The organism is Flavobacterium sp. A45 (genome assembly GCF_002001005.1).
GTDB lineage: Bacteria > Bacteroidota > Bacteroidia > Flavobacteriales > Flavobacteriaceae > Flavobacterium.
Window position 1 is genome coordinate 1 of record NZ_MUNX01000070.1, and the last position, 57,671, is coordinate 57,671.

The 57,671-nt window shown below is 35.4% G+C and carries 46 protein-coding genes, 2 tRNA genes and 1 pseudogene (1 of these 49 running past the window's edge); 22 read left to right on the plus strand and 27 right to left on the minus strand.

Annotated features, from left to right (window positions below):
* Window positions 1-174 precede the first annotated feature (174 nt).
* Window positions 175-2,292, plus strand: coding sequence for a glycoside hydrolase family 97 protein (locus tag B0E44_RS07255; RefSeq protein WP_077372273.1), 2,118 nt, complete (start codon window positions 175-177; stop codon window positions 2,290-2,292).
* A gap of 97 nt (window positions 2,293-2,389) precedes the next feature.
* Here B0E44_RS07255 and B0E44_RS07260 read toward each other — a convergent pair whose 3' ends face one another.
* The 5 genes from B0E44_RS07260 to B0E44_RS07280 form a co-directional block, all read right to left on the minus strand.
* Window positions 2,390-3,739 (minus strand): DUF5689 domain-containing protein, encoded by a 1,350-nt coding sequence (locus B0E44_RS07260; RefSeq protein ID WP_077372276.1) that lies wholly within the window; start codon window positions 3,737-3,739, stop codon window positions 2,390-2,392.
* Window positions 3,740-3,759: 20 nt separating this feature from the next.
* On the minus strand, window positions 3,760-6,597 hold the full coding sequence (locus B0E44_RS07265) for a TonB-dependent receptor (RefSeq protein ID WP_077372279.1): 2,838 nt from the start codon (window positions 6,595-6,597) through the stop codon (window positions 3,760-3,762).
* A gap of 229 nt (window positions 6,598-6,826) precedes the next feature.
* Entirely contained in the window at window positions 6,827-8,041 is a 1,215-nt protein-coding gene (locus tag B0E44_RS07270) for an MFS transporter (protein ID WP_124019301.1), read from the minus strand.
* Window positions 8,042-8,333: 292 nt separating this feature from the next.
* Entirely contained in the window at window positions 8,334-9,374 is a 1,041-nt protein-coding gene (locus tag B0E44_RS07275) for a Gfo/Idh/MocA family oxidoreductase (RefSeq protein ID WP_077372285.1), read from the minus strand.
* A 91-nt stretch (window positions 9,375-9,465) separates the two neighbouring features.
* Window positions 9,466-10,533: an NADH:flavin oxidoreductase/NADH oxidase gene (locus B0E44_RS07280; RefSeq protein ID WP_077372288.1), complete on the minus strand. Its 1,068-nt coding sequence runs from the start codon at window positions 10,531-10,533 to the stop codon at window positions 9,466-9,468.
* 200 nt (window positions 10,534-10,733) lie between these two features.
* Here B0E44_RS07280 and rseP point away from each other — a divergent pair, with 200 nt between their 5' ends.
* The 9 genes from rseP to B0E44_RS07320 all read left to right on the plus strand — a co-directional run bounded on the left by rseP (window position 10,734) and on the right by B0E44_RS07320 (window position 18,825).
* Entirely contained in the window at window positions 10,734-12,077 is a 1,344-nt protein-coding gene (rseP, locus tag B0E44_RS07285; RefSeq protein WP_077372291.1) for an RIP metalloprotease RseP, read from the plus strand.
* A gap of 82 nt (window positions 12,078-12,159) precedes the next feature.
* A tRNA-Asn gene (locus B0E44_RS07290) sits at window positions 12,160-12,233 on the plus strand.
* A gap of 39 nt (window positions 12,234-12,272) precedes the next feature.
* Window positions 12,273-12,346: transfer RNA gene (locus B0E44_RS07295), tRNA-Asn, on the plus strand.
* Between the two features lie 601 nt (window positions 12,347-12,947).
* Window positions 12,948-14,303, plus strand: coding sequence for an alpha-amylase family glycosyl hydrolase (locus B0E44_RS07300; RefSeq protein ID WP_165688777.1), 1,356 nt, complete (start codon window positions 12,948-12,950; stop codon window positions 14,301-14,303).
* A 384-nt stretch (window positions 14,304-14,687) separates the two neighbouring features.
* Window positions 14,688-16,124: a circularly permuted type 2 ATP-grasp protein gene (locus tag B0E44_RS07305; RefSeq protein ID WP_077372296.1), complete on the plus strand. Its 1,437-nt coding sequence runs from the start codon at window positions 14,688-14,690 to the stop codon at window positions 16,122-16,124.
* Between the two features lie 30 nt (window positions 16,125-16,154).
* Complete coding sequence (locus B0E44_RS07310; RefSeq protein WP_077372299.1) at window positions 16,155-16,478, plus strand: hypothetical protein; 324 nt, start codon at window positions 16,155-16,157, stop codon at window positions 16,476-16,478.
* Between the two features lie 21 nt (window positions 16,479-16,499).
* Window positions 16,500-16,628 (plus strand): hypothetical protein, encoded by a 129-nt coding sequence (locus B0E44_RS19080; protein WP_256382261.1) that lies wholly within the window; start codon window positions 16,500-16,502, stop codon window positions 16,626-16,628.
* 289 nt (window positions 16,629-16,917) lie between these two features.
* A complete protein-coding gene (locus B0E44_RS07315; RefSeq protein WP_077372302.1) occupies window positions 16,918-17,871 on the plus strand; it encodes an alpha-E domain-containing protein in 954 nt (317 codons plus the stop codon).
* A 6-nt stretch (window positions 17,872-17,877) separates the two neighbouring features.
* Entirely contained in the window at window positions 17,878-18,825 is a 948-nt protein-coding gene (locus B0E44_RS07320) for a transglutaminase family protein (RefSeq protein WP_077372306.1), read from the plus strand.
* A 16-nt stretch (window positions 18,826-18,841) separates the two neighbouring features.
* Here the strand turns inward: B0E44_RS07320 and B0E44_RS07325 are convergent, their stop codons facing one another.
* Both B0E44_RS07325 and dinB read right to left on the minus strand, forming a co-directional pair.
* Window positions 18,842-19,357, minus strand: coding sequence for a PAS domain-containing protein (locus B0E44_RS07325; RefSeq protein WP_077372309.1), 516 nt, complete (start codon window positions 19,355-19,357; stop codon window positions 18,842-18,844).
* 95 nt (window positions 19,358-19,452) lie between these two features.
* On the minus strand, window positions 19,453-20,535 hold the full coding sequence (gene dinB, locus B0E44_RS07330) for a DNA polymerase IV (protein WP_077372312.1): 1,083 nt from the start codon (window positions 20,533-20,535) through the stop codon (window positions 19,453-19,455).
* A gap of 152 nt (window positions 20,536-20,687) precedes the next feature.
* Here dinB and B0E44_RS07335 point away from each other — a divergent pair, with 152 nt between their 5' ends.
* Window positions 20,688-21,155: a CYTH domain-containing protein gene (locus B0E44_RS07335; RefSeq protein WP_077372315.1), complete on the plus strand. Its 468-nt coding sequence runs from the start codon at window positions 20,688-20,690 to the stop codon at window positions 21,153-21,155.
* 15 nt (window positions 21,156-21,170) lie between these two features.
* Here the strand turns inward: B0E44_RS07335 and B0E44_RS07340 are convergent, their stop codons facing one another.
* The 11 genes from B0E44_RS07340 to uvrC all read right to left on the minus strand — a co-directional run bounded on the left by B0E44_RS07340 (window position 21,171) and on the right by uvrC (window position 37,159).
* A complete protein-coding gene (locus B0E44_RS07340) occupies window positions 21,171-21,665 on the minus strand; it encodes a septal ring lytic transglycosylase RlpA family protein (RefSeq protein ID WP_077372317.1) in 495 nt (164 codons plus the stop codon).
* Between the two features lie 83 nt (window positions 21,666-21,748).
* Entirely contained in the window at window positions 21,749-22,171 is a 423-nt protein-coding gene (locus tag B0E44_RS07345; RefSeq protein ID WP_077372319.1) for a hypothetical protein, read from the minus strand.
* Between the two features lie 103 nt (window positions 22,172-22,274).
* The gene (locus B0E44_RS07350) at window positions 22,275-25,118 is read right to left on the minus strand and encodes a TonB-dependent receptor (protein WP_077372322.1); all 2,844 of its coding nucleotides are present in this window, start codon (window positions 25,116-25,118) and stop codon (window positions 22,275-22,277) included.
* Window positions 25,119-25,415: 297 nt separating this feature from the next.
* Entirely contained in the window at window positions 25,416-27,059 is a 1,644-nt protein-coding gene (pgi, locus tag B0E44_RS07355) for a glucose-6-phosphate isomerase (protein WP_077372325.1), read from the minus strand.
* 139 nt (window positions 27,060-27,198) lie between these two features.
* Entirely contained in the window at window positions 27,199-28,416 is a 1,218-nt protein-coding gene (locus B0E44_RS07360) for a peptidoglycan DD-metalloendopeptidase family protein (protein WP_077372328.1), read from the minus strand.
* Between the two features lie 18 nt (window positions 28,417-28,434).
* Complete coding sequence (locus tag B0E44_RS07365; RefSeq protein WP_077372331.1) at window positions 28,435-29,367, minus strand: tryptophan 2,3-dioxygenase family protein; 933 nt, start codon at window positions 29,365-29,367, stop codon at window positions 28,435-28,437.
* Window positions 29,364-30,137, minus strand: coding sequence for a DUF3108 domain-containing protein (locus B0E44_RS07370; RefSeq protein WP_077372334.1), 774 nt, complete (start codon window positions 30,135-30,137; stop codon window positions 29,364-29,366). Before B0E44_RS07370 ends, B0E44_RS07365 begins: the two co-directional genes overlap by 4 nt.
* A gap of 277 nt (window positions 30,138-30,414) precedes the next feature.
* On the minus strand, window positions 30,415-31,575 hold the full coding sequence (gene hppD, locus B0E44_RS07375) for a 4-hydroxyphenylpyruvate dioxygenase (protein WP_077372337.1): 1,161 nt from the start codon (window positions 31,573-31,575) through the stop codon (window positions 30,415-30,417).
* Between the two features lie 182 nt (window positions 31,576-31,757).
* Window positions 31,758-32,915, minus strand: a complete 1,158-nt coding sequence (locus B0E44_RS07380) for a homogentisate 1,2-dioxygenase (RefSeq protein WP_077372340.1) — start codon at window positions 32,913-32,915, stop codon at window positions 31,758-31,760.
* 245 nt (window positions 32,916-33,160) lie between these two features.
* A complete protein-coding gene (locus B0E44_RS07385; RefSeq protein ID WP_077372343.1) occupies window positions 33,161-35,356 on the minus strand; it encodes a patatin-like phospholipase family protein in 2,196 nt (731 codons plus the stop codon).
* Between the two features lie 9 nt (window positions 35,357-35,365).
* Window positions 35,366-37,159 carry an excinuclease ABC subunit UvrC gene (gene uvrC, locus B0E44_RS07390; protein WP_077372346.1) on the minus strand — a complete coding sequence of 598 codons (1,794 nt, stop codon included), beginning with the start codon at window positions 37,157-37,159 and terminating at the stop codon, window positions 35,366-35,368.
* A 150-nt stretch (window positions 37,160-37,309) separates the two neighbouring features.
* Here uvrC and B0E44_RS07395 point away from each other — a divergent pair, with 150 nt between their 5' ends.
* From B0E44_RS07395 to B0E44_RS07410, 4 genes are all read left to right on the plus strand, one after another.
* Window positions 37,310-38,287: a succinylglutamate desuccinylase/aspartoacylase family protein gene (locus tag B0E44_RS07395; protein WP_077372349.1), complete on the plus strand. Its 978-nt coding sequence runs from the start codon at window positions 37,310-37,312 to the stop codon at window positions 38,285-38,287.
* A gap of 65 nt (window positions 38,288-38,352) precedes the next feature.
* Window positions 38,353-39,615 carry a pyridoxal-dependent decarboxylase gene (locus B0E44_RS07400; protein WP_077372352.1) on the plus strand — a complete coding sequence of 421 codons (1,263 nt, stop codon included), beginning with the start codon at window positions 38,353-38,355 and terminating at the stop codon, window positions 39,613-39,615.
* Window positions 39,584-40,147 (plus strand): 5-formyltetrahydrofolate cyclo-ligase, encoded by a 564-nt coding sequence (locus tag B0E44_RS07405; protein ID WP_077372355.1) that lies wholly within the window; start codon window positions 39,584-39,586, stop codon window positions 40,145-40,147. The genes B0E44_RS07400 and B0E44_RS07405 overlap by 32 nt, the downstream gene beginning before the upstream one ends.
* 51 nt (window positions 40,148-40,198) lie before the next feature.
* Complete coding sequence (locus B0E44_RS07410) at window positions 40,199-40,387, plus strand: hypothetical protein (RefSeq protein ID WP_077372358.1); 189 nt, start codon at window positions 40,199-40,201, stop codon at window positions 40,385-40,387.
* Window positions 40,388-40,440: 53 nt separating this feature from the next.
* Here the strand turns inward: B0E44_RS07410 and B0E44_RS07415 are convergent, their stop codons facing one another.
* The 7 genes from B0E44_RS07415 to gdhA form a co-directional block, all read right to left on the minus strand.
* Window positions 40,441-41,043, minus strand: a complete 603-nt coding sequence (locus B0E44_RS07415) for a lipoprotein signal peptidase (protein ID WP_077372361.1) — start codon at window positions 41,041-41,043, stop codon at window positions 40,441-40,443.
* Between the two features lie 86 nt (window positions 41,044-41,129).
* Window positions 41,130-41,510, minus strand: coding sequence for a TraR/DksA C4-type zinc finger protein (locus tag B0E44_RS07420; RefSeq protein WP_077372364.1), 381 nt, complete (start codon window positions 41,508-41,510; stop codon window positions 41,130-41,132).
* Window positions 41,511-41,514: 4 nt separating this feature from the next.
* Window positions 41,515-44,982, minus strand: coding sequence for an isoleucine--tRNA ligase (gene ileS / locus B0E44_RS07425; protein WP_077372367.1), 3,468 nt, complete (start codon window positions 44,980-44,982; stop codon window positions 41,515-41,517).
* A gap of 179 nt (window positions 44,983-45,161) precedes the next feature.
* The gene (gene recO, locus B0E44_RS07430) at window positions 45,162-45,875 is read right to left on the minus strand and encodes a DNA repair protein RecO (RefSeq protein WP_077372370.1); all 714 of its coding nucleotides are present in this window, start codon (window positions 45,873-45,875) and stop codon (window positions 45,162-45,164) included.
* A gap of 55 nt (window positions 45,876-45,930) precedes the next feature.
* The gene (locus tag B0E44_RS07435) at window positions 45,931-48,225 is read right to left on the minus strand and encodes a T9SS type A sorting domain-containing protein (protein WP_077372373.1); all 2,295 of its coding nucleotides are present in this window, start codon (window positions 48,223-48,225) and stop codon (window positions 45,931-45,933) included.
* 239 nt (window positions 48,226-48,464) lie between these two features.
* On the minus strand, window positions 48,465-48,983 hold the full coding sequence (locus tag B0E44_RS07440) for a GNAT family N-acetyltransferase (RefSeq protein ID WP_077372377.1): 519 nt from the start codon (window positions 48,981-48,983) through the stop codon (window positions 48,465-48,467).
* Between the two features lie 646 nt (window positions 48,984-49,629).
* Complete coding sequence (gene gdhA / locus B0E44_RS07445) at window positions 49,630-50,973, minus strand: NADP-specific glutamate dehydrogenase (RefSeq protein ID WP_077372380.1); 1,344 nt, start codon at window positions 50,971-50,973, stop codon at window positions 49,630-49,632.
* A 277-nt stretch (window positions 50,974-51,250) separates the two neighbouring features.
* Between gdhA and B0E44_RS07450 the strand changes: the two genes are divergently transcribed.
* A complete protein-coding gene (locus B0E44_RS07450) occupies window positions 51,251-52,036 on the plus strand; it encodes a glutamate dehydrogenase (RefSeq protein ID WP_077372383.1) in 786 nt (261 codons plus the stop codon).
* Window positions 52,037-52,095: 59 nt separating this feature from the next.
* On the opposite strand, the pseudogene B0E44_RS07455 reads toward B0E44_RS07450, so the two are convergent.
* Both B0E44_RS07455 and B0E44_RS07460 read right to left on the minus strand, forming a co-directional pair.
* Window positions 52,096-53,247: pseudogene (locus B0E44_RS07455) on the minus strand (cystathionine gamma-synthase); the annotation flags it as partial.
* Window positions 53,248-53,312: 65 nt separating this feature from the next.
* Complete coding sequence (locus tag B0E44_RS07460; RefSeq protein WP_077372389.1) at window positions 53,313-53,768, minus strand: DinB family protein; 456 nt, start codon at window positions 53,766-53,768, stop codon at window positions 53,313-53,315.
* A gap of 75 nt (window positions 53,769-53,843) precedes the next feature.
* On the opposite strand from B0E44_RS07460, the gene B0E44_RS07465 reads away from it, so the two are divergent.
* The 6 genes from B0E44_RS07465 to nadD form a co-directional block, all read left to right on the plus strand.
* Window positions 53,844-54,194: an arsenate reductase family protein gene (locus B0E44_RS07465; RefSeq protein WP_077372393.1), complete on the plus strand. Its 351-nt coding sequence runs from the start codon at window positions 53,844-53,846 to the stop codon at window positions 54,192-54,194.
* A complete protein-coding gene (locus B0E44_RS07470; RefSeq protein ID WP_077372396.1) occupies window positions 54,194-55,075 on the plus strand; it encodes a DMT family transporter in 882 nt (293 codons plus the stop codon). The genes B0E44_RS07465 and B0E44_RS07470 overlap by 1 nt, the downstream gene beginning before the upstream one ends.
* Before the next feature lie 76 nt (window positions 55,076-55,151).
* Window positions 55,152-55,823 carry a potassium channel family protein gene (locus B0E44_RS07475; protein WP_077372399.1) on the plus strand — a complete coding sequence of 224 codons (672 nt, stop codon included), beginning with the start codon at window positions 55,152-55,154 and terminating at the stop codon, window positions 55,821-55,823.
* Window positions 55,824-55,922: 99 nt separating this feature from the next.
* Entirely contained in the window at window positions 55,923-56,783 is an 861-nt protein-coding gene (locus B0E44_RS07480; protein ID WP_077372402.1) for a YicC/YloC family endoribonuclease, read from the plus strand.
* A gap of 80 nt (window positions 56,784-56,863) precedes the next feature.
* The gene (gmk, locus tag B0E44_RS07485; RefSeq protein WP_077372405.1) at window positions 56,864-57,436 is read left to right on the plus strand and encodes a guanylate kinase; all 573 of its coding nucleotides are present in this window, start codon (window positions 56,864-56,866) and stop codon (window positions 57,434-57,436) included.
* Window positions 57,437-57,544: 108 nt separating this feature from the next.
* On the plus strand, window positions 57,545-57,671 hold the 5' end (the start) of the coding sequence (nadD, locus tag B0E44_RS07490; protein ID WP_077372408.1) for a nicotinate (nicotinamide) nucleotide adenylyltransferase. Its footprint extends 455 nt past the window's final position; the window shows 127 of its 582 coding nt (coding positions 1-127); it begins with the start codon at window positions 57,545-57,547; its stop codon lies beyond the right edge, outside the window.

The window sequence follows — 57,671 nt, forward strand, 5'->3', positions numbered from 1 at the left end:
CATTTTAAATTGTATTTTTGAAAATACAATCTACTTTTTTAAAACGTTTGAATTTTTCAAACTCTAAAGCGTATACTTTTACTTTCACGAAAACGATACATCCTTTTTACAATTAATAAATCGATTTCGTCAAAAGCTATTCAAAAAATCAATCTCTAATTTATATTAAAAACAATGAAACATTTACTTTATACAGCCCTGTTCTGTTTGTTGGTTTTGCAATATGCTAATGCCCAACAGTTGAAATCCCCTAATGGAAAATTCACAATGGAGTTTACATTGCAAAAGGATGGAACTCCAAGTTATAGTTTAAACTACAAAGACAAAACTGTTATAAAGACAAGTAAATTAGGTCTTGAACTAAAAAACGATAAAAAATCGTTATTGAATGATTTTACGGTAATTGACAACAAAACTGCCACTTTTGATGAAACATGGAAGCCAGTTTGGGGTGAAGTTGAAAGCATCAGAAATCAATATAATGAATTGGCAATTACGCTAAATCAGAAAGAAACAGACAGACAAATCATCATTCGTTTTCGATTGTTTAATGATGGATTAGGTTTTAGATATGAATTTCCAACACAAAAAAACTTGGTTTATTTTGTCATAAAAGAAGAGAGAACTCAATTTGCCATGACTGGAGATCATACTGCTTTTTGGATTCCTGGAGATTATGACACACAAGAATATGATTATACTACTTCAAAATTATCTGAAATAAGAGGACTAACCGAAAAAGCAAAAACCGATAATTTATCGCAAACTTCCTTTTCACCAACTGGTGTACAAACTTCCCTTATGCTTAAAACTGCTGACGGATTGTACATCAATTTACACGAAGCTGCATTGATTAATTATTCTTGCATGCACTTGAATTTGGATGATAAAAATATGGTATTTGAATCTTGGTTAACTCCAGATGAAAAAGGAGCCAAAGGATATATTCAATCCCCGTCACATTCGCCTTGGCGTACTATTATTGTAAGTGATGATGCCAGAGAAATTTTAGCGTCAAAAATGACTCTAAACTTGAATGATCCTTGCAAAATAGAAGATACTTCATGGATTAAACCTGTTAAATATGTTGGTGTTTGGTGGGAAATGATTACTGGGAAAAGTTCATGGTCGTACACCGATGAATTTCCGTCTGTACAATTAGGCGTTACTGATTTTTCTAAAGCAAAACCAAATGCAACACATGGAGCAAATAATACCAATGTGAAAAAATATATTGATTTTGCTGCTGCCAATGGTTTTGGAGGTGTGTTGGTTGAAGGTTGGAATGAAGGTTGGGAGGATTGGTTTGGTCACTACAAAGACTATGTTTTTGATTTTGTAACACCTTACCCAGATTTTGATGTAAAAGGCTTGCATGAATATGCAAAATCAAAAGGTGTAAAAATGATTATGCACCATGAAACCTCTGGATCGGTTCGTAATTATGAGCGTCATATGGATAAAGCGTATCAATTTATGAAAGACAATGGGTATGATGCAGTAAAAAGTGGTTATGTGGGCGACATCATATCTAATGGCAATAATCATTACAACCAATTTATGATAAACCATTATCAGTATGCAATCGAAAAAGCTGCCGATTATAAAATTATGGTGAATGCGCATGAGGCAGTCCGCCCAACCGGTATTTGCAGAACGTATCCGAATTTAATCGGTAATGAAGCTGCCCGAGGAACAGAATATCAAGCTTTTGGTGGTTCAAAACCGAACCACGTAACATTATTGCCTTTTACTCGATTAATCGGTGGACCAATGGATTATACTCCTGGTATTTTCGAAATGGATTTAAGCAAATTTAGTCCTAACAATAAATCACACGTAAACAGTACCATTGCCAATCAATTGGCATTGTATGTAACACTTTACAGCCCGTTGCAAATGGCTGCCGATTTTCCTGAACACTACAATAAATTCCCGGATGCTTTTCAGTTTATCAAAGATGTGGCGATCGATTGGAGCGAAAGCAATTATCTGGAAGCAGAACCTGGTCAATATGTAACGGTTGCCCGAAAAGCAAAAGGAACTAATAACTGGTTTATTGGAAATGTTAATGGATATGAACCACGCACTTCGAACATCAGTTTTGCATTTTTAGAGAAAGGAAAAAAATACAATGCTACTATTTATGCTGATGCAAAAGACGCTGATTACAAAACAAATCCGCAGGCATATACTGTTCGAAAAATAGAGGTAACCAATAAATCAAAGCTTTCACAACTGAGTGCAGCAGGCGGTGGATACGCAATAAGTATTATTGAAAACAAAAAATAAAAGCCTCCACAACAGACTAAGAAGGACTTTCTAAACACAGATTCCACAGATTTCCACAAATTATTTTGTGTGAATCTGTGGAATTTTTGTTTTCTATTTATTTTTCTCCAAAAATCTTTATGTCATCAACCATAAAAGCTCCGTTTAAGGTTTTGTCTTTTCCAGAGCCAATGTATTTGAAAGCAATGTTAATATTTCCTGAATACGAAGACAAATCAATTCCTCCGGAACTGATAAATTCACGAGTAGGGGTCGACAAGGACGCAACTTTTCCCTCTAATTTTATCCATTTTGCCGTAGATATGTTAGAACCTTCAAAATTGGTGGAGACATACACTTCCAAAGTATTGAGAGAAGAATCGATTTTCAAGTCGTGTTGTGCGCTTCTAAAAGAGAATACTACATTTTTATAATCTTTCAAATCAATTTTAGGCGAAACCAGCCAGGCTACATTCTCTGCGGCCGTGGTACTTGTAGTATTGAACTCGGCATAGCCATTGCCTCCATAGACTATGCTTCTCCATAATTTAGAGGCCTTTTCGACAACATTGCTCCACCCGGGTAACGCAAAATTCACGTTGTTTTTAACCGACTGAAAATCTTCGGTGAAAAAGGGAACACTTCTGTTTCCGCTCATTGCAATGTCTTTTTCTGATCGGACCATCAATTGATAATCGGTTCCGAATTTTGTCAAGATTCCGCGGACAGTACCACTCCCTTCAGGCACTAGATGACCTGAAAAATCAGCATAACCGCTCGTCCTGAAAATAATTTGACTCCCTGCTTTGTCTCGCAGATTCCAATTTGTTGCACCTCCGACATCATTGGTTTCTTCATAATAATGTCTTCCTAGCGCAGCTTCGGTAAACTCAACATCTTTCAATTCAATTAATGTGTTTAGTTTTGCATCATCCAAAGCTTCCCCGACAGTAAGCTGTTTCACCAATTGGCTTTCATCGATTATTGTACAGGAAGCATTCAATACTTTTTTATAATCGTTTGGAGATATTCGGCCAACACCACCTTCGTTATAGGCATTGACATAAATATTCCCAATTCGCATTCCTCCATAATAAATATCAGTGTATTGGTCTTTCATTTTGATATAAACCTTATTGCCTAATCTGAAATCAACATAGGTATTTGAAGCATCCACTGGAACGCTAAAACCCATCGCTGGAGTTGTAGCTGTCGCCAAAGTTTGAAACGAAATGGTCTTAAAAAAATTTCCTTCCTCATCACTGGAAACCACATAAGCTTCGATAATATCATCATAAGTATATTGCGCAACAATGGAATTTGTAACAGCTCGAACTTCTTCAACGGTGCGGTTTACTTTAAAATCAGGCTGGTTGCAAGAGAGTTTTGGTACATCAAATTCCTCCTTGGCGCAGCTGCCAAAAGTGATTGTAATTGCTAAAAAAACAGTATAGAATTGCAGCTTCATATTCTTTTATTTTTAAAAATTTATAAATTGATGTACAGGTTTACAAAATACGTTCTCCCATAACCGTAAAAATATTTGTTGCCAAAATTGGGTGTTCCACTGGAAACATCCTGATTAAGCTGTCGAAAATTGGCATTTCTTGCCTGCTCATATCCTCCAGTTTTATACTTCAAATCCAAAACATTATTTACTGTTGCAAAAAGCCCGATGTTCTTCCCTTTTATTCTCCAAGATTTCCCTCCCGAAACGTTCAACAAAGTGAACGGCTCAAACTCTTCCTGTTTCAATAGCTCCCTCGCTCTTTCCTCCGAAGCTTCTGGAAAATTGAAACCGCTTTCGGGATTTTTATAAAAAGTTGCAGTTCTGGAAATAGGTGAAATATCTATAAAACTATTCGCCAGATAATTGATATTGGAACCAATCCACCAATATTTGGGATCTCTATATTCGATTCCCAAAGCAAATGCCTGCTGTGGCATTCCCGCCTGATGGTAATTTTTTAATGTAGCTGTTCCAAAGTCAAATACTGGTATTGGATTTTCGGCCGTGGCTTGTGCATCATTAGTTATCATAACATTTGGATTGCTGTCATACGTATATTGTCCATAAGCTCCAGAAAAACTAGCCATTATTGTTGCGGTTAATTGGTATTGTAAACTGAATTCGGCTCCTAAATTTTTCTTGTCCAAATGCGTTAATGTCTGGCTTACAAAAGCATCGGTATTGGCATATCCTGCTCCGTCATCAAATATCCCTTCGGCATAAAAGAAAGAAGTTTGGGTCATGTTTTTTATTTTGGCATAAAAAAGTGTGAGACGGGTTTGCCATTTTGGAGTCCGGTAAAAATAACTCGCATCCAAACTGCTTATATTTTCATTTTCGATACCATCAACAACTGAATTGTTTAAACGGGCATTTGGAAAGGTATTCCTGATCGTTGGCGCATTGGAAAGATACGCCCCGTTAAAATTAAACTGCTGTCTTCCAGAAATTTTGAAAAGCATACCGCCTTTAAAACCAAAATTCTCAAACTGTACTTTCTCACTTTTGCCAAAAGAATTGGCTGCATAAATTCCGTTTTGGTACAAACCTTCTCTTTGATAATTGGTGCTTGTGAAATTTTGTGCCAAATAAAAATCGACTTTATCATACGTGAATTTAAAATTGGTAAAAAGGTTTAAATTATTAGCCACATAATTAAAATTGTAACCATAAGTATCTCCCTCAACAACCTGCCTGTCTGGATTATTCAAATCTGATTGTGCCTGGCTGCCATTATAAAAAACATCGATATCATTAAAATATAATCCTCCCAAAAGATCTGTCAATTGCTGGTAATTGTGGGATTTTAAATGACTGTAAAAACCTCCGGCAGTCAAGTAAAGGTTATCGCTAATTTGGGTGTTATAGTTGGAAGTGGCTGTTATCGTTTGGTCGTCCGAATGATCTTCGTATAAAACATAACTGCTTTTGGTTGGAATATATCCTGTTATTTTTCCATTTCCATCCAAAACCGGGGATTGATTCGCATAATACAAAGCGTTCCAATCGATTTGATTATTGGCTAAAAACTGCTCTTTACTTTTCTCAGCATTCACATAATCGGGTGTGAATTCTCCCGAAAACTCTCCATTATCTGGCGCAAACATTGAACTGTAGTAGCTGGGCATTTTTCGGTAATAAGTCGGATCTGGACTATTAGCATTTTGAAAATCAATATTGCTGTTGGTTATTTTGCCAAATTGATAGGTCAAACTTGAATTCAGCGTTGTGTAATCGTTTAGGGTGAAAAAATGATTCAGCATCAGGATAGGTTCTTCAATGGTTTTAATTCTGGCATTTCGCTTTTTACCTTCATACCAACCCCAATACGAATTATATTTCTCACTTGTTAATTCGGTAACTTCAGCTGTATTTGGTGAATTTTTGGCTCGGGAATTGGGTGTGTAGAAACCTGAGAAATTCAAGGAATGCTGATCATTTATCTTCTTTTCCACACTAATAAAACCTGCTATTGCATTAAAATTTGTCCCTTCAAAATAGCCTTCCTCTGCCCAGCGTGTTCCAGCCGAAACCACAAATGCCCAGCCTTTATTATTCATTCCTGATGCATACGTTCCTGTCATTCGCCAAGAATAATTCGTATTAGTCCCCGAAAAGGAAAGTATAGTTCCCGGTCTGTAAATAGAAGCCCGGGTATTGATTTGCTGCGTACCCAAAATTCCTCCAAAAGCATAATCCGATGGGAAAGAACCAACAGTAAATTCCTGATTCCGAACTGCATTATTCAATCCGCTCCAATCGCCCCATTGCGGACGGCCGTCGTAGAGTTTGTTCATCGTAACGCCATTAATAGTTGTCGTGGCATATTGACTATCCAATCCCCGGATTCTAAAACGAGCTTGTCCCCAATTGAAAGCCGCAGCCTGCTGAAAAGCATCTTTGGAAGACTGCAAAAGCCCCGAAGAGCTTTCGGAACCGCTGTTGTCATCACTCAAATCACTTTCGAGAAGTGTGATTAAGCCCGTCTGCTGTTCCACCATTTGGCTATCTTCCATTGGAACAGTACCTAAATCAAGCATTTGATCTTTAGTAATTACAACTGAAAGCAGTATATCTTTAAAGCCTTGACTGTGCAAAAGCAGTAATTGACTGCCTAATGGAACAGCATAAAAACTGAAAATTCCATCGCCAGAAGTGAGCTGCATCAATTGAGTATTTTCGAGGGTAACAACTACATTCTCTAATGGTTTTTGAGTTTTAGAGTCAATGATTTTTCCTTTAATGCCTGTTGGTTTTTGGGCTAAAGCAAAAGTTATTTTCCATAAAAAAAGTATTCCTAACAAAAATTTCTTCATACTTATTTTGTAAACTAATGGAATAGGTCATGACAAAGCACAACAAATCCAAAGATTAAATTCGTTTAAAAAAGGATAAAAAAGTTTTTGAAAAAAAATAAAGGCGAAGACCGAAATCTACTGTGGTATTTTGAATATCAATCGAATAAAAAAACTTCCGATTGAAACCGAAATACAAACATAGGAAAAAAACTATTTAAAAAAAGAAGTAAATACTTGTTTTTTTTGATTATTCAGTAATTGCTTTAATGCGTCCCACCATAAAAGCGATGAGAACACCAAAAATTCCAATAAAAGCAAAGGAAAACCTCAAACTAAACAATTCGGCAATATATCCAATAACAGGTGGCCCCATCAAAAAACCAAGAAAACTGACGCTCGAAACAGCTGTCAAAGCCTCGCCGGTGGGGATTGTTGGATGTTTTCCGGCAATACTGTACAAAGTAGGAACTATTGTTGAAACCCCTAGACCTATAACCATAAAAGCTATTGTGGAAGGTATTATATAAGGAAAAATAACAGCGGTGAAGAAACCAGATGAAATCATAATCCCGCTGATTTGCATTACTTTTTTCCGCCCATATATATTGATTAACTTATCACCAAAAAAACGGCCGCTTGCCATCATAATCATAAACGAAGTGTAACCCAAAATTATTAAAGCACCGGGAGCTTTGACAATATCTTTAAAGAATACTCCACTCCAATCAAACATGATTCCTTCGCTAGCCATACTGCAAAAACCAATAACTCCAAGTAAAACTAAAGTTTGATCTGGCTTACTGAATCCTTTTTTCTTCTCAGGTTTAACGGTTTCTTTGGCCTTAATTAAGAATTTGAAATTTAATGCAATCAGCAAAAAAGCAAGAAAAGCAACAACCAGAAAATGTGTATATGTGCTAAGTTCTAAAGCTAACATTCCCAAACCTACTAATGCACCTGTAAATCCTGCTAAACTCCACATTCCGTGAAACGAGGACATAATGGTTCTTTTAAAAAGTCCTTCGGTATAAACGCCTTGAGTGTTAACAGAGATATTAGTCAGATTGCCGAATATTCCAAAAACATATAATCCAAGAGCCAATTGCCATGCATTTTGAGCCAGACCCAAATTAGTCAGACTCACTGCATACATCAGTATAGCAAAAGGCAAAATACGATGACTTCCAAAACGGGTGACTAATTTACCCGAAAAATACATCATCGTTAACTGACCAACAGGCAAAGCAAAAAGTATAGTACCTAATTGACCGTCACTTAAACTTAATGCCGATTTTATAGTTGGAATACGGCTTGCCCAAGTTGCAAAACACAATCCCATAGCAAAATAAAACATAGAAACCGCCAAACGAATCCTAAGTAAATAGGAAGCTTTCGCATCGCGATAATTTTTCTTGTATTTGCCTTTGGCTTTATACCAGCCTATAAAATTGAAGTACTGCAAACTCTTTCTGTTTAAAATTGAATGTGCAAAATTACGAAATCAATGTATTCTTCTTAACCATTTTTTTTAAACTGCTATAATACAACGTTATTGTTTATAAGTTTAAAGTCCGATGATTATTTTTGGAGCAGAAATATTAAGCCTTTTCAGCAGGAATGAGTCCCGCTATCCGTTACAATCTTTGTAGGCTGAACCCCAGCCCACAAAGGATTTTCACTGCTATCGGGGCTAAAAGGAGAGATTTAGCCTTTTTGCCATTATTCAAAAAAAAAAGCATCAATTAATCTTAAATTTATAACTGGATTACTTTTTTCTGCTCGTTACTTTGAATCGCGGCTTCAATAATCTGCATGACATGAGTACCCTCCTGCGCCGTTACAGGCTCAGGCAAATCATTGACAATAGACTGATAAACACTATCAAAATAATCATAATAATCCCCCTGCAGTGTTGGAACTTTCTCCTTAATTATTTCACCATCAATCTCGGTGTGCAATAACCCTTCTTGACCTGGAGCTTCAGTACCCCAAGAAGTCAGGTTTGGTTTTTTGCCTAATTTCAATTCGTCTTCCTGAACATCACCGCGAGATTTCATGAAAGATCCTTTTTTCCCGTGAATAACATACGCCGGATTGGCTTCTCTAACAAAAAAACTGGCTTTTAACCGCACTCTAAAATCGGGATAATACAGTAAAATATCAATCCAGTCATCTACCAAAGAATGCTCACGCGTTACTCTAATATCGGCAAAAACACTTTGGGGAAACCCAAATAAATACAACGTCTGATCAATTATATGAGGACCCAAATCCTTTAGAATCCCAGCACCGGAATTGACTGTTTCTTTATGGCCTTTTGGACTCAAAATTGGATTGTAGCGGTCAAAATGAAACTCGGCTTCCACCAATTCTCCCAATGTTTTCTCAGCCAATACTTTTCGTACTGTTTTAAGGTCACTATCCCATCTTCGGTTTTGAAATACCGAAAGCTTCAGTCCTTTTTCTTTAGCCAGACTCGTTAATTCCTGAGCTTCGGCAACAGTAGTTGTAAACGCTTTTTCTACCACAGCGTGCTTTCCGGCAAGCAACACCTGCTTTGCGTATTCAAAATGAGTTCCTACTGGCGTATTTACAATTATCAAATCAGCATCGCTTTGAAGCACTTCTTCCAGAGTGGCAAAACTTTTTACATTTGGATAATCCAATTGAATCAGCTGTTTGCTTCTTTCCCAAGAACCAAGCAATTCAAATCCTTCATGAAAATCCAAAAAAGGAGCGTGGAAAACTTTTCCGGACATTCCGTATGATAATAGTGCCGTTTTTATTTTTTGCATATTGTGTGTTTTAAAAAGACTAACACGAATTAACACAAATTATGATGCCAAAATTTTTCAAATAATTCGTGGAAATTCGTGCAATTCGTGTTTATATTTTTGCTCGTTCGTATTGTTTCGGCCATTGAACATCAACCCCTAATTCCTGAGCAAAATCCAAACCTAAATTTGGATTCCTCAACGACTCTCTGGCAAACAAAACTAAATCAGCCTTTCCATTTGCTACAATAGCTTCAGCTTGCTGGGAAGTAGTAATCAAACCAACGGCTCCAGTCAAAATTCCAGTTTCCTTTTTTATTTTTTCGGCAAAATGAACCTGATAATTTGGTCCCAAAGGAATTTGTTGATGAGATACCAATCCACCTGAAGAAACATCAATTAAGTCAACTCCTTTCTCTTTTAGAATTTTAGAAAGTTGCACTGATTCATCGGCATTCCAACCTCCATCAGCCCAATCAGTAGCAGAGATTCTCACCAATAACGGAAGCTCTTTAGGCCATTCTGATTGCACAGCTTTTAGCACTTCCAGAAGCAAACGGATTCGGTTTTCGAAAGACCCCCCATATTCATCTGTTCTTGAATTACTCAAAGGCGACAAAAATTGGTGCAGTAAATAACCGTGTGCGCCGTGAATTTCCATTACCTGATATCCTGCAAGAACTGCTCTTCGGGTCGCTAGTTTGAAATCGGTGATTACTTTTTGAATACCTTCTGCATCCAATGCTGTAGGAGACTGTTCATTATCGTGATAGCCAATGGCACTTGGCGCAACAGTTTCCCATCCACCTTGATTCTGAGCCAGTTTTTTATTCCCATACCAAGGTGACGAAACACTGGCTTTTCGGCCGGCGTGCGCCAATTGTATTCCAGGAACCGAACCCTGACTGCTGATAAACTTGGTTATAGACTGCAGTTTTGTGATGTGTTCATCACTCCACAAACCCAAATCAGCTGGAGAAATTCTTCCTTCAGGAGAAACGGCTGTTGCTTCCTGAATGATTAAGCCTGCTCCTCCCGTGGCACGGCTGCCAAGATGTACTAAGTGCCAGTCATTGGCAAACCCCTCTTCGGCCGAATATTGGCACATTGGGGAAATTGCAATTCTGTTTTTGAACGTGATGTTTTTTATCTGTAGTGGAGAAAATAATTGTGAAGACATAAGTGCAAGTATGTTTATGTTTTAAACCAAATAGCATTAAAACAAGATTTTTATGTAGTAAAGTTATTGCACTAACTTTAAAATAAAAATGAAAAATGCATTAATTAACAAACATTTAAAACGATCCAAAAAAATATAGCGTAAATAATAAAATAGAAAATAGTACTTTTGTCCGTCATTAAAGAACCGAAAATTAAAAAATGGAAATAGTTATCAAGCTTTCTCAATTTTTATTGAGCTTATCATTACTTATTATACTTCACGAATTAGGGCATTTCATTCCTGCAAAATTATTCAAAACTAGAGTCGAGAAATTTTATTTATTTTTTGACGTAAAATATTCTCTTCTAAAAAAGAAAATTGGCGAAACTGAATACGGTATTGGCTGGTTACCACTTGGAGGTTATGTGAAAATTTCCGGTATGATTGACGAGAGTATGGACAAGGAACAAATGGCTTTACCCCCGCAACCTTGGGAATTTCGTTCTAAACCAGCTTGGCAACGTTTGATTATTATGCTGGGCGGTGTAACGGTGAACTTTATACTTGCTTTCATTATCTATATTGGTATGGCTTATGCTTATGGAGATTCCTATATTTCAAATGCCGATATGAAAGATGGTCTTTTGATCGAAAACCAAGCGATGATTAATGCCGGATTTAAATCTGGGGATAAAATTGTAGCAGTTGATGGTGAAAAAATTATCCGTTTTGACAAGGAGATTAATGGTAAAGTTATCGTAGCCAAAGAAGTAGTGATTAACAGAAATGGTGCTGAACAAACTATAAAAATGCCACATGATTTTGTGGACCAATTATCTAAAGTGGAGAAAGAGCCTTTAGCTACTATTCGAATTCCATTTGTTATTGGTAACATCGCCGATGAATCCTTAAACCAAAATCTTAAGGCAAAAGATATTCTTTTATCCCTAAATGGTCAGACTACAAAATACCTTGACCAAGCCAAAGTAATTTTAGAAAACAACAAAAACAAAACAGTTTCAGCAGTAGTTTTAAGAAATCAAAAACAGACAACTCTTAACCTTAAAGTAAATAAAGAAGGTAAACTGGGTGTTCAGCTTGGCGGTTTAGGCCTTGACTCTTTAGAGAAACTTGGCTATTATAAAATAACGCATCAAAAATACAGTTTCCTTGAATCGATTCCTTTTGGAATTGAAAAAGGAAAAGATCAATTGGTTGGATATGGTAAACAATTAAAAATGATTTTCAATCCTGAAACCAAAGCGTACAAACAAGTAGGTGGTTTCCATGCCATTTATAATATTTTTCCAAGTTCTTGGAGCTGGGAAGTTTTTTGGAGCATCACAGCGATTTTATCAATTATGCTTGGAGTAATGAATTTATTGCCTATTCCGGCACTCGATGGCGGTCATGTAATGTTTTTATTATTTGAAATTGTCAGCGGAAAAAAACCAAGCGACAAATTCTTAGAGAATGCTCAAATGGTTGGTTTCGTATTGCTTATCAGTCTGTTACTTTTTGCTAATGGAAACGATATTTATAAAGCGATTGTAGGCAAATAAAAAAGAATGTTATTTTTGCTTTTTTTGTTTGCTACATTTAAATTTAATCCTATATTTGCACTCGCTAAAAAGAGCAACAACTTCCTCCTTAGCTCAGTTGGTTAGAGCATCTGACTGTTAATCAGAGGGTCCTTGGTTCGAGCCCAAGAGGGGGAGCAAACTTTTTTTAGCAAACATACATACCTTTAAGGTGATTCCTCCTTAGCTCAGTTGGTTAGAGCATCTGACTGTTAATCAGAGGGTCCTTGGTTCGAGCCCAAGAGGGGGAGCTTAATAAAAAGACTATCAGCAATGATGGTCTTTTTTTTTTGCAACAAAGTCAAGTAAACTCAATACTTTGAGAGGTGTCCGTTAGGTAAAGTAAAAAGGATCAGGTGCAAAAGTTGGGGATTAAGCAACAATTCAACGAGTATTTAGGATATTCAACGAAAATAGTATTCAATCCGTTTCTTTCAAAGTATATTTGACTACCATAATTTTAGTAGGTTAAGTTTATGGTAGATTTGGGGCAAAAAGGGCGAAAGTAACATTTCGCCTTTTTTATTGGAACAAATGAAGTTAATCTGGTTCTAGTCAAAAGGAGAATCTTTTCAAAAGCGCTACACCTCAGTCCATCTATTTCATTCTATTGGGTTGTTAATTATTACCTTTACTTTTTATCACGCCAATTAAATCAATACCTCAAATTGATTTTTCCTCAAATCCTTTATGTCGTCAATCATCAAAAAAACTTGACCACTAACAAATTAAAAGCTCCTTCATTTGAAATTTGCCCAATAAATCACTAAATTAGTACTCCACACTTTATAAAAAAGTGTTTCCATATTTCTACAAATTATCAACCTTTTTTATTAACTAATGATCTTTGTAATGAAAAAACTCTCCATCCCTTTTCTGTTTATAGCATTGATTTTTTCTTTAATCTGCTGTCAAAACAACAAATCATCAAATAACGACGACAGTCAAATAGACGGTCATCCAGCTTGGATCATGCAAGGCAATATTTATGAGGTTAACGTTCGTCAATACACCCCCGAAGGGACTTTTAATGCGTTTGCGAAACACCTTGACCGATTAAAAGCGATGGGAGTGCAAACGATTTGGTTCATGCCAATTAATCCTATCAGCAAATTGGACAGAAAAGGCTCTTTGGGGAGTTATTATGCCGTTTCAGATTATACCGCAGTTAATCCTGAATTCGGCACAATGGATGACTTTAAGAAACTCGTAGAGACTATCCATGATAAAGGAATGAAAGTATTAATTGATTGGGTGCCAAACCACACCGGAGCAGACCATCGATGGATTACACAACATCCCGATTTCTTTGTAAAAGACAGCTCTGGCAAACCAGCAGTTGCATTTGATTGGAACGACACAAGACAATTAAACTATAAGAATCAGGTAATGCAGGACAGCATGCTCAACGCAATGAAATACTGGATTGAAGACATTAACATAGACGGATTTCGATGCGATGTTGCCTGGAACGTTCCCGCTTCTTTTTGGCGAAAATCGATACCGGAACTAAAAAAAATGAAGGATATCTTTATGCTTGCCGAAGGAGACAGCACTTATCTCCCAAAAAGTGGTTTTGATGCGGTTTATCCTTGGCACATGTTCAAAATGATGGAAAAAGTAGCTAAAGGTGAAAAATCGGCACTTGTATTGGATAGTATCAATAAGGAAAATGAAACTTTATATCCCAAAAATACGATTCAGATGTATTTCACCAGCAATCATGATGAAAACAGTTGGAATCATGCCGATTTCGGTACTTTTCCGGGTGTTATTCACGAGCCTTTTGCCGTTTTTACTCAAACTATGAAAAACAGCGTTCCCTTAATTTACAGCGGACAGGAAGAACCTGTTTTAAGGGCCTTGAAATTTTTCGACAAAGACCCCATAACATTTAAAAACTTTCAAAGAGAAAAATTCTACAAGACATTGCTAAATCTAAGAAAGAACAACGAAGCGCTTTCCGCTAATGCCTCGTTCAAAAAAGTAAGCTTGGGAGACGATAAAGCTATTTATGCTTATGTAAGAGAAAAAGGGAATAAAAAGGTTTTGGTGATTCTTAATTTTTCTGCAAGCGAACAGACGGTATCCATAAAAGACGCTACTCTGACAGGAAAAACACATAATGTCTTTAAAGAAAAAGACGAAACCTTAACTTCGAAAGAATGGAAAATGAAACCTTGGGGTTATGAAGTTTATGAGTACTGATTTTAAATAAAAGTAGATTCTGTTAAGAAATACAATTCTCAAAAAAAGACTATCACAATGAATGATAGTCTTTTTTTTGCTAAAAATCTTTATAACCACTCTCTTTTTAAAACTAAAAGCATTTTAGAATCAAACTACAAAATACCCACTATTTAAATAGCGACAGTCTTAAAAACTCAATTTAGCGAATGCGAAATCAAAAAAAAATTGAATCAAAAAAATTAGAATTGATAAAAAAAGATTGGCTAAAAAAGAAAGTCATATAAATTGTCAAATAATCACATCATTACCTATTTCAGTGATAATAATTTAATAAATTAGTTCGAAATTCAGCCTTAAAAGCTCATATTAAACTGAAATATTAATTATTTAATACTGAGAAATATGATGAAATTGGTGCCACAGCTAAACCCAAAAGGGTGGGACGAGATGTTCTCAAATGAAGGCGTTAGAGATTCCTATGCTCAAGTTCTTCACACATTACAAAATCTAAATCCGGAAAGCCTAAATGACAAACAGCTTCAGGCTTCGGATTTGTTTATGAATCAAGGTATAACTTTTACAGTATATAGCGACAATAATCAAGGAATAGAAAGAATTTTTCCGTTTGACATTATTCCCAGAATCATCACAAAAGCCGAATGGAGCGAAGTGGAAACTGGAATAAAACAACGGCTAAAAGCCCTTAACTTGTTTTTGGAAGATGTTTATAATGGACAGCACATTATAAAAGATGGTATAATCCCCGCATCATTGATAGCTTCTTGCCCGCATTACATACAAGAAGTTCACGGGATAAAAGTGCCACATAATATTCATGTGCATATTGCCGGAATTGACTTAATTCGAGGGGCAAATGGGGAATTTTACGTGCTTGAAGATAACCTGCGATGTCCCAGCGGCGTGAGTTACATGCTGGAAAACCGTGAAATTACCAAACGAATTTTCCCGGATATGCTTACCTCCAATAAAGTAAGCATGGTAGGAAACTATCCGATGATATTTCATAACATATTGGTGTCATTGTCCCCACGAAACGTATCCAATCCCAACGTGGTTTTACTTACACCTGGAGTCTATAATTCGGCTTATTATGAACATACTTTTTTAGCCCGTCAAATGGGAATTCCACTTGTAGAAGGAAGAGACTTGGTGGTTAATAATAATAAAGTTTACATGAAAACCACTTCGGGATTACAGCAAGTGGATGTTATTTACCGTCGTTTGGACGATGAATATCTTGATCCACTGGTTTTCAAACCTGAAAGCACACTCGGCGTACCAGGATTGATTAGCGCCTATCGCCACGGAAATGTGGCCTTGGTAAATGCTGTCGGCAATGGCGTTGCCGATGACAAAGCGGTCTATGCTTATGTCCCAGATATGATAAAATATTATCTTAACGAAGAACCTATACTTAAAAATGTTCCAACATATCAAATGGAAAACAGCGAGGAAAGAGAGTTGGTATTTGCCGATATGGAAAATATGGTAATCAAAGAAACCAACGGAAGTGGTGGCTACGGAATGATTATGGGAAACAAAGCTACACAAGAAGAACTTGAAAATGGTAAAAGAGCCATTCTAGCCAATCCCAGAAACTTTATCGCACAGCCTATCATTCAACTCAGTACTGTTCCCTGCTTAATAGATGGCCAATTGAAATTACGCCATGTCGATCTAAGACCGTATGCTTTGTGTGGACCCAATGGAGTAGAAATAGTGCCTGGAGGACTAACTCGAGTCGCATTAACAGAAGGCTCATTGGTAGTAAACTCTTCTCAAGGAGGAGGAAGCAAAGACACTTGGATCATAAAGTAATTTCATTTTAAAAAATTAAAATGAATCAAAATGAAAACAGCAGCCTTAAACACAGAGAAAAACGAAAGCAAAAAGTTTGCCTTTTTACCCGAAATGGTTTTAGAACATTTAAACGACGCGAAACCAACCGAAACTACAGTAGAAAATTCAAATGAACCTGAAATCAAAAAAATAACAATAACTGCCGATCCTGAAATTCCAAATTTAGATTCAATACCATTTTCAGAAATTGTCACAAAAAAAGAAGAAATAAAGCCTATTGAAACTAAGCAAGAAGTCAAATTGGAAAAGCCAAATAGTGAAGCGGAAGAAAATTTAATCAAGCGATTTATAAATAAACTCAAAATCTATTAATCTAATTTAAAATCAATTAAAATGGAAACAACTATGCAAAGTAGAGTTACAAACGGGATGTTTTTACTCAACAATTATTCGGATTCTCAAGCTCCTATCATTGAGTCAATTATAGAAACCATTGTAGAACCTATTATTTTCAAATGCTAAAATAGAGAACTATTTAGGCCACAGTTGTCAATCATTGTGAACTTGTAAGCATTACGAGGAGCCGATTTATGGGATTGCGTGAGGGATAGAAGCTAGCTACCGAAGTAGCGCGGATAGCCCGACCGTGTTGACCAAAGGGGCTGTCTAAGAGATGCTAAAAGTAAGCCCCTTTGCTCAACAGGGTCACGCCCACACGAGCTTTTGCGAACTGACGCAGTAAATAATTTTGAATGAATTCAGTATATTCTGTTGTCAATAAACGCTTTTTACAATTTATAAATCGAATCAAATGAAGGCAAGTATGCTAAGTCGAGTTGCAGACGGGATGTTTTGGCTCAACAGATATATGGAAAGAACCGATGGTATGTTGCTAACTCTTAACACTAGCTACATACTATCATTCGACAAAGAAACCGATGATTGTCAAGGCTATAAGCCTTTATTAAAATACTATACCGATTTGACCTACGATCAAATAAACGAGGTTCAATATGACACCAACTTTGTACTGAAATACATTATTTGCGACAGTTTGAACCATAATTCGGTTAAAAATCTGGTGGTAAAAGCGCGTGAAAATGCCAGAGGTTCACAAGATAAAATAACCAAAGAACTTTGGGAACACATCAATTCGCTTTATCATTTCATGAACTCCCCAGATCTTCCCAAAAAACTAGAAACCTCCGATGCCTTAAAAATTGTAAACAAACTCAATAAAGACCTACTGCTTTACAACGGAATCTTGCATGTAACCATGCCAAGGGGATTGAGTTGGAGTTTTTCGAATATCGGAAAACTAATAGAAAGATGCCTGCAAACTATTTCGATGACGCAAGCCTATTATGCACCAATCAATTATAATCTAGACGGGAACGAAGACGTAATGTATTGGCGAAGATTACTGCTCTCCTTATCGGGTTACGAATTATACCTTAAGAGTTATAGCAATATAAAGCACAACAGGAAAGTGGTACAACACGTTATTTTCAATCAGGACTTTGCACATTCTGTGATCTTTACGCTAGAATTACTCAATAAATATTTGGATTGTCTGGTAAAAGATAGTGAAATAAGTGAAGCTCGAAAGCTGCATAACCAATTTGGAAGATTAAAAAGTTATATAGAATTTACTGATTATCAGCACCTGACTGACAAACAATTGGAAGAAGTTCTGGAAACCACAAAAGCACAACTAACTCAGTTTTCTGTCGATTTCTCTAAATTATTTTTCTCCTACACCTAATAAGTTATGGCAATATTCAAAATAGTTCACATTACAAAATACCAATACAACTGGCCAATAAAAGAAAGCATAAACGAGGTGCGGCTATTTCCTCATAACTTTGACAATCAAAAAGTAATCGATTATCAACTCTTGATTACCCATGACCCAGAAGTAGAATATTATCAAGACTATTATGGCAATCGTGTTGCTAATTTTAATAATCTTGAATCACATGAAGAAATGGTGATTGAATCCCGAATGACGGTTCGAGTTAATCATTCTCTAAAAATACCTGAAATTGACAATACCACTATTAAAGACATAGAGAAAGAAAAAAGTAAAAACATAACCTTATTGAGACTGAGTTATCCGGAAGTTATCGAAAAACAACGAGAGATCGAAGCTATTTTGAGAGCAATTGATGCAGCCAGCAAACCTATTATAGAAATTGCTCAATTATGCAATCAATATATATTTGACAACTTTACCTACACCAAAGGAATTACCAATATTGAAACCACCATTGATGAAATTTTAGAACTAAAAAAAGGAGTTTGCCAAGATTTTGCACACGTGCTGTTACAACTTTTGAGAACTATCGGAATTCCATCCAGATATGTAAGTGGCTATATTTGTCCAAACGAAAGCGGGTTAAGGGGAGAAGGAGCAACTCATGCTTGGGTCGAAATTTACACGCCCACTCAAGGTTGGCTCGGTCTAGATCCCACCAATAATATATGGACGATGGACAATCATGTAAAACTGGCTGTAGGTAGGAATTTTTATGATTGCACCCCTATCAAAGGAACTTTCAAAGGATTGGCTAGACAAACACTCTCCGTATGCGTCTCGATAGGTTATGAGGACGGCAGGCATTATGAAGAAATAAATGATGTGCTACTGGAAGAAATACCACAGGAAATAAACGATCAAATAAGTTATATTGAGCAACAACATCAGCAACAACAATAATATTCATGGCTAAAAGTTAAGCTGCCTCTTCAAATGCGATGAAATTTACCAGATCTCCTTTTTTATTAAAAATGGGGAAACCCTCAATATTACAATAATAGAGTTCTCCATTTTTTTTGTAATTCAAAACTTGTTTGACAAATGGCTTTTTTAATGCAATAGCTTCCCTAATTTCACTGGAAGTATGAACAGAGGTTTCTTTACCTTGGAACATTTTTGGCGTTTTGCCAAGAACTTCGTTTTCCAGATAACCATTCATTTTATGCATATTATGAGAGGCAAAAACAATATTCAATTTAGTATCAGTAATGAGTATTATCTTTTTTTCTAACTTGTTTCTAAAATCCCAATCTGCATTTTTCCATTTTTTACCATGGGCAAGATTTGATATTCTATGGGTATCTGAAACAATGCCTTTTATTTCCGCTTGAAAAGTCGCACTTAACCCCCAAGAAATTAATGGAATTGTATTCACTTTTAAAGAGTCAAAATACTTTGCTTTCGAATTATTGCCTTCCTTTAGAATTGCCATTGTACTGATTTTTAGAATTCAAAGATAAAAACAATTCAAATAAAATTCTTTTGTTTGTAGGTATTTAACTATTGTTGAACTTGATATTTAAAAAATTAAAAGTCAAATTTAAGCTGTACCACTATAGTTTTTTTAATTTCTGTATTTAAATTACTCAAAGAAATTCCAAGCAACCGCACCGAATCTTTCATTTTTTCTTGATATAATAACTCCTTTACCGTTTCCAGAATTAGTGCTTTATCAGATATAAAATACGGCATTGTTTTACTTCTCGTTTGTTGGGTAAAATCGCTATATTTTATTTTAAGAGTAATCGTTTTGCCCGAAATCTGATGTTTTTTTAGACGGCGTTCCAATTCTAAAGCAATTTTTTCGAGCTTTTCCAACATAAATATTTCAGAGGAAAGATTAATGTCAAAAGTATGTTCGGCCGCTACCGATTTAGTAATTCTATTGGATTTCACTTCACTGTTGTGAATTCCACGAACTACATTATAATAAAAACTACCCGACTTTCCGAAATGCTTTTCCAAAAATTCAACTGGTTTGCTTTTTAGGTCTAAACCAGTAAAAATTCCAAGTTGAAACATTTTTTCGGCGGTAACCTTCCCCACTCCATAGAATTTTTGAATCGGTAATTGCTCCAAAAAAGAAATAACTTCATCCGGATTGACCGTTTTTTGACCGTTAGGTTTATTATAATCACTGGCAATTTTGGCAACAAATTTATTGATCGAAATCCCCGCCGAAGCTGTTAATCCAACTTCATTAAATATCCTTGCTCGAATTTCTTGTGCCAATAAACTGGCGCTGGGATTTCCTTTTTTATTTTTGGTAACATCAAGATAAGCTTCGTCAAGTGAAAGAGGCTCTATCAAATCCGTATAATCACGGAATATTTTATGAATCTTTTTTGAGATTTCTTTGTAGCGATCAAAACGTGGTCTAACAAAAATAAGTTCCGGGCAATTTTTTTTTGCCAAAACACCACTTATGGCAGAACGAACACCGAATTTTCTAGCCTCATAACTGGCTGCCGAAACGACGCCCCGATTTTCGGCACCACCAACCGCAATGGGTTTTCCACGTAACTCAGGATTATCCATTTGCTCCACTGAGGCATAGAAAGCATCCATGTCGATGTGTATGATTTTTCTATGTGGTAGTGGTTCTGACATGTTACAAATTTAAAACGTTTTGAAAAAAATGGAACGCCGGAACTGTTAAAAAATAAATGAATATCTTTGATGAACGCAACTAGCACAGATAGGAACGGCAATACAATTTTAGATTTTAGATTGCAGATTTCAGATTTATAAAATTTAAGGAAATGGTAGAAATAGAAAGAAAATTTCTGGTTACTTCGGACGCATTCAAACAAGAATCTTTTGCCCAAAACAGAATAAAGCAAGGCTATTTAAGTTCGGTTCCTGAAAGAACCGTAAGAGTACGCGTAAAAGGGAATAAAGGTTTTTTGACCATAAAAGGACTCTCGAGCGAATCGGGTATGTCGCGTTTTGAATGGGAAAAGGAAATTCCTATTGACGAAGCCGAAAAAATATTGCTTTTATGTGAATCCGGTGTAATTGACAAAACCCGATTTGAAGTCAAAACGGGTCGTCATATTATTGAAATTGATGAGTTTTATGGCGAGAATGATGGACTGATTATGGCCGAAATCGAATTGCAATCTGAAGCAGATTACTTTGAAAAACCAATCTGGCTTGGTGAAGAAGTTACGAATGACAAAAGATATTACAATGCCTACTTGAGCAACAATCCTTTTAAAAGTTGGTGATTAATTAATAAGCTATCACTTTCTTAATTCCTCAATTTTTACAATTACTGCACCACTCCTTTTGTTGGATGTAATATCCATAAAAGCTTTTTTACTTAAATCGATTTCTCTTCCTCTTGCAAATGGACCGCGATCAGTAACTTCAACTACTACCGATTTCCCATTGGCTTCATTGGTTATTCTGAGTCTAGTCCCAAAAGGAAATTTTCTATGGGCTGCAGTTAATTTTTGATTGTCAAATCTTTTTCCGCTTGCTGTTCTTTTTCCATTAAACTTGTCATGATAATAAGAAGCATGGGCATTTTTTTTGAATAATACAAACTTTCCGATTTCAACAATTATAGTATCGCGGGGAATAGTAACAGGAACCAATTCTTTTTCGACAACCTTATTTGGTTTTTTTACAGTGTCTTTATTTATGGAAAATTTTTTGCTGTTTATAATGGAACTTTGACTACTTACCAAACCAATATTGGCCAGTAAAAATAAAAGTGTGATTATTTTTTTCATTTATAGTTTATTAGGTGAAACTTTGAATTGCAAAAAAAATTATGGGTAAAAAAAAGTCCCTTTCAGGACTTTTTACAATGGTTTTAAAACCACAATGACCAAGGGATTCTGCTTAAAATAAGTACTAATCCTAATCCGTAAAATATTGAGAAGGTTTTGAATTTTGATTCGCTACTTGTTAATTTTTTATGTTTTGACCAACCAATCGTAATTAAAACGATAGCAATTAGATTGATTAATGGATGTTCCAGTGAAGTTAAACGCAAAGCTTTATCTGACATTTGACCAAAAGAGGCTAATCCTAGAGGAGAAACAAAATACAAGATTATACCAACCAACAATTGAACGTGTATTCCAATTAATCCAAACAAAGCAATTTTTCTATCTTTTGGAGTAAATTCTTTTTTTGAAGACATTCCAATTATCGCATTAATAACAGCAATAAAGAGAACTAACAATGCAATATAAGCCCAACCTGAGTGAAATTTTTGTAAAATAGTGTACATAAATAAATTTTTATTTTAAACAAATATAAGCAAAAAAGTCATAAAAAAACCCCAATACACTAAAAAGCGATTGGGGTTTTGAGAACTGTATTTGATTCTTTTTTTAGAAATCGTAACGTAAACTAAAGTTCCAAGTTCTTCCAAATCCGAAGAAAACTTCATTTTTAATTGCTACACCATTGTAAAGTAAATTGTTTGAAGCGTATGTCCCTTTACTTGGGTCTGCTGGAATTGTGGAACCATTACCAGGAGAAACCAAATCATCAGCAAAGATGTTTGTTCTCGACTCCGCGATATAAGTTTCATCTAATACGTTGTTCACATTTATTCTGAAATTTACAGATTTGTCTTTTTTAGCTCCAACAAGCATTTTATAAGAAAAACCAGCATCCATCAATCCATAAGAAGGCAATTCTAAAGATCCTTTATTATCTGCTTTAGAGAAGCTTCCTGGAGAAATTGCTGCATATAAATTATCGAAATAATTGTAATTAGCATCTAAAAACACTCTTGTCAAAACTTCATAAGAAGCCCCTACTGCAGCAGTCATTTGCGCCGCATCTCCAACTTTTATTCCGTCTAAATAAAGAGTGGTTGCAGTACCTCCTCCAATAGGATTGTTAGCAGCATCATATCTAGTACTTGTACTGTTCCCCTTGTACTCCCAATTTCCATAAGAGAACATTGCATTCATTTTGAATTTATCTGTAATTCTTGCATTTCCTTCAAATTCTACACCAGTATGATTTTGCGTAACACCTTGGAAATCATAATAACCGCCTGGATTCAAAACATCAGCATCATTTGATCTTTGGTATCTGTCAGCCCAATTTGTATAATACAAATTCACATTAGCAGTAAAAATTGATGAACGGAAACCGTATCCTGCTTCAAAACCAGTGATCTTTTCGTTTGTTAAATTTCCATTTACTTTAGATGCATTGTTTGGGTAAACAGCATTAAAGAATGGCTGTTTTGAATAATATCCTGCATTTGCAAAAACATTATGCTGTTCATTGATGTTGTAGTTAACACCTCCTTTAACGTTGCCTCCAAGAATATTTTCAAATTCTGAAACAGAAAGTTCATCAGTACTCAAATATTTGAAATAATCCACTCTTTGAAAACCTTGCTGAGAAACTGATCCTTGAATAAATGCTGTCAAATTATCTTTAGAATATTCTAATTGAGTAAAAGCACCATACCAATTAACATTCCCGTCATTGTTGAAATTAATTTTGTCTCCTTTAGTAGCATTTGAAAAAGGATTTCCTGATGGGCTCACAGTATAAGTACTAGTCAAAACTCTAGATGGATTATTCACATCAGTATTATCAAAATACTCAGTACCACCCAACATACTATTCAAATTTTGGTAATGAATACCTGTATACGTTCTTGCATCAACACCTATATCCCAAGTTATGTTGTCTGTGAATTTTTTATTGAAATTTACTACCCCACCGTACCAGTCATGAGAATTGATAGAAGAAATTCTGGATATACCTGAAGATGAAGGTCCTGTTCCAGCTGGTGATCCTGCAGGAAGTGGTCTAGTAGCAGATGGTGTATATCCATCATAAGCACTGTTTTGATAATCACCGCCTACTTGTGTTCTAGTTCTAGCCACACCATTAATCATAACTGTCTGACCAGAGTTGTAAGCTTGAATTTTTTCAAAATCAACTAAACCGTCAGCAGTTCTGAAAGCAGCATTTAAGTAATTCAATCCTCTGATACCTCCAGCTCCTCTAGCTCCTCCTCCACGACCCCAAGAGCCATAAATTACTGTAGATAATTTTGAAGTCTCGTTGATTTTGTAATCCCAGTTAACAGAACCAATTGGTTTGTGGAAAAAGTTTCTTCTCATGTTAAACTCTTCACCATTCAAATAACCCCAATCAGAATTGTATCTTGTATTTGGATCTTCTTTGGTGCCATATTTTTGATACGTTTCAATAGTAATACTTGAACTTCTTTGGTTGTGCCATTGTGGAGCTCCCGTAAAAGTAAATTGAAAGTCATGTTTATTATCTTTAGTGGCATAACCTAATGCAATAAAATAATTATCACCCACAAATTTAGTACCATCAATATAACCATCTCCCATAGTATGACTGTATAATACTGACGCAGAAAGACCATTTTCTAATCTTCCTGTAGAATAAGACGCCTGAGTTTTTAGATAATTTGCGTTCCCAAAAGAAGATCCAACAGAACCTCCCTCTTTACGATCTGAAGATTTTGTAAGTATATTAATTGTTCCTCCAACAGAAGATATAGCCAGCTTTGAAGAACCAAGTCCTCTTTGTACCTGCATTGCAGAAGTTACATCAGACAAACCAGCCCAGTTACTCCAATATACAGCACTGTTCTCCATGTCATTTACAGGCATACCGTTTATCATAACTGCAATATTTTCCTGAGCAAATCCACGAATAGTAATTCTTGAATCTCCAAAACCTCCACCCGTTTTTGTAGCATATACAGAAGGTGTGCTTTTCAAAATTTCCGGAAATTCCTGAGTTCCTAATTTTTCCTGAATTTCTGCAGCTCTAATTGTAGAAACAGCAACAGGCGTTTTTCTATCCTTTGCAACGTCCACAACAGATGATTTAACAACTATCTCACTCAATTCGTTAGAATTGGAAACCAATATGATGTCTCCTAAATTGGCAGTTCCGTTTGAAATTGTAAAATTAACAGTTTGGTTTGCAAAACCAATATACGAAATAATCAATTGCCCAGAGTTCGTATTAGAATCAATGGTGAATTTACCATCAAAACCAGTTGAAGCACTAGCTGATGTTCCTTTAACAGCAATATTTGCTCCAGGTAAAGGACTTTGTCCGTCTGTAATAGTTCCAGTAATTTTTCCTTGTGAAAATACGGTCGAAACCATCAAAAACAGTAATCCAGAGAGTAACCAATTTTTCATTGTCTTCATTCTTGTTAGTTTAAATATTTTTGGCAAAATTATAACATTTGAACGAATTAATGTTAAGAAAGCTTTAATAAATTGCGCATTTAATAACTTTTAAATTCAAAAGAAGCATATTATAACTTTATTGTTAATATTTTAACCAATTATTCATTTTTAATTCCAAATAATAAGAATTTAATATCTATTTTTCAGCCTACTATTACTTTTTATTTGGGTAGGACATACTAATTTCAATTTTTATTCAATAAAAAAAGCTCTGATTATAAAAATCAGAGCCTTAAATTTACTGCAGAAGCAAATCTATTTGTTTTCTAAAAAATGATTCAATAAAAATTTTGTAGAACTATCGTGATTCTTAACTTGTTTGGTATGAATCTCCTCTAATATCGAATTGGCCAATTGTTTTCCAAGTTCAACTCCCCATTGATCAAAACTAAAGATATTCCAAATAATTCCCTGTACAAAGATTTTATGCTCATACATCGCAATCAAGGAACCTAATGATTTTGGTGTTAATTTTTGAATCAAAATTGTATTGGTCGGTTTGTTTCCCGTAAACACTTTAAACGGCAACAGAACACTTGCTTGGTCAGCACTTAACCCTTGCTTATCGAATTCTGCTTGAACCTGCTCCTGTGATTTCCCATTCATCAAAGCCTCTGTCTGAGCAAAAAAGTTCGACATCAATTTATCATGATGATCTTCATCTCCATATAAAGGTTTTACAAATCCAATAAAATCAGAAGGAATCAATTTGGTTCCTTGGTGAATTAATTGAAAAAAGGCATGCTGTGCATTCGTCCCTGGCTCTCCCCAAATGATAGTTCCTGTTTCATAGTTTACCGGTTTTCCATCACGACCTACACTCTTACCATTACTTTCCATAGTTCCTTGTTGCAAATAAGGAGCCAGTTTTTGCAAATATTGTGTGTATGGAATCAAAGCTTCACTTTCTGCACCAAAGAAATTATTATACCAAACACTTAGTAATGCAAGTGTTACCGGGATATTCTTGTCAAAATCAGCTGTTTTGAAATGCTCATCCATTTCATTGGCACCGCTTAACAAATCGTTGAAATTATCGAAACCAACCGCCAAACTTATAGAAAGTCCTACGGCACTCCATAAAGAAAAACGTCCTCCAACCCAGTCCCACATTGGGAATACATTATCGGGATTGATTCCAAACTCAGTTACTTTTTGAATATTGGTTGAAACAGCCACGAAATGTTTGGCAACATCTTCTTGTTTAGCCGATTTTAAAAACCACGCTTTAATAGTTTCAGAATTGGTTAAAGTCTCTTGAGTTGTAAATGTTTTGGAAACAATAACGAATAAGGTCGTTTCTGGATTTAGCTTTTTGATAATTTCATTTACGTGATCCCCATCAACATTGGATGCAAAATGCACATTTAAATGATTTTTATAATATTGTAAAGCTTCAACAGCCATAACAGGTCCTAAATCGGAACCACCAATACCTATATTAACAATATCTGTAAATGGTTTTCCTGTGTATCCTGTTCTTTGTCCTGAGGTTATCTCGTTTGTAAAGGATTTTACTTTGTTTTTTACCGCATATACTTCCGGCATAACATTGATTCCATCTACATTAATTACAGCTGATTCTTTGGCACGCAAAGCAGTATGCAAAACAGCTCTATTTTCTGTTTGATTTATGATTGCTCCGCCAAAATAATCAGCAATAGCATTTTTCAAACCTGTTTCGTTTGCTAACTCAAGTAACAAATCAATTGTTTCCTGATTAATTCTGTTTTTGGAATAATCAACTAAAAAATCATTCCATTTCAAATGGAATTTTTCGGTTCTTTCAGCATCGGCTTGAAACATTGCTGTCATCGAAGCCTTTTGTATTTCATTATAGTGTGCCTGAAGTTTTTTCCAAGCAGAAGTTTCAGTTGGGTTTATTGTATTTAAAGCCATTTTAATTCTAGTTTTTTATAATTGTGCAAATTTACTGAAATAAGTTTGATTGGACTAAAATCAACACATTATATAACAATTAAATTCAAATTAAAAAAATAAATTAACTTGGTTTAAATAAGCTTAAAAATCATGTTTTCTATAAATTAGAAACACTATCCAATTCAAATTTCAATGGCTCGATTTTCTTTAAAAAACGCTCTTTGTTTTTGGAGTTCATAGGTTCACCGTTTGGCAATTTCAATCTCAATGCATCGACTTGCACTCCATTTTTCCAAAAACGATAACATACATGCGGTCCACTAGCCAATCCTGTACTTCCAACCAATCCTATAGTTTGACCTTGACTAACATGCTGTCCTCGTCTTACTAATATTCGGGACATGTGTAAATACTGGGTGGAGTATGTTTTATTGTGCTTTACTTTTACAAAATTTCCGTTTCCGGCAGTGTAACCTGTTTGCTCGACTGTTCCAGCGGCTGTAGCGGAAATCGGTGTCCCATAAGGCGCCGCATAATCAGTTCCTTTATGCGCTTTCCATATTTGTTGTACGGGATGAAAACGATTGGAGGTAAAACGGGAAGTAATTCGGCTAAATTTAATTGGTGTCTTAAGGAAAAAATTCTTCAGCGTTTTCCCATCCTCATCATAGTAATCCATTTTACCCGAACCTGGATTTTGCTCAAAAGGAAAAGCATAAATAATTTTTCCTTTGTATTCAAAAAATGCTGCCTCAAGACTATCAACACCATCATAAATGGAATCATTGATATATCTTTCGGTAAATGTCAATCCAAATCGGTCTCCTTTTTTCACTTTAAAAAAATCTATAGACCAAGCAAAAATCTTTGAAATTCTGGTTGCCAAAGCTCCTTCTACGTTCGCTGACTCCAAAGTTTCAGATAGTGATCCTTTCAGGACTCCGCCGATAGTTCGACGTTTTAATGTTAAAGGTTTGGTCTTTTTATACACTTTTGCGATCGAATCCCTCAAATCAACCACATAAAAATTTAAAGCATCAGGTTGATATATGAAAACATTCAGCGAGTTGGTTTTATTCTTGGAACGAAGAAGCGTGTAGTGTTTATTAATTCTAATAGTACGAACATCGAAAGTATCCTTCACTTGAGCTACAATATCAAAAATTTTTTTGTCACCGATATTTTGTCTTTGCAAAATACTTCCAAAAGTATCACCAGATTTTACAGAATCCTGAACAACATTAAAGTCAGAAAAATTAAAACCAAAATCATTCTTTTTGGACTTTGGAATTACTTGATTTTTCACAACATCCTCGCTCCTATTACAGGATATCAAGGAAAACAGTACTACTAAAATTACAATTACCTGCTTCAAGTTATCTCTTTTTAATCTTTAGTTTTCTACTCCCCAATTAGCCAATTCCTCTTCACTCCATAATTCCGGGAAGAAAATTCTTCTTTGGTATCTTGGGTGCATGTATTTCTTCCAATCACTTCCTCCTGTTGCCTCACCATCACCTTTACCGTTATCAATATATTTTCTGGCGGCATTTAGATGTCCCATTACCCAAGTAATATTAACCGTGTGATCATAATGACGCATGGCTTTCACCAATTCCGGATTTTCACGGTCTGATTCCGGTAATTGCTTAAATTTCTGCCAAAGATTTATCGTATTGTACTCCTGCATTTGTGTCAAAAATGCCGCTTTATATTTGCGTTCAAACTCTAATAACAAATAAGATTTCTCACCTGTTTGATGATCTTTTCCGGCTGCTTGCCAATACATGTGATCTAAGGCATGTTCATAAGGTGTATTTCGGTCAATAGTTGCACGAAAACGGTAATCAATAAGATTGATTAAATCAGTCGACGCTATTTCAATCATTCTATATTGTGCACTTTGAAAGCCACTTGCTGGAGTTAGCGTATTTCTAAATTTCATATACTGTTCTACCTCCATACCGTCTCCCATTATATCAAATGAAGTGGTAAGCATATCAAAGTAACGACTAATTCTCATTAATCGCTCGGTAAAAAAATCAGTTGTCAATTTTTCTGCATAAGAAATTTGATGCATTTCCCAAAGTATCATTTTAAAAAGCAATTCATTGACTTGATGATACATGATAAAAACCATTTCATCCGGAAGCGTCGTTCTTTGAATCTGCAAGTTCAATAATGCATCAGTTTGTATGTAATCCCAATATGTTATTGGTTTTGACCAAAGCAGTCCCTCAAGGTGTGTCTCCGTTTTTTGGTTTATTTTTTGAAATTTTTGATCAATTTCATCCAAAATTGATGCAGTGGTATCATTTATTGTCATTTTGCTTTTAATTTAAACGGATTATTCAATCCTTTGTACTCTTCCAAATCGGCTTTGATCGACCCTACTAAAAGTGTTGCTTTTATTCGAATTGGAATTTTATTGTAGTCATCTGAAATCCAAATTGTTAAACTTTCCTGTTCCTTAAATACACGTCCAGATTGTACTAACGGCTTAAAAATCATGGCTGAAACAACGCCAAATTTAGTTTTAATATCCTCTCTACCTATAAATTTTAACTTAAATTTTGTAGTCTCATTGTCAAAAAACATATCGATCATTACCGATTCTCCTGCTTTGATTTTATTGATATTGGGGTAATTCCGTAAATAATAAAAAGAAGACAGTATATCTTGTGTGTTTTTAGGAAAATCGAAGGTTTTTTCAGTTTTGTGTTTGTAATCTTTCACCAAGATTTTATTGGTCTTCTGATTGAAGAAGCCTTCTTGATTTTTGGTATAACCTCCTTCGTTAATTTTTCGAACAAATTTATAGGGATTCCTGGTATCCGTATCGATATAACTTTCATAAACATCTTCTACATTAAAGAAGAATTTGGTCATCCCGGTAGAAAAACCTTTGCCAATCACACGATAAACAGATTGATTATTATAGGTAGCGTCTTTAACTTCGATTGTAGCATAACCAGCGTTTATAATTCCGTAATGAACTCTAAACTTTAGATATTCGCCTCCAGAAAAAGCTTCCTCTTTTTGTGTGTCGAAACCTAAAGTGATAATCACTAACAAGAAAATTACAATTTTTTTCATAGGATCGATTATTGCAAAAACAGTACCAAATGTATTAAAACAAAAAAACTCAGTCAAATTAATGACTGAGTTTTTATGCTATTAACTAACCAAAAAACTATAAATTATGAAAATTTATATGAAACTAAGAAGGAAACCACCCCTTCCTGATTTGCGAGTGCAAAGGTATGGTATCAATCTACGTTTTTTTAGCAAAAAGTCAAGTTTAACACAACATTTGCAATTTTATGATTAGATTAACTGTTATTTTTTTTGATAATGCAATAAAAATCAAATTTTACAGCGTTCCTCGCAATTCCTGTTCGCGCTCTATCGACTCAAAAAGCGCTTTAAAGTTCCCCGCTCCAAATCCTTTGGCACCCATTCTTTGTATAATTTCAAAAAACAAAGTTGGACGATCCTGAACCGGTTTGGTGAAAATTTGCAATAAATAACCATCTTCATCAGCATCGACCATAATGGCTAGTTTTTCTATTTCGCTCAAATCTTCTTTCATCATATCCATGTGCACTCCCAATCTTTCTGGAATAGCCTCATAATAGGTATGCGGTGGTGCCGATAAAAATTCCACACCTCTTGCTTTTAATTCTGAAACTGTTTTTATGATATCATCGGTGGCGATGGCGATATGCTGAATTCCAGGTCCACCATAGAAATCCAAATACTCTTCGATTTGTGATTTTTTCTTTCCTTCGGCTGGTTCATTGATTGGAAATTTGATTCTTCCGTTTCCGTTGGACATTACTTTACTCATCAAAGCCGAATATTCAGTGTTGATTTGTTTGTCATCAAAAGAAAGGAAATTTACAAATCCCATAACATCTTCGTAGAATTTTACCCAAGTATTCATTTCATTCCAACCCACATTTCCAACCATGTGGTCAATGTATTTTAACCCCGTTGGTTCGGGATTATAATCGGATTTCCATTCTTTGTATCCAGGCAAGAAAATACCGTTGTAATTTTTTCTTTCGACAAAAATATGAACCGTTTCTCCATAAGTATAGATACCTGAACGCACTACTTCTCCAAACTCATCTTTCTCAACTGTTGGCTCCATAAAGGAACGAGCACCACGTTTCATGGTTTCTTCATAGGCGCTTCTTGCATCTTCTACCCAAAGTGCGGCTACTTTTACCCCGTCACCATGTTTTTTTAAATGATCGTGAAGAGGAGAATCCTGAGTTAATGGAGTGGTTAAAACAATTCGGATTTTGTCTTGTTTTAATACATAAGAAGCTCTGTCTTTCACTCCTGTTTCCAATCCGGCATACGCCAATGATTGATAACCAAAAGCGGTTTTATAATAATGTGCCGATTGTTTTGCGTTGCCTACGTAGAATTCGACATAATCGGTTCCTAAAAGCGGAAGGAAATCTTGTGCTCCTTCGAATATTTTCTCTAATCCGTATTCTACTGATTTTACTTCTTTTGCCATGATGTTTATTTGTTTAGTCGGTTAATCGCTAAATTGATTCACCAAAATGTTGTTGATTATCCTAAAGCCCTAGCCCTGATAGTAGTGGAAATCCCACGCTTTTGGGCGTGGATTGCAACGAATAGCAGGAATAGCTCCTAATTAATTTATTAAATGTGATTTAATTCGTTCTTAGCAATGACCTACTCTATCCAAGATTTATAGTATTGTCCATCGTCTATCCCCATGGCTTCCTCGGTTACCATAAGCGGACGGAAAGTATCGACCATTACAGCCAATTCCTGCGTTTCTGTATGCCCAATACTTCGTTCCATAGCTCCTGGAGCGGGGCCGTGAGGAATTCCTTTTGGGTGCAATGTGATGTGTCCTTGCTCGATATTGTTGCGGCTCATGAAATCGCCATCTACATAATACAATACCTCGTCGCTATCAATATTACTGTGATTGTATGGCGCCGGAATGGCTTTTGGATGGTAATCGTACAGTCTTGGCACGAAAGAACAAACTACAAAAGTGCCTGTCTCGAATGTTTGGTGTACCGGTGGCGGTTGATGCACACGCCCCGTTATAGGTTCAAAATTGTGAATTGAAAATCCATAAGGAAAATTGTAACCATCCCAACCCACAACGTCAAAAGGGTGTGTTGCATAAACTACTTCATGCATCATTCCTTCTTTTTTCATTTTGATGACAAAATCACCTTTTTCGTCATGCGATTCCAATTCGTTTGGTAAAATAAAATCACGTTCACAAAATGGCGAATGTTCTAAGTGTTGTCCTGATTCGTTTTTATAACGTTTTGGAGTGTAAAACGGAGAATAGGATTCTACATAAAACAAACGATTGTCTTCGGTTTCAAACTCGATTTGATAAATGATTCCGCGTGGAATAATCAAATAATCTCCATACTCAAAAGGAATATTCCCAAGCATGGTTCTAAGTTTTCCTTTGCCTTTGTGTATAAAAATCATTTCATCGGCATCGGCATTTTTATAGAAATAAGATGTCAATGATTTTCTTGGCGCTGCCAATCCTATGATGCAGTCTTTATTAACCAACATAGCTTTTCGGCTGTCTAAGAAATCGTCTTCGGGTTTCAATTCGAAACCTTTCAATAATAATGATTTTATGTTTTTCCCAATCGCGATTTTGGGCTCAACCGAATACGATTTTAGTATTTCTTTGACCTGAGTCGGTCGATGAATGTGATAAGACAATGAGGAGTGACCATGAAATCCCTCTGTACCAAATAGTTGCTCGTAATACAAACCTCCATTTGGTTTTTCAAATTGGGTGTGTCTTTTAGGAGGAATATTTCCTAGTTTATGATATATTGGCATAACAATTTAAATTAGATAGTAAACAATTCTTAAAAATCGTAGCGTCAAATAGTTTCTCTTTTTTAAGCAAAACTTTGATATACACAATCAAGTATTCAATTCTTTGACAATACTAATAGGGCTAAATGCTCCTATAAAATCACTCTGGATTTCTTTTGATCAAGAATTGAAGATACTCTAATAAACCTGTCCAATTTGTTTTCATAATTACAAATGTCGTAATTTTATTTAATAAAAAATAGAAATTAAAAAATAAATCCAACAGTAAACCAAAGGTAGGAATTTGAAGTTTCCGGAGACCAGGAATATTTTACTTCGACTGGACCAATAACGGTTTCCAATCCATAACCCAAAGCATATCCCGAATACTTTGGCAATGAAATCCAATCTAACGAATCATAGAGATTGTCATCTAAATTGGCATAATTGGCCGAAAAGTTAAGATGATTCTTTTTGAAAATTTCGTAATCAAACGTAATTGTACTTTCCAAATAACTATTGCCCGCAAGACTTAAATAATCGTAACCATAAAAATACTTAAAATTATTGGTATTGTTAAACCCATAACCTCCCAAAATAAAATCAAAATATGGCAAACTTTTATTTCCGATTGAGGTTCCGGCTTCGGTCTGAAGTTTTATTGTTGCATTCTTAAAAATTGTTCTTGCAATACCCGCTTCGGCACTTAAGATAGAAAACGGTTCAAAATTTGCGGATTTTTCTGATGAAAACATATAAAACTGTGGGTTACCCGAAAAAAACCACCCTTTTTTAGGAAAATGCTTATTGTCGTAAGAATCGTATTTTATATAGCCAAAAATACTGGAATAGGTACTTCTGGTAATGACTTCATTCAATTCTAATGTTTCGGAGGTAATATCGAGATATTCAAATTCGACTCCTACACCAATAAGAAATTTTTGAGCAAATACAGATTGGATATACAGCTGATTGGACAAATCAAGATAATCAATATTTATAGAATTCGTTGCTTCACTATTATACGTTATCACACTCACCGGAATGTTTTTATTAAACCGGTTCAATTGGGACTTAAAACCATAACTCAATTGGAATCCATTATCAATATAGTAGTCAAAATAGTAACGTACATTATCTCCCAAAACCAAATCGGCAGATAAAAAATCATTTTTAAAAAACGTCTTTTTATTGGTCACATTGGCCAGAATCGCGCTTTTGTACAAGCCGTCATAATGCAATCCAAATTTCAAATTTGTTTTTACAGGACTTTCGGTTAACGTGAGAATCAAATCGTCATACTCTCCATTTTTCTCAAAATAATAACTAACGGCTCTGAAATTTTGAGTGGCATTAAGGTTATTAATTCCGGTTTCCAAGTTTCTAAAACTTATTTTGGATCCTGGTTTAAAGTTTAATTTACCTATTATATAATCTCTTGAATAATTTTGCAGTTCATTTGTTTTGATATCCACTATGGTCAAACTATCCGTTTCCACTTTTAATTTGGGCTTGTGGTATGGATTTGCTTTATCTACTAAAAGTTCAATTTTTTCATAAATTGCAAAAGTAGCGTCTTCTCCTTTTTTTATAATTTCAGCAGCTTTATCAAAGGTTACTACTCCGTAATCTTTTACGTCAGGTTTGATATAAACTTCCGTAAGATTGGCATTTACTTTCATTCTTTCGATCATTTGCAAATTGGTAATCTGAAAGAAAATTCTTGATGCACTTCTTAATTCTTCTTTATTGAGCAAGCCAGATTGCACATCAACTCCGATTATAATATCGGCTCCCATTTTTCGAACTTCTTCAATAGGATAATTATTGATTACTCCTCCATCAACAATGAGGTTATTATCGATTACAACTGGTGAAAATATGGAAGGCAATGAAGAGCTTCCGGTAATTGCCTGAGCCAAAATACCTTTATCAAAAACCACTTGTTCTCCAAGTGCAATATTAGTTCCTACACACAAAAAAGGAATCGACAGTTCATTAAAATTGCGAACATGTCTTACGGGCAAAGTCAATCGGCTTAATAAATTGAAGTTGTACATCCCTTTAGACAATGCTTCGGGTGCACCAATACTAAACTTATTAAACGGAAGTGTCAAGGCATACAATTCATCGTTTCTCTTTTCATAAAAATTCTTGGAAGATCGGGGAATATAATCGTTCAAAACATTACTAAAGTTTGTCACATCGATAATAGAGTCGATTTGTTTGGCATTGTACCCCATCGCATAAAGCCCACCTATAACGGCTCCCATACTGGTTCCACCGATATAATCTATCTTTATTCCAGCGTCTTCTAATACATTTAGAACACCAATATGAGCAAACCCTTTGGCTCCACCTCCGCTCAACACCAAACCAATTTTAGGTTTTTTGAGTGTATCTTGTGAAAATGAATTCAAACAGGTAAAAAACAAAAGAATAAAAATCAGTATTCTATTCATAAGGGCAAATTAGTTTGTTTTGTAAAAGTCGGTAATTTTTTTGGCTTTTGACATACCTATAACGTCAGAAATTTCTTTTTCGGTTGCCAGCTTCAATCTTTTAACACTTTTGAAATGTTGAATTAATGTTAGCATCGTTTTTTCACCAATTCCCGGAATACTTTCTATAGAAGAATTCAGTGCTGCTTTACTTCTTTTATCACGGTGAAAAGTAATTCCAAAACGGTGTGCCTCATTTCGCAACTGCTGAATAACCTTCAACGTTTCTGACTTTTTATCCAAATATAAAGGGATTGAGTCCCCCGGATAAAACAATTCCTCCAGCCTTTTGGCAATTCCTATAATGGCAATTTTACCTCGTAATCCCAAAGCATCAATACTTTTTAAAGCCGATGACAATTGCCCTTTTCCTCCGTCAATGATAATTAAATTGGGCAAGGGTTCGTTCTCATCCAATAATCGTCTGTAACGGCGATACACTATTTCTTCCATCGAAGCAAAATCGTCAGGACCAACAACTGTTTTAACATTAAAATGGCGGTAATCTTTTTTACTGGCTTTTCCATCCTTGAACACCACGCAAGCGGCAACAGGATTTGTTCCTTGTATGTTCGAATTATCAAAACACTCTATATGTCTTGGTTCTACCGGCAATCGCAAATCACTTTTCATCTGAGCCATAATTCTGTTGGTATGACGATCCGGATCCACTATTTGCAGTTGTTTGAGTTGTTCTATTCTGTAAAACTTGGCATTGCGAATTGACAAATCCAATATCTGTTTTTTGTCTCCCAATTGTGGCACCGTAATTTTTATCGTTGGTCCCAAATCCACTTCAAAAGGGACAATCACTTCCTTGGACAGTAACTGAAACCGCTCACGCAATTCTATTATGGCCAATTCCAGTAGTTCTTCATCGGTTTCTTCAAGCTTCTTTTTGATTTCCATGGTGTGCGAACGGATAATCGATCCGTGAGAAATTTGTAGAAAATTAATATAAGCCGCACTTTCATCAGAAACAATTGAGAAAACATCGATGTTGGTAATCTTTGGGTTTACAATCGTAGAACGCGATTGGTAATTTTCAAGAATTTCAATCTTTTCTTTTATTTTTTGAGCTTCTTCAAAATGCATATCTTGTGCCAAACTAGTCATCAGTCGCTTAAAATCTTTCATGCTTTCTTTGAAATTCCCTTTCAGGATTTCCCGGATGGCATCTACTTGTTTTTGGTAATGTTCTAAGGTTTCAAATCCTTCGCATGGCCCTTTGCAATTACCAATATGATATTCCAAACATACTTTGAATTTACCACTTTCGATATTGGTTTGATTCAAATCGTAGTTACAGGTTCGCAACGGATACAGCTCTTTTATTAAATCCAAAATCGTATGAACCGTCTTGAAATTAGTATACGGTCCAAAATATTCAGATCCGTCTTTGACCATTCTGCGTGTTGCAAAAATGCGGGAAAAAGGTTCTTTCTTAATACAAAGCCAAGGATAGCTTTTATCGTCACGCAATAATACATTATATCTGGGCTGAAGCGTTTTTATCAGATTGTTTTCCAGCAAAAGGGCATCTGTTTCGGTGGGAACAACAATGTGTTTAATGGTTACAATTTTCTTAACCAGCACATTCGTTTTAGCAGTATCGTGAATTTTATTGAAATAAGATGAGACTCTTTTTTTAAGATTCTTGGCTTTACCAACATATAAAATTTTCCCTTCCTTGTCGTAATATTGGTACACACCAGGATCATCGGGCAGGGTTTGTATTTGCAGGGCTAAATTTGGCTTGGTCATTTTAAAAAAATCTACTGAAAATTAGTCGATTGCAACAAATAAATCCTAATTGTTCATTTTTTCAAATTTACAAATAACATTTATGCAAACCAATACGATTTTATCGTTACCAAATAAATAATTTCTATATTTAGGTTTTTATTTTAAAGCATGAAAGACTCAAAACCATTAGTGATTTTTGGCGAAAGTGTTTTGCCTGGAGAAAGTAAAACAATCCAACTGGAAATTGCCCGATTGCATACCACCACCAAACTGACAATTCCAATTATTGTAAGACGTTCCAAAATTGAAGGCCCAGTTGTGCTCTTTTCTGGAGGAATTCATGGAGATGAATTTAACGGCATTGAAATCGTAAGACAACTCATCAGCAAAAAAATAAACAAACCCAAAAAAGGCACTATCATTTGTATTCCCATTATAAATATTTATGGATTTATAAATAGATCCCGAGATTTTCCAGATGGGAGAGATTTGAATCGGGTATTTCCGGGAAGCAGAAAAGGATCGTTGGCCAGCCGATTTGCCTATCATATCACCACAGATATCATCCCTCTTGTTGATTATGCAGTCGATTTCCATGCGGGTGGGGCCAGCAGATTTAATGCTCCACAAATCAGACTTACGCCAAATAACCCAGATACAAAACTGCTAGCCAATGTTTTTAATGCCCCTTTTACTTTATACTCAAAAAATATAGCAGGCTCTTTTAGAAGCACCAGTGAAAAATTAAATGTAAAAATGCTGCTGTTTGAAGGCGGAAAATCCTTGGATATTAATCACGAAGTCGCTCAGGAAGGTATCAATGGGGTCAAACGCCTTTTGAAATATTTGGATATGCTAGACCCAAAGCATTATGCTCCTACACAAAAGAAACCTACAATTTATATTGAAAAATCGGGTTGGTTACGTGCCAAATGCTCCGGCTTATTAATTGACAATAATCTAGTTGGACAGTTTGTAAAAAAAGGAACAACATTAGGAATGATAACAGATCCTTTTGGAAAATTTGAACGAAAAATAAAAGCTCCAAATGACGGTTATGTCCTCAACGCCAATCACTCTCCCATTGTGTATCAAGGAGATGCCATTTATCATCTTTCGAATACGGCAGAAGAAGACAACGAGTAAAACCTAACAATTATCATATTTTTTCCTAGTCGATACTCTTATTTTTGAATAAAAATAATGAGATTATGTTGTACTGGAAAAAGTTATCCCAAAAAGAAAGACAGGCCCGCATTGAAAAGGCTTTGGAGGAAAATGTCAATTTTACTCTTGACTCTTCTTTAGGCTATCCTGCATCAAAACTGGACAGCAAAGTGTATTATGAGGATGCCTCCTTCTTGGCAGATGCTCCCACTTTGAAAACTTATGTTGCCAATCCCAACCATATTGGCTGCCATACTTTGGGCACTTCCGAGAAAGCATTTAAAGGTACTCAAGAAATGGAACGTGAAGTTCTGGATGTACTGGCAGTCGACATTTTCAAAGCACAACCCAAATCATACGACGGATATATTTCTCCAGGAGGAACTGAGGCCAACATTCAAGCCATTTGGATGTATCGTAATTATTTCAGTTATAAACTGGGTGCCAATCCTTATGAAATCGCCATTTTAGCTTCTGAAGACACCCATTATTCTATCCCAAAAGCCGCCAATATCCTAATGCTCGATTGGCTGAAAACACCTGTTGACTTTCATACCCGCGAAATAGACACTTTCCAATTGGAAAACATCATTATTAAAGCCAAGGAAAAAGGTAAAAAATATTTTATTGTAATCTCCAATATGGGAACAACCATGTTTGGGGCTATTGACAACCCTAATGACTATATACAGGTTTTAGAAAAGCATCATTTGATTTATAAAATACATATTGATGGTGCTTACGGTGGTTTTATCTATCCGCTTAGCAATAAAGAATCTGAACTGAATTTTGAGAATCCAAAAATCAGTTCCATAACCATAGATGCCCATAAAATGCTGCAAGCTCCTTATGGCACGGGAATTTTTCTTTGTAGAAAAGGATTAATCGAAAACGTTTTGACCACAGAAGCCGAATATATAGAAGGAATGGATCTAACCCTTTGCGGTAGCCGATCCGGTTCCAATGCCGTGGCCGTTTGGATGATTTTATTCACTTATGGGCCTTTTGGTTGGTGCGAAAAAGTGCGTGTTTTACAAATGAGAACTCAGTGGCTATGCGACCAACTGGACGAATTGAAAGTAGCCTATTTTAGGGAACCGTTTATGAATATTGTTACCATTCAAGCTCAATATATTAAAGAAACATTGGTTAAAAAATTTGATTTGGTACCCCAAAAACACAATGGTGATAATTCATGGTATAAAATTGTGATTATGGATCATGTAGAAGTAGATCATTTGAGTACTTTTATAACCGATCTAAAAGAATCACTTTATGTTGAAAAAGGAATTAAGACAGAAGTATAAAGTATTAAGACAAAATATTACTACTACTGAAATTGAGACTCTAAGTCTGGCTATTGCCAATGAAATTCTAAAACTTCCTATTTGGAACAAAACCTATTTCCATGTTTTTCTGCCAATTGAAGAGCAAAAGGAAGTCAATACCGAATTCATACTGCACCTCCTGTCTGGAAAAGATAAAGAAATTGTGATTTCGAAAAGCGATTTTGCAACTAGAGAAATGACCCATTTTCTTTTGACCGACAATACCCGAATACAAAAAAACGAATACAATATCCCCGAACCTGTTGATGGCCTTGAAGTTCCCGCCAAAAAAATCGACGTGGTTTTTGTTCCTCTTTTGGCTTATGACCAAAAAGGAAACCGCGTGGGCTATGGCAAAGGATTTTATGATAAATTCCTATCGCAATGCAAACCCGAAACTATTAAAATTGGCCTGTCCTTCTTTGAACCCGAAGAGATGATTGAGGATGTTTTTGAGAGTGATGTGTTGTTGGATTATTGCGTTTGTCCAAATGAAGTTTATGAATTCTAGTTTAGATGTAGTATTTTTGCTTTTATAAAAACCTACAATTAAATTATAAAAATGTTTAAAACCCCAAGATTCGTTGCCCAAATTCTGATTCTATTATTTGCCTTTACATTGACAAACTGCAGTGTTATGGTTGGACCAAATCATAGTCATGCCAAAACAAAACAGGTTCCCCCTGGACAAGCCAAAAAAATGTCAGGCCAAAAAAGTGCCAAAAACCATGCTCCAGGTCATAATAAATAAACGAAAAGAGGCTGCCCGTAAGGTCAGCCTCTTTTCGTTTATCAAAAAAAATATTAATCTTTATGAAATGCTTTTTTGTTGAATACAATCAAAATTCCAACTCCTGTTGAAATGGCCACATCCGCAACATTGAAAATAGCATTAAAAAAAGTAAAATTACGTCCACCGAAATAAGGAACCCATTCTGGCATTGGATAATCTTTTATAAAAGGGAAATAAAACATATCCACCACTTGCCCGTTTAGCCAAGTTCCATAGGGGTTGTCTGTAAATATTGTAGCCAATTGTTGGTGACTATCGTCAAAAATAACGCCGTAAAAAACCGAGTCGATAATATTTCCAACAGCACCTGCCAAAATCAAAGAGATGGCTACTATCAAATAATTAGAGCTTTGTTTCCTTTCTACAGAATCCCATAGCCAATAACCAATTCCAGTTACAGCAAATAGCCTAAAAACTGTCAGGATTAATTTTCCGTACTCTCCAGGAATTTTAGTTCCCCAAGCCATTCCTTCATTTTCAATAAAATGAATTTGAAACCAATTGAACACATGAACTTCTTCACCTAAAATAAAATTTGTTTTTACATAGATTTTAGAAACCTGATCGACCAATAATATAAGTGTAATGAGAAAATAAGCTTTGACTAATGACATTTTTGAATTTTTAAAGGCGTAAAAATAGTAAATTAACCAAAAAAAACGCTCCCAAAGGAGCGTTAATTATTGAATGATAAGACTTTTTATCTTTGTAAATTTTTTGCCTCGATGCTCATAGTGGCATGAGGAACAATTTTTAGTCTTTCTTTTCCGATTAATTTTCCTGTGATTCTACAAACACCATATGTTTTGTTTTCTACACGGAATAATGCATTCTTTAAATCTCGTATAAACTTTTCTTGACGAATTGCAAGTTGTGAGTTCGCTTCTTTAGACATGATTTCGCTGCCTTCTTCAAATGCTTTAAACGTGGGAGATGTATCATCTGTACCGTTGTTAAGGTCATTCATGTAGGCGCTTTTAATCAAATCTAAATCGGCTTGAGCCTTTACGATTTTAATCTGAATGATTTCCTTAAACTCTGCTAAATCAGCGTCAGAGTATCTTGCAACTTCATCTACCATAATACTAATTTTTTGTAATTGTTATTTTTGTTGTTATTCCATCAAAGTCAATTTCCGTGCCATTCTCTATAATTTCCTCAAAAACAAGCACTTCTGTCAGTGTTTCCGATTTTATATAGTCCTCATTGGCCTTAACTGCTGTTTCCAAAGTATCATTATTTTGCAAATGAACTTTAATTTTATCAGTCACTTCAAATCCAGTATCTTTTCGGATATTTTGAATTCTGTTCACCAATTCTCTTGCAATTCCTTCTTGTTTCAACTCGGGTGATATTGTAATATCCAGCGCTACTGTTATTCCGTTTGAATTGGCAACCAGCCATCCTTCAATATCTTGTGACGATATTTCTACATCTTCCAGTGATAAAATTACACTATTTCCAGCAATTACAACCGATAGCGTGCCTTCCTTGTCAAATTGTGAGATTTGTTCTGCAGATAGATTTTGTATCTCTTTGGAAATCAATCCCATATCTTTTCCGAAGCGAGGTCCTAAAGCTTTGAAATTCGGTTTAATTTGTTTAATCAAAATACCCGAAGCATCATCCAAAAGTACGATTTCTTTCACATTTACCTCAGCTTTTATCAGGTCTGAAACCGCTTCAATTTCGAGTCTTTGATTCTCGTCAAGTACCGGAATCATTACCTTTTGTAACGGCTGACGCACCTTTATCATCTCCTTTTTTCTTAGTGATAAAACAAGAGAAGAGATGGTCTGCGCTTTCTGCATTTTGCTCTCTAACATTTTATTAACATACTTTTCAACTGAAACAGGGAATTGAGCCAAATGTACAGACTCAAATTTTTCTGTTTGTGTTGCTTTCGTTAAGTCTCTGTAAAGTGCATCCATAAAGAAAGGAGCAATAGGCGCACTTAATTTACTGATAGTCAACAAACAGGTATAAAGTGTTTGATAAGCAGCGATTTTATCTTGTGCATATTCTCCTTTCCAGAAACGACGACGACATAGACGAACGTACCAGTTACTTAAATTTTCCTGTACAAATTCGGATATCGCACGAGCCGCTTTTGTAGGCTCATAATCGTCATAATATCCATCAACCTCAGCAATTAAAGTATTCAATTCTGAAATAATCCATTGGTCGATTTCAGGTCTTTCGTTTATCGGAATTTCAGCTTCAGCATATTTAAAACCATCGATATTCGCATATAAACTAAAGAATGAATACGTATTGTATAATGTTCCAAAGAACTTGCGTCGCACCTCAGCAATTCCTTCTAAATCGAATTTTAAGTTATCCCAAGGATTCGCATTGGAAATCATATACCAACGCGTAGCATCCGGACCGTATTCTTTTAAAGTTTCAAAAGGATCGGCAGCGTTACCCAAACGTTTGGACATCTTTTGCCCATTTTTGTCTAGAACTAATCCGTTTGAGACTACATTTTTGTAGGCTATTTTATCAAAAACCAAAGTTCCAATAGCGTGTAAAGTATAGAACCAACCACGGGTTTGATCCACTCCTTCAGCAATAAAATTGGCAGGATAATCTTTGTTTTCGTCTATTTTATCTTTGTTTTCAAAAGGATAATGCCATTGGGCATAAGGCATCGCTCCTGAATCAAACCAAACGTCTATCAAATCGGCCTCACGCTTCATCGCTTTCCCTGAAGCAGAAACTAACGTAATTTGATCGACTACATTTTTATGCAAATCAATCAAATCATAATTCTCTTCAGACATGTTTCCAATCTCAAATCCTTTAAATGGATTTTCACTTTGAACGCCTGCTTGAACTGCTTTTTCAATTTCATTGTATAACTCCTCAACAGACCCTATTAACATTTCTTCGGTTCCATCTTCACTTCTCCAAATAGGTAACGGAATCCCCCAAAAACGAGAGCGTGATAGATTCCAGTCGTTGGCATTTTTCAACCAATTTCCAAAACGTCCTTCACCTGTAGCTTTTGGCTTCCAGTTGATGGTTTCATTCAAGTCAAACATACGGTCTCTAACCTCAGTAATTTTTATAAACCAAGAATCCAATGGGTAGTATAAAATTGGTGTGTCCGTTCTCCAGCAATGTGGATAACTGTGCACGTATTTCTCTACTTTGAAAGCTTTATTTTCTTCTTTTAATCGAATGGCAATCTCTACATCGATAGAACGCTCTGGAGCAACTCCGTCTGCAGCTGTATAATATTCGTTTTTAACATATTTACCACCAAATTCCCCCATGTGAGAGGTAAATTTTCCTTGTAAATCTACCAAAGGAACTGGATTTTCATTTTCATCCAACACCAACATTGGCGGAACTTCAGGCGTAGCTTCTTTAGCTACTTTAGCATCATCAGCACCAAAAGTTGGGGCAGTGTGCACAATTCCTGTACCGTCTTCCGTAGTTACAAAATCACCTGAAATTACTCTAAAAGCGTTTTCCGGATTTTGGTATGGTAGTGCATATTGCATCAATTGTTCGTAACGAATACCAACTAAATCGGCACCTTTACATTCAGCAAGTATGTGAAATGGTATTTTTTTGTCTCCTTCTTTGAAATTTTCAAAATCAGACGGATCGGTACTTTCAAAAAATCCTTTGCCAAATTGTTTCCCAACCAAGTTTTTTGCCAAAATCACATTGGATGGACGGAAAGTATATTGGTTGAAAGTTTTTACCAAAACATATTCAATTCTTGGTCCAACTGTCAATGCAGTATTACTTGGCAAAGTCCAAGGTGTCGTCGTCCAAGCCAAGAAATGGATTTCATCCAAGTCTAATCTCTCAAACTTATAATGTTTTAAATTATTGGAACTGATGTAATTATAAAAAGTATTGAAAACCAATTCTTTTTGATCTTCAAGCACTTTAAATTGTGCGACAACAGTTGTATCAGTAACGTCTCTATAACTTCCCGGTTGATTCACTTCATGCGAACTCAAACCTGTTCCCGCTTTTGGAGAATATGGCTGAATGGTGTACCCCTTGTACATCAAATCCTTATTGTAGATTTGCTTCAACAACCACCAAACCGATTCCATGTATTTGGATTTATAAGTCACGTATGGATCTTCCATATCAACCCAATATCCCATTTTTTCGGTTAGATCATTCCACACATCGGTATAACGCATTACAGTTTTCTTGCACGCTTCGTTATACTCCTCTACGGTTATTTTTTTTCCAATATCTTCTTTGGTGATTCCAAGTTCTTTTTCTGTACCCAATTCCACAGGTAATCCGTGGGTATCCCAACCAGCTTTACGCTTTACTTGAAATCCTTTTTGGGTTTTATATCTGCAAAAAATATCTTTAATCGCACGCGCCATTACGTGGTGAATTCCAGGCAATCCATTAGCCGAAGGTGGTCCTTCAAAAAATACGAAAGGCTCATTTCCTTCGCGAGTGGTTACACTTTTCTCAAAAATGTTTTTTTCCTTCCAAAAATCCAGCACTTCTGATGCCACTGTAGGCAAGTCAAGTCCTTTGTATTCAGTAAATTTTGTACTCATTTTATCCTTTTCTTAATCGTGGTGCGAAAGTAATAAATAGTTATGAATTATGAGTTATGAGTATATGAGTTTTTGCGCATGAGGAATTGTAGTCGCATTCTTTCATGGAGTGGAGAAGAAATAAAGGATATAAAAGAAAGCTTGACCCGAAGTTTTTAATATGGGTCACTCATAAATTTTTAAGAAAAAACCTCTTTCAAAACATCCAAAGATTTTGGTCTTTTGAATCCGTCGAGATGAAAGCTGTAATAATCAATTAGAATTTTCAAAAGCAATTGTCTTTCAATGACATGAAACGTTTTTTGGTCGTTATCAAATTTCAATTGAATTAATTTTTTAAACAACTGTGTTTCGTGTTCTGTAAGGGAACTAATAGCGTGAAAGGGAGTAAAAACACCTTCAATCATTTCGAAAAAAGGCATGTCTATATCCGAAGTATCTGGATAAAACCCGAGGTATTTTGTGGTTTCCAACATTAAAATCAAGTGGAAATTGGAAATTTCATCGTGTTGGTCCAGCCAATGCAAAGCCGTTTCTAAAAAGGTAAACAACGATTCGTTTTTTTCTTCTTCGTGTATTGAATGATGCAGAATTTCGGAAAGAAACAACACCATTGTACTTTTGAAAATATCTGAATGTATCGAATGAAAAGGAGACGAAATTTTTACTTCTTTAAAATTTTCCAAGGTCCCTTTATTTTTATGGACAGCTTCAATTTCTATTATCGTCAAAGGTTGAAAATAAGCCATTTTTTGACTCGCTTTCCGAGACGAAAAAGCATCCCGAACAAAGTACGACTTCAATCCGCTGGATAGCGTAAAACATTTCACAATCAAGCTTTTCTCTTGAAATTTTAATGTTGAAATTACGATGGCTTTGGTTTTGACTAGCAAAATTGGATTGTTAGATTGTTGGACTTCTTAGAATTTAATATTTTTAGACTTTCGACTATCTAATTATCATTACTTTTTTGACTTTGGTTTCACCTCCGTCTTGAGCCGATACAAAAATCATATACACACCCGATGCCACTCTGTATTTCCCGAAAGCGGTCGTGTCCCATTCTAGAGTTCCACCTTCGGATATGGCTTCGTAAACCAGATTACCGGCAACGTCAGTAATCTTCACATTTGCTTTGTTGAGCAGTCCGTTAATTTTCACCGTCCCTTGATATTCTGGGCGAACAGGGTTTGGATATACATATACATTACCTAAGTTTTTACTTGCCGACGTCGCAATTCCTTTGAAAGAAATCAATCCTTTGGATGTCGCGATAAAAACCTCCCCGCTACTGCTGTTGATACTGATGTCGTTTATCACATTACTCGGTAATGGCGAATTATCTGTTGTAAAATGATACTTGGTTTCCTGACCATTTGGCGACACCATAAATACACCGGCATCAGCAGTACCAATCCATTTATTGTTGGCACCGTCTACTTCAATATCACTTATAAATTGCTCATAAAGTAATTCCTGTGCTAAATTATCCTCCAAAATAATAATACTTTCTGTGGTCAATTGGCTCTCCGTTTGAAAATTGTTAACATTTGACAAAACCCTCAATCCTTTAGTTGTTCCTATCCAAAGTTGATTCTTGGTATCTACAGCAACTGTTCTAACATCTTGAATAGGTAAATTCCCCTGATCTGCGCCAAAAGTGATTTTTTTGAATGTATTACTACTTTCGTTAAATCCTATAACCCCGTTTTTATTCGTTGCGATCCACTTGGTTCCATACTTATCGATAACCATAGTAGCAAAATCATTACTGTTATAATCTGACAGAATTTTATCCATAGCATAACTTTTCCATTGTCCACTGGAACTTAACACTTTTAAGCCATTTGCAACCCTACAATTGGTTACCCAAAAATTGCCTGATTTATCAAATGCAGTTCCGTTGATTCTTACATCAATATAGTTGGGATCTGGCGGATTAATCTTTAGTGATTCCAAACCGCTATTGGTTTGATCGTACAAAATAGTTGGAATATCCTCTTCAATTTTTAACAAGCCTGAAAAAAAAGAACTGGCATAAACTTCATTTTCATTGGTTGGATTAACTGCAATTCGGGACATCGATTTGGCACCAAAAACTTTATCATAAGAAATATTCAACCATCCCGATGTCGTGAATTTACTTATGCCAAAATCATCCAACGGATACGGATTGTAAAAAGTATCATAATCCCCATAGACAGCCCAAAGCTGCGTTGGAGTAACTTGCATGGAAAAGATATTGTTTCGGGAAGGCCCTATGGGTGTAATGTTTTCATAAGTTGAACTAGGCGAAAGTGAAGTACTAATCAATCCGTTTTCGGTTGTACCAATATAAACTACAGCACTTATCACGGTAGCACAGCTAAAAGTTGAATTTATCTCTAGAACTTCATTCCTGTTTATTTGACGTTGCAATACCAGCTGTTTATTGTAAATAAAAACGGTATTGGCTGTCGTTATAATGAAATAATCTGTGGTGGAACGAAAATTTTTGGTTGGTTCCGATAATGGCAAAAACCCATTAAATGTATTGGAACCTGAATCGTATTTGTGAACGTAGCCTGCTGTATTTACTGCATATAATTCGGTGCCAAATGTCGTTATTCCTGACCAATCACCAGCGTTAATCACTTGCCATTGTTTGAAATCGATTAAATTGGGATTGGCAGTATCTCCTTTTCTAATTCCGCTTGAAGTGGATGCATAAATAAATCCGTTAAAAATTGCGGTTTGAGACACTCTGATTTCGGCACCATTATCGCCTATAAAATAAGTATCACCAAACTTGGAAGTGGCCAGATTGAATTGAACAATCCCAAAGTCGGTTGAGACATATGCAATTCCGCCAAATTCCATGAAATTATTAATTCGTTTAATGCTACTTGGCAAATTTTTATTAATAATATCGACCACTTTGAGCATTGATCCATCGGCTTCATTAATAACGATTAATAAGCCGTTTTGATAGCCAACAATAGTTTTATTGAAAGTTGGACTGTAATAAAGTGCCGTAATGGTTTCGCCCGAAAGTCCATCAATTGTGGTAGTGGTTTTTATAATGTTTGTATTGCTGTTTTTTGAAAACAGAGCATTTTCGGAAGCGGCATAAATAGTCGTTGGTGATTCGGAAACAGCTTTGATTTGGGTGTACGAGAAATAGCCTTGCCAAGACAAATTGGTTTGGGCAAAAGTGATTTGTAGCACAAATAAAAAAAATAGATATAAAAGCCTTTTTTGCATTGAATCGGTATTGATTCACAAATATAACAGCTTTTAATTTTAAACATATAAGTCATGTAAGTTATAAATGAAAGTAGTCTGTCAAATTTGTGATAAAAGGGAATATATGTTAAAAGCGTTCTTTAAAAGGCTATGAAACTTTGCTTAAATAAGCTATTGCTTTTACTTGATCGTATTAAAAACTTATATGACTTATCTGTTTAAAAATTTATTAGACAAAATGATGTTTTTTTTTAGAATTAAGCTGATTTTTGTAGCACTTTCTCATATGCTTTTCTTTGTCCTCCTCTGAAATACACATGACCACAGAAAGTGTAGCCCAATTTTTCAAAAACTTTCATCATTGCAATATTATCAAAATTCGTGTCTGCTTTTACACTGTATATGTTGTTCTGAATTGCAAAATCTTCTATACAGCCAATCATTTTTTGAGCACACCCTTTTCCCAAATACTTTTCGGAAATGGCCACACGGTGGAAAACGACAAAATCATCATTGGTTAACCACTTCCCTTCAATTTTTGCATATTCAGGTTCGTCATTGATCAATATTGCACAATACCCAACTATTGTTTCTCCATCGGTCAAAACAAATCCTGCCTCTTTTTCAATGTCTTTTTGCACGACATCTGGGTTTGGATAGCCATCTTGCCATTGGTCACTTCCTTCTTCTTTTCTCCTTATTATAGCCAATTGTAGAATATCCCATATTTGAGGGATTTCAGAAATTGTAGCTTTTCTAAAGTGATAGTCTGTCATTGTGATTTATTCTTTTTATATAATTGTAGTAACTTTATAATATTACAAGAAGTTTGGGTTTAATTAAGTCCAACCAAAACTGGATGAACACAAACCAATCAATATCCTTTTTGTATTATTCCCAAATATATTGAATAATAAATACAATTCCCCAAGAGTTTTTTTGAATATGAGATTTTGCTTTAGGTCTTGAAAGAACATAAATCTCTCGTTTTCCTTGAAGTTATTGTGTTTGCGAAAGGGATAGGAACTAGCTACCGAAGTAGCGTGGATAGCCCGACCGCATTATAGAAAGTGGGCAAATAAACGGCATCTAAAGTAGCCCACTTACTATAATGGGGTTTCGCCCAAGTAATTTTAGAATTTAGATTACAGACAAGAGCGATAGCGCAATGTCACTAAGTTAGGATTTGTTTGTTTTCGCAAAGGCGCTAAGTCGCAAAGTTTAGAGTCGATTCCTTTGCGTCTTCGCGCCTTTGCGAGAGTTATATTTAGAAAAAACTAGCGAGAAATCCTTAGCTTAATGATATTGAGCGATAGCAAACTGGCGAAACATTTTAGATTTTTTGAATTCCGTTCTATAGGCACAAAAAAATGCCTTTAATCTTTACAGAAAAAAGGCATTTTTAATAGTATTAAAAGAATGTTATACCACTCCTTGAGCAAGCATAGCATCGGCAACTTTTACAAATCCTGCAATGTTAGCTCCTCTTACGTAGTCAACATAACCAGATGCATCGCTACCATATTTCACACATGAAGCGTGAATGTCTTTCATAATCATTTTTAATCTTTCGTCCACTTCTTCTGAAGTCCAGCTTAAACGCAATGAGTTTTGTGACATTTCAAGTCCTGAAGTCGCTACTCCTCCAGCATTTGATGCTTTTCCTGGAGCGAACAAAATTTTAGCTTTTTGGAAAACGTGAACAGCTTCTGGTGTAGAAGGCATGTTTGCTCCTTCGGCAACACAGATACATCCGTTGGCAACAAGTAATTTGGCTTCGTCTTCGTTCAATTCGTTTTGAGTTGCACAAGGCAAAGCTACATCACATTTTACTTCCCATGGACGTTTACCAGCCACGTATTTTGCATTTGGATATTTTGCAACATAATCGCTGATTCTTCCTCTCAACTCATTTTTGATTTCCATTACATGAGCTAATTTCTCAGCTGTAATTCCTTCTGCATCGTAGATATAACCCGCAGAATCAGACATAGTCACTACTTTACCTCCTAATTGAATTACTTTTTCGGCAGCATATTGCGCTACGTTTCCAGATCCAGAGATTACTACAGTTTTTCCAGTGAAGCTTTCTCCTTTGGTAGCCAACATACTTTGTGCAAAATATACATCTCCATATCCAGTTGCTTCCGGACGGATTAATGAACCTCCGAAAGAAATTCCTTTACCTGTTAAAACTCCTGTAAATTCGTTTACTAATCTTTTGTATTGACCAAACATGTATCCAACTTCTCTTCCACCAACACCAATATCTCCAGCAGGTACATCTGTATCAGCACCAATATGTTTCGATAATTCAGTCATGAAGGCTTGACAAAAACGCATTACTTCGTTGTCTGATTTTCCTTTTGGATCAAAATCGGCTCCACCTTTTCCACCACCCATTGGCAATGTAGTCAAACTGTTTTTGAAAGTTTGTTCAAAAGCCAAGAACTTCAAAATACTTAAATTTACTGAAGGATGGAAACGAATTCCTCCTTTATATGGTCCGATAGCCGAATTCATTTGAATACGATATCCTCTATTTACCTGTGTATCACCTTTGTCATCTACCCAAACTACTCGGAACATAATGATACGATCAGACTCGACCATTCTTTCCAAAATCATTTTATTTTGGTATTTTTTGTTTTGTTCGATGAAAGGGATTACTGTCTCAGCAACTTCTGTTACAGCTTGCATAAATTCCGGCTCGTTCGGATTTTTTTTGGCAACCAATTCGATAAAATCTGTAATACTTTGTGACATGATCATAAAATTATAAACGTTTCAAAAACGTTTCCGTTAGTTTTGCAAAGATACATCTTCTTCAAATATTTTAACTTTTTTTATACCATATTATAATAAAATTATCTTTTTATTAATCATTTATAAAAAAGTCAATACATGACATATCGTTTTTACGAAATCGATATAGTTTTCGTAAAAAATAGAATAATATCCACTTATTTTTTATTTTGACATTATTAATATCTGTTCTGGTAGTTTTTATATCTTTGCTCCGTTTAGAATATACCACATCCCCATGATTAAAATTAAAATATTTGTATTATTTCTAGTAATAGGTCTGTCTCAAAATTCCTATTCCCAATTTGGTGTGGCACATGAAATTGGAGTTATAGCTGGTCGAATTGAATTACGATCCGACTATGGACAACGAGATAACACCAAAAACAATTTAGAAAATCAAGGATTTGGAATTGCCGTTGTTGACTATATGAACTTCTCGTATACTGACAACGTGAATGACTATTTCAAAGAGCATTTTAAAGTACGATCTGAACTTTCGTACAACAAAGCCAGTTTGAAGCACTATGGTGAATGGGTTGAACGAAATACCCCAGGATCTCAACGTCTCGCAGCAATGAGAGGTTCTACTCAATTAATCAACCTAGGAATGCAACTTGAGTATAATTTTAAACATATCCACGATTTTGAAAATACGATAGGCAGTTTTGGACCCTACATCAGTTTGGGGCCACAAATCAGCTACTATACCGCTACTGCTACTTCTACTTTGGGAGACATGGGCGATCCTAGCGTTACTCCAGTAAAATATTTAGTCCCATCAGACGGCCGTCCTCATGGATATTCTAATGAAAGTAAAGCTGTATTTTCTGCAACCATCAATATTGGAACTCGTTACAAATTAACATCTATGTCTGATCTTATTTTTGACATGAGAGCGCAATATTTTAGCTCGGATTGGGTTGATGGACTTAATCCTAACAAAGATTTGTTTACCGAAAACAAGCAAAATGATTGGCTTACTTTTGTTGGCTTAGGTTATATTCTTTATTTAGAACATTAAAAAAAGTATTCAAAAAAAAATCCCAACTTTTAGTTATTATAAAGTTGGGATTTTTCTTTTTATGCCAATGCCTGCTGTAAGTCGGCTATTAAGTCCTCTGCGTCTTCAATACCTACACTCAAACGAACCAAATCATCTGTAATTCCAACTTCTTTTCGTTTGTCTTCAGGAATAGATGCGTGCGTCATTAATGCCGGATGATTGGCTAATGATTCTACACCTCCCAGAGATTCTGCCAGCGTAAACACTTTTAGCTTTTCAAGAAAATCTATCGCCTCTTCTTTTTTGCCAGATGCAAATGTAAAAGAAACCATTCCTCCAAAACCGCTCATTTGTTTTTTGGCAATTTCGTGATACGGATGGCTCGGTAATCCAGGATAATAAACGGTTTTTATTTTTGGATGATTGCTCAAAAATTCAACAACTTTGGTTCCATTTTCACAATGTCTTTGTACTCTCAAATGCAGGGTTTTTATTCCTCTTAGCACCAAGAAACTATCCATTGGCCCAAGTGTTGCTCCAGTAGCAAATTGTTGAAAATGCAATTGATTACCCAACGCTTCGTCTTTAACAATTAAAGCTCCAGCGATTACGTCCGAGTGACCTCCCAAATATTTGGTAGCCGAGTGCATAACAACATCAGCTCCTAAATCCAATGGTTTTTGTAAATAAGGTGTCGCAAAAGTATTATCAACCGCAAAAAGGATATTATTAGCTTTAGTTATTTTGGCAATTTCTTGAATGTCTGCCAATTTCATCAAAGGATTGGTTGGTGTTTCTACCCAAACTAATTTAGTGTTTTCATTAATCAAAGACTTGAATTTATCCAAATCATTCATGTCCACAAAATGAAACACAATTCCGCTGTCTTTATAAATACGGGTAAACATGCGATAAGTTCCGCCATAAAGATCATCCATCGCGATGATTTCATCACCTGCCTTAAACGATCTTAAAAGACAATCCGTAGCTGCCAGTCCTGATGAAAAAGCCAATCCACGAGTTCCGTTTTCAATACTGGCCAATGCCATTTCCAAAGCAGTTCGTGTTGGGTTTGCAGCTCTACTGTATTCGTAATCCGGATTTAAAGGTTTTCCCGGACTTGTTTGCACAAAGGTTGACGTTTGATATACTGGAGGCATTACAGCTCCTGTACTAGGGTCATGATGTTGTCCACCATGAATCACTTTGGTATTGAATTTCATTTTATCTTTTTTAGATTCTTTCTCTTAATGTCTAGAGTAACTTCTTTGTTGTATTAAACTAATAAACAAAATTATACAAACTTTCTAATGCTCATCATTATTCCGATATGCAAGCCTTCATGAAAGTTATTGAATTCAATAGCTCCTACAGCACTTTTCAAAATATATCCAGTAGATGTTGGATATTCTTGATAATTGGCGAAAATCCCATTGTTATAATCTGCTTCTAATTTATGTAAAGTATCAAACAACAATTCTTGTATTTCATCTGCCTCTGCTTGTGTAACATCTTGTTCTGGCTTAGTTCCTTTTCTATATTTTTCTACCATTGCCTCCGAAACCATCATCGGCAATCCTGATAACTTATAAACTAATAATTGCTGTGTCACAACAATGTGACCTATATTCCAAATTAAATTATTACTGAATCCTTCTGGGACTTTATTCAATTGTTCTAATGTGTAATTTTCAAAATAAGCATTTAGCATTTTTCTGCTAGTGCTGTTAACTTCAAATGTATCTTTCATATTTTTAATTTTTGCATAAAATTAAACATTTTAAATGTCAAATGTTTTCCTTTGCATTTAGAAAATAGAAAAATAATGAACAAAATATACTATCTCGCTTCTTGTGACACTTGTCGAAAAATAATAAAATCACTTCCAAAAGACCATGATTTGGTTTTTCATGACATCAAACAAAATCCAATCACTGTTGAAGAATTGGAGGAAATGTATCTCCTTTCCGGAAGTTACGAATCGCTGTTCAGCAAAAAGGCACAATTGTATAAATCGATGGATTTAAAAAATAAATCCCTTACCGAGGAAGATTATAAAAAATACATTTTGGAACATTATACTTTCTTGAGCCGTCCTGTTTTTATCATTAATGACAAAATATACATTGGCAATACGCAACAAAATATTCTTCAAGTAATGAAAGCGTTGGGTTAATGTCAAAAAGAAATCTAGCCTTAATTGGCGCAACCATTGTTTCTATAATTTACGGTGTTACTTTTACCATTGCCAAAGATGTCATGCCAAAATACATCAATGCTTATGGATTCATCCTTTTGCGCGCTGGTGGATCCATGCTTTTGTTTTGGTTCGTTTGGCTTTTCATGCCCAAAGAAAAAATTACACTCAACGATTTTCCCAGAATAATAGCAGCTGCTTTTTTTGGCGTAGCATTCAATATGCTGACTTTTTTTAAAGGTCTGAGTCTGACCTCACCTATTTCGGCGGCGGTAATTATGGTTTCGACTCCTATGATTGTGCTGGTTCTTTCGGCCATTATCATGAAAGAGCGAATGAAAAAAAGGATGGTATTAGGAATTATTCTGGGTTTGATTGGAACAGCTTCCTTAATCCTTTACGGAAAATCCATTGGCGACAGCACCCAATCCGGACTGGGTAATTTTCTGGTTTTGGTCAACGCCATTTCCTATGGATTTTACCTGATTATCGTCAAGAAATTAATGAACAAATACAATGCTTTTACATTTGTGAAATGGATTTATTTGTTTGGATTTATAATGGTTTTACCTTTTGGGTGGAGTGAATTTTCAGCTACTGATTGGAGTATTCTTCCAACGGCTATTTACTGGAAAATAAGTTTTGTGGTCGTGATTTCGACTTTCCTGACCTATTTGTTGAACTTGCTTTCGATGAAGGAATTGAAACCAACCACTGTAGCCGTTTTTATTTACCTACAACCCTTATTTGCTTCTGTTTTTGCGATAAGTTTAGGAAAAGACACTTTGAGTTTGCCTAAAGTTGGTTCGGCTTTATTAATATTTTCCGGAGTCTATTTGGTTACTATGAAGAAGCATTAATTACAATTTTACTACATCATTTTAAGCCATTAAAACAGCCATTTATTTTTATTACATTTACATAAATTTAGGGAATATGGATAAACTCAAGGATTTTCTCTACCTCAATAAATATGAGATTTTGCTGTTCGGATTGATCCAACATTTATTTATTGGCATCTTATTTTCAGATTTATCAGGAGCTCTCAAATTCGTTTGGATCTTGAATATCGTTGTCCTTGGTTTTGCAACAATTGGAATTTTTATTCAAAAAGGAAAAAGGAAAAATCAAATCCGGAATTTACTTTTGTTTTTAGTGCTATTGATTACATTGGGAATCCCATTCAACAATAAAAATTTATTTTTTTTAATTGTAGCGAATGTAATTTATGTAGTTTTTTTTATTTTTATTTTTTGGGAAGTCTTAAAATTTTTGATAAGTCCTAACTATATTAATAAAGATGTTATTTCTGCCGCTGCTTGTGGTTATTTTTTACTGATTGAAATTAGTGTTTTTATCATGCAAACCCATTTTTATCAAAACCCCAATTCCTTTAAAGGAATAGATACTTCCACACCTTATACGTCCTTCACTGATTTGATTTATTTTTGTTGCATCACTTTTTCGAGTATTGGCTTTGGAGATATTACCCCAAACAGTCAACAAACAAAATTATTCACTTCTCTGTTGGGTATTATTGGACAGTTTTATTCTGTGGTGCTAGTTGGAATTCTGATTAGTAAATTTTCCTCGGATAAAAAAAAATAAATTATACTTTTCAAATAAATTGAAGAATACTGTCACTCACTATAGAATAAAAGCTACTGAAAACTTTTTCCTTATCTTTGAACACTTTTAGAAAAATATATGATACAATCGATGACTGGTTTTGGTAAAGCGACTTTGCAATTACCATCCAAAAAAATTACAGTAGAAGTAAAATCTTTAAACAGCAAAGGTTTAGATTTAAATGTACGAATGCCTTCTCTTTATCGCGAAATGGAATTGGGTTTACGCAACCAAATCGCTCTAAAACTTGAAAGAGGTAAAGTGGATTTTTCTATTTTTATCGAAAGTACCGCAGAACAGACTTCTACCAAAGTCAATGTGCCTATCGTAAAAGCATACATCAAACAATTGAGAGAAGTGTATGCCGATGCCGATGAAACCGAATTGATGAAAATGGCCGTGCGCATGCCCGACACCATGAAAATAGAGCGAGACGAAATTGACGAAAATGACTGGGTACAAATCCAGACCGTTATCGAAGAAGCGTTACAAAATATTCTGAATTTCAGAAAAGACGAAGGGCAATCATTGGAAAATGAATTTCAATTGCGTATCGGAAATATTCGTCAATATATGAATGATGCTTTGGCACTAGATCTAGAACGCGTTCAGGCGATAAAAGACCGCTTACAGACTGCCATTTCTGAATTGAAAGTAAATGTAGATGAAAATCGTTTTGAGCAGGAATTGATTTATTACCTAGAGAAATTGGACATTACCGAAGAGAAAGTGCGTTTGACCAACCACTTGGATTATTTCCTAGAAACCATCAACGGAACAGAAGCCAACGGAAGAAAACTAGGCTTCATTACCCAAGAAATGGGACGTGAAATCAACACTATGGGTTCCAAAGCGAATCATGCGCAAATGCAAAAATTAGTGGTTCAGATGAAAGACGAATTGGAAAAAATTAAGGAGCAGGTGTTGAATGTGTTGTAAAAGTAATTAGTCCTTAGTGATTAGTCCCTAGAAACTCCAGAGACTAATCACTAAGGACTAAGGACTAATCTTTTAAAAAAATGAAAAAAGGAAAATTAATTGTATTCTCGGCGCCATCGGGATCTGGGAAAACCACTATAGTTAGACATTTATTAGGAAAAAAAGATTTGAATCTGGAATTTTCCATATCCGCAGCTACGCGTGAAGCACGTGGTGAAGAAGTAAGCGGAAAAGATTATTATTTCATGTCTTTGAAAGATTTTAAAAATCACATAAAAGCAGAGGATTTTGTGGAATGGGAAGAAGTCTATCGCGACAATTTCTATGGTACGCTAAAAAGTGAAGTGGAACGCATTTGGGCACTAGGCAAAAACGTGATTTTTGACATTGATGTTGCTGGAGGGTTACGAATTAAATCGAAATTTCCAGAGGAAACATTGGCTGTTTTTGTTAAACCTCCAAGCGTAGACGAACTCAAAAGAAGATTGAAAGAACGCTCCACCGAAAGTGAAGACAAAATCAATATGCGAATTGCTAAAGCTTCGGTAGAACTGGCTACTGCACCACAATTTGACGTGATTATAAAAAACTATGATTTGCCTGTAGCATTAGAAGAAGCGTATCAATTGGTTAAGGATTTTGTACAGGAGTAAAAATTATTACACAAAGATTCGCAAAGAAAAAAAGATTCGCAAAACATTTATTAATTCTTTGTGAATCTTCGCGATTCCTCTGTGAGAACCTTTGCGAAACAATATTATATGAAAATCGGACTTTATTTCGGAACGTTTAATCCCATTCACGTTGGGCATCTTATCATTGCCAATCACATGGCGGAACATGCCGATTTGGATCAGGTTTGGATGGTCGTTACGCCACACAATCCGC

What these genes read in the sequence shown, in the direction of transcription:
- B0E44_RS07255 (WP_077372273.1), top strand. Translation starts at nt 175, where the DNA reads ATGAAACATTTACTTTATACAGCCCTGTTCTGTTTGTTGGTTTTGCAA.
- B0E44_RS07260 (WP_077372276.1), bottom strand. Translation starts at nt 3,739, where the DNA reads ATGAAGCTGCAATTCTATACTGTTTTTTTAGCAATTACAATCACTTTT.
- B0E44_RS07265 (WP_077372279.1), bottom strand. Translation starts at nt 6,597, where the DNA reads ATGAAGAAATTTTTGTTAGGAATACTTTTTTTATGGAAAATAACTTTT.
- B0E44_RS07275 (WP_077372285.1), bottom strand. Translation starts at nt 9,374, where the DNA reads ATGCAAAAAATAAAAACGGCACTATTATCATACGGAATGTCCGGAAAA.
- B0E44_RS07280 (WP_077372288.1), bottom strand. Translation starts at nt 10,533, where the DNA reads ATGTCTTCACAATTATTTTCTCCACTACAGATAAAAAACATCACGTTC.
- rseP (WP_077372291.1), top strand. Translation starts at nt 10,734, where the DNA reads ATGGAAATAGTTATCAAGCTTTCTCAATTTTTATTGAGCTTATCATTA.
- B0E44_RS07300 (WP_165688777.1), top strand. Translation starts at nt 12,948, where the DNA reads ATGAAAAAACTCTCCATCCCTTTTCTGTTTATAGCATTGATTTTTTCT.
- B0E44_RS07305 (WP_077372296.1), top strand. Translation starts at nt 14,688, where the DNA reads ATGATGAAATTGGTGCCACAGCTAAACCCAAAAGGGTGGGACGAGATG.
- B0E44_RS07310 (WP_077372299.1), top strand. Translation starts at nt 16,155, where the DNA reads ATGAAAACAGCAGCCTTAAACACAGAGAAAAACGAAAGCAAAAAGTTT.
- B0E44_RS19080 (WP_256382261.1), top strand. Translation starts at nt 16,500, where the DNA reads ATGGAAACAACTATGCAAAGTAGAGTTACAAACGGGATGTTTTTACTC.
- B0E44_RS07315 (WP_077372302.1), top strand. Translation starts at nt 16,918, where the DNA reads ATGAAGGCAAGTATGCTAAGTCGAGTTGCAGACGGGATGTTTTGGCTC.
- B0E44_RS07320 (WP_077372306.1), top strand. Translation starts at nt 17,878, where the DNA reads ATGGCAATATTCAAAATAGTTCACATTACAAAATACCAATACAACTGG.
- B0E44_RS07325 (WP_077372309.1), bottom strand. Translation starts at nt 19,357, where the DNA reads ATGGCAATTCTAAAGGAAGGCAATAATTCGAAAGCAAAGTATTTTGAC.
- dinB (WP_077372312.1), bottom strand. Translation starts at nt 20,535, where the DNA reads ATGTCAGAACCACTACCACATAGAAAAATCATACACATCGACATGGAT.
- B0E44_RS07335 (WP_077372315.1), top strand. Translation starts at nt 20,688, where the DNA reads ATGGTAGAAATAGAAAGAAAATTTCTGGTTACTTCGGACGCATTCAAA.
- B0E44_RS07340 (WP_077372317.1), bottom strand. Translation starts at nt 21,665, where the DNA reads ATGAAAAAAATAATCACACTTTTATTTTTACTGGCCAATATTGGTTTG.
- B0E44_RS07345 (WP_077372319.1), bottom strand. Translation starts at nt 22,171, where the DNA reads ATGTACACTATTTTACAAAAATTTCACTCAGGTTGGGCTTATATTGCA.
- B0E44_RS07350 (WP_077372322.1), bottom strand. Translation starts at nt 25,118, where the DNA reads ATGAAGACAATGAAAAATTGGTTACTCTCTGGATTACTGTTTTTGATG.
- pgi (WP_077372325.1), bottom strand. Translation starts at nt 27,059, where the DNA reads ATGGCTTTAAATACAATAAACCCAACTGAAACTTCTGCTTGGAAAAAA.
- B0E44_RS07365 (WP_077372331.1), bottom strand. Translation starts at nt 29,367, where the DNA reads ATGACAATAAATGATACCACTGCATCAATTTTGGATGAAATTGATCAA.
- B0E44_RS07370 (WP_077372334.1), bottom strand. Translation starts at nt 30,137, where the DNA reads ATGAAAAAAATTGTAATTTTCTTGTTAGTGATTATCACTTTAGGTTTC.
- hppD (WP_077372337.1), bottom strand. Translation starts at nt 31,575, where the DNA reads ATGGCAAAAGAAGTAAAATCAGTAGAATACGGATTAGAGAAAATATTC.
- B0E44_RS07380 (WP_077372340.1), bottom strand. Translation starts at nt 32,915, where the DNA reads ATGCCAATATATCATAAACTAGGAAATATTCCTCCTAAAAGACACACC.
- B0E44_RS07385 (WP_077372343.1), bottom strand. Translation starts at nt 35,356, where the DNA reads ATGAATAGAATACTGATTTTTATTCTTTTGTTTTTTACCTGTTTGAAT.
- uvrC (WP_077372346.1), bottom strand. Translation starts at nt 37,159, where the DNA reads ATGACCAAGCCAAATTTAGCCCTGCAAATACAAACCCTGCCCGATGAT.
- B0E44_RS07395 (WP_077372349.1), top strand. Translation starts at nt 37,310, where the DNA reads ATGAAAGACTCAAAACCATTAGTGATTTTTGGCGAAAGTGTTTTGCCT.
- B0E44_RS07400 (WP_077372352.1), top strand. Translation starts at nt 38,353, where the DNA reads ATGTTGTACTGGAAAAAGTTATCCCAAAAAGAAAGACAGGCCCGCATT.
- B0E44_RS07405 (WP_077372355.1), top strand. Translation starts at nt 39,584, where the DNA reads ATGTTGAAAAAGGAATTAAGACAGAAGTATAAAGTATTAAGACAAAAT.
- B0E44_RS07410 (WP_077372358.1), top strand. Translation starts at nt 40,199, where the DNA reads ATGTTTAAAACCCCAAGATTCGTTGCCCAAATTCTGATTCTATTATTT.
- B0E44_RS07415 (WP_077372361.1), bottom strand. Translation starts at nt 41,043, where the DNA reads ATGTCATTAGTCAAAGCTTATTTTCTCATTACACTTATATTATTGGTC.
- B0E44_RS07420 (WP_077372364.1), bottom strand. Translation starts at nt 41,510, where the DNA reads ATGGTAGATGAAGTTGCAAGATACTCTGACGCTGATTTAGCAGAGTTT.
- ileS (WP_077372367.1), bottom strand. Translation starts at nt 44,982, where the DNA reads ATGAGTACAAAATTTACTGAATACAAAGGACTTGACTTGCCTACAGTG.
- B0E44_RS07435 (WP_077372373.1), bottom strand. Translation starts at nt 48,225, where the DNA reads ATGCAAAAAAGGCTTTTATATCTATTTTTTTTATTTGTGCTACAAATC.
- B0E44_RS07440 (WP_077372377.1), bottom strand. Translation starts at nt 48,983, where the DNA reads ATGACAGACTATCACTTTAGAAAAGCTACAATTTCTGAAATCCCTCAA.
- gdhA (WP_077372380.1), bottom strand. Translation starts at nt 50,973, where the DNA reads ATGTCACAAAGTATTACAGATTTTATCGAATTGGTTGCCAAAAAAAAT.
- B0E44_RS07450 (WP_077372383.1), top strand. Translation starts at nt 51,251, where the DNA reads ATGATTAAAATTAAAATATTTGTATTATTTCTAGTAATAGGTCTGTCT.
- B0E44_RS07460 (WP_077372389.1), bottom strand. Translation starts at nt 53,768, where the DNA reads ATGAAAGATACATTTGAAGTTAACAGCACTAGCAGAAAAATGCTAAAT.
- B0E44_RS07465 (WP_077372393.1), top strand. Translation starts at nt 53,844, where the DNA reads ATGAACAAAATATACTATCTCGCTTCTTGTGACACTTGTCGAAAAATA.
- B0E44_RS07470 (WP_077372396.1), top strand. Translation starts at nt 54,194, where the DNA reads ATGTCAAAAAGAAATCTAGCCTTAATTGGCGCAACCATTGTTTCTATA.
- B0E44_RS07475 (WP_077372399.1), top strand. Translation starts at nt 55,152, where the DNA reads ATGGATAAACTCAAGGATTTTCTCTACCTCAATAAATATGAGATTTTG.
- B0E44_RS07480 (WP_077372402.1), top strand. Translation starts at nt 55,923, where the DNA reads ATGATACAATCGATGACTGGTTTTGGTAAAGCGACTTTGCAATTACCA.
- gmk (WP_077372405.1), top strand. Translation starts at nt 56,864, where the DNA reads ATGAAAAAAGGAAAATTAATTGTATTCTCGGCGCCATCGGGATCTGGG.